General features: G+C 69.1%; 47 protein-coding genes (2 of these 47 cut by a window edge). 4 read left to right on the forward strand and 43 right to left on the reverse strand.

Annotated features, from left to right (window positions below; all coding sequences use genetic code 11):
- From LW840_RS07545 to LW840_RS07655, 23 genes are all read right to left on the reverse strand, one after another.
- Positions 1-549 carry the 5' portion of a PTS sugar transporter subunit IIC gene (locus tag LW840_RS07545; protein ID WP_291276740.1) on the reverse strand. The gene continues 162 nt to the left of window position 1, outside the view, so 549 of the gene's 711 nt are visible here — the first part of the coding sequence; it begins with the start codon at positions 547-549; its stop codon lies off the left edge, out of view.
- Positions 549-1,043: a PTS sugar transporter subunit IIB gene (locus tag LW840_RS07550; protein ID WP_291261609.1), complete on the reverse strand. Its 495-nt coding sequence runs from the start codon at positions 1,041-1,043 to the stop codon at positions 549-551. The genes LW840_RS07545 and LW840_RS07550 overlap by 1 nt, the downstream gene beginning before the upstream one ends.
- Positions 1,044-1,067: 24 nt before the next feature.
- Positions 1,068-1,481 carry a hypothetical protein gene (locus LW840_RS07555; RefSeq protein ID WP_291261608.1) on the reverse strand — a complete coding sequence of 138 codons (414 nt, stop codon included), beginning with the start codon at positions 1,479-1,481 and terminating at the stop codon, positions 1,068-1,070.
- Positions 1,481-2,455, reverse strand: coding sequence for an HPr(Ser) kinase/phosphatase (gene hprK, locus LW840_RS07560; RefSeq protein WP_291261607.1), 975 nt, complete (start codon positions 2,453-2,455; stop codon positions 1,481-1,483). Before hprK ends, LW840_RS07555 begins: the two co-directional genes overlap by 1 nt.
- Complete coding sequence (locus tag LW840_RS07565) at positions 2,452-2,763, reverse strand: HPF/RaiA family ribosome-associated protein (protein ID WP_291261606.1); 312 nt, start codon at positions 2,761-2,763, stop codon at positions 2,452-2,454. The genes hprK and LW840_RS07565 overlap by 4 nt, the downstream gene beginning before the upstream one ends.
- Positions 2,763-3,911, reverse strand: a complete 1,149-nt coding sequence (locus LW840_RS07570; RefSeq protein WP_291276741.1) for a glycosyltransferase family 4 protein — start codon at positions 3,909-3,911, stop codon at positions 2,763-2,765. The genes LW840_RS07565 and LW840_RS07570 overlap by 1 nt, the downstream gene beginning before the upstream one ends.
- The gene (nusB, locus tag LW840_RS07575) at positions 3,908-4,420 is read right to left on the reverse strand and encodes a transcription antitermination factor NusB (RefSeq protein ID WP_291261604.1); all 513 of its coding nucleotides are present in this window, start codon (positions 4,418-4,420) and stop codon (positions 3,908-3,910) included. The genes LW840_RS07570 and nusB overlap by 4 nt, the downstream gene beginning before the upstream one ends.
- Positions 4,417-4,911 carry a 6,7-dimethyl-8-ribityllumazine synthase gene (ribH, locus tag LW840_RS07580; RefSeq protein WP_291261603.1) on the reverse strand — a complete coding sequence of 165 codons (495 nt, stop codon included), beginning with the start codon at positions 4,909-4,911 and terminating at the stop codon, positions 4,417-4,419. The genes nusB and ribH overlap by 4 nt, the downstream gene beginning before the upstream one ends.
- 7 nt (positions 4,912-4,918) lie before the next feature.
- Positions 4,919-6,163: a bifunctional 3,4-dihydroxy-2-butanone-4-phosphate synthase/GTP cyclohydrolase II gene (locus tag LW840_RS07585; RefSeq protein WP_291261602.1), complete on the reverse strand. Its 1,245-nt coding sequence runs from the start codon at positions 6,161-6,163 to the stop codon at positions 4,919-4,921.
- A complete protein-coding gene (locus tag LW840_RS07590) occupies positions 6,160-6,813 on the reverse strand; it encodes a riboflavin synthase (protein ID WP_291276742.1) in 654 nt (217 codons plus the stop codon). The genes LW840_RS07585 and LW840_RS07590 overlap by 4 nt, the downstream gene beginning before the upstream one ends.
- Before the next feature lie 7 nt (positions 6,814-6,820).
- On the reverse strand, positions 6,821-7,888 hold the full coding sequence (gene ribD, locus LW840_RS07595; RefSeq protein ID WP_291276743.1) for a bifunctional diaminohydroxyphosphoribosylaminopyrimidine deaminase/5-amino-6-(5-phosphoribosylamino)uracil reductase RibD: 1,068 nt from the start codon (positions 7,886-7,888) through the stop codon (positions 6,821-6,823).
- Positions 7,889-7,952: 64 nt separating this feature from the next.
- The gene (locus tag LW840_RS07600; RefSeq protein WP_291268105.1) at positions 7,953-8,972 is read right to left on the reverse strand and encodes a hypothetical protein; all 1,020 of its coding nucleotides are present in this window, start codon (positions 8,970-8,972) and stop codon (positions 7,953-7,955) included.
- Entirely contained in the window at positions 8,972-10,027 is a 1,056-nt protein-coding gene (gene purM, locus LW840_RS07605) for a phosphoribosylformylglycinamidine cyclo-ligase (RefSeq protein WP_291261598.1), read from the reverse strand. The genes LW840_RS07600 and purM overlap by 1 nt, the downstream gene beginning before the upstream one ends.
- Positions 10,024-10,962, reverse strand: coding sequence for a PfkB family carbohydrate kinase (locus LW840_RS07610; RefSeq protein WP_291276744.1), 939 nt, complete (start codon positions 10,960-10,962; stop codon positions 10,024-10,026). The genes purM and LW840_RS07610 overlap by 4 nt, the downstream gene beginning before the upstream one ends.
- A 2-nt stretch (positions 10,963-10,964) precedes the next feature.
- Positions 10,965-12,617 carry an arginine--tRNA ligase gene (argS, locus tag LW840_RS07615; RefSeq protein ID WP_291276745.1) on the reverse strand — a complete coding sequence of 551 codons (1,653 nt, stop codon included), beginning with the start codon at positions 12,615-12,617 and terminating at the stop codon, positions 10,965-10,967.
- Between the two features lie 66 nt (positions 12,618-12,683).
- Entirely contained in the window at positions 12,684-12,983 is a 300-nt protein-coding gene (locus LW840_RS07620; RefSeq protein WP_291261595.1) for a hypothetical protein, read from the reverse strand.
- Between the two features lie 76 nt (positions 12,984-13,059).
- A complete protein-coding gene (locus LW840_RS07625) occupies positions 13,060-14,541 on the reverse strand; it encodes a Rieske 2Fe-2S domain-containing protein (RefSeq protein ID WP_291268102.1) in 1,482 nt (493 codons plus the stop codon).
- Positions 14,542-14,868: 327 nt separating this feature from the next.
- Positions 14,869-16,182 carry a CHRD domain-containing protein gene (locus LW840_RS07630; RefSeq protein WP_291276746.1) on the reverse strand — a complete coding sequence of 438 codons (1,314 nt, stop codon included), beginning with the start codon at positions 16,180-16,182 and terminating at the stop codon, positions 14,869-14,871.
- A 95-nt stretch (positions 16,183-16,277) separates the two neighbouring features.
- Positions 16,278-18,440 (reverse strand): protein kinase, encoded by a 2,163-nt coding sequence (locus LW840_RS07635; protein WP_291268100.1) that lies wholly within the window; start codon positions 18,438-18,440, stop codon positions 16,278-16,280.
- A gap of 21 nt (positions 18,441-18,461) precedes the next feature.
- Positions 18,462-19,169 (reverse strand): hypothetical protein, encoded by a 708-nt coding sequence (locus LW840_RS07640; RefSeq protein WP_291268099.1) that lies wholly within the window; start codon positions 19,167-19,169, stop codon positions 18,462-18,464.
- Positions 19,169-20,530: a hypothetical protein gene (locus LW840_RS07645; RefSeq protein WP_291269855.1), complete on the reverse strand. Its 1,362-nt coding sequence runs from the start codon at positions 20,528-20,530 to the stop codon at positions 19,169-19,171. The genes LW840_RS07640 and LW840_RS07645 overlap by 1 nt, the downstream gene beginning before the upstream one ends.
- A 141-nt stretch (positions 20,531-20,671) precedes the next feature.
- Positions 20,672-21,586 carry a zf-HC2 domain-containing protein gene (locus LW840_RS07650; RefSeq protein WP_291268097.1) on the reverse strand — a complete coding sequence of 305 codons (915 nt, stop codon included), beginning with the start codon at positions 21,584-21,586 and terminating at the stop codon, positions 20,672-20,674.
- A complete protein-coding gene (locus LW840_RS07655) occupies positions 21,583-22,191 on the reverse strand; it encodes a sigma-70 family RNA polymerase sigma factor (protein ID WP_291261588.1) in 609 nt (202 codons plus the stop codon). Before LW840_RS07655 ends, LW840_RS07650 begins: the two co-directional genes overlap by 4 nt.
- A 100-nt stretch (positions 22,192-22,291) precedes the next feature.
- On the opposite strand from LW840_RS07655, the gene LW840_RS07660 reads away from it, so the two are divergent.
- The 3 genes from LW840_RS07660 to LW840_RS07670 all read left to right on the forward strand — a co-directional run bounded on the left by LW840_RS07660 (position 22,292) and on the right by LW840_RS07670 (position 29,728).
- Complete coding sequence (locus tag LW840_RS07660) at positions 22,292-24,937, forward strand: M1 family aminopeptidase (protein ID WP_291276747.1); 2,646 nt, start codon at positions 22,292-22,294, stop codon at positions 24,935-24,937.
- A 276-nt stretch (positions 24,938-25,213) separates the two neighbouring features.
- Positions 25,214-28,264: a SusC/RagA family TonB-linked outer membrane protein gene (locus LW840_RS07665; protein ID WP_291276748.1), complete on the forward strand. Its 3,051-nt coding sequence runs from the start codon at positions 25,214-25,216 to the stop codon at positions 28,262-28,264.
- A 36-nt stretch (positions 28,265-28,300) separates the two neighbouring features.
- On the forward strand, positions 28,301-29,728 hold the full coding sequence (locus LW840_RS07670; RefSeq protein ID WP_291267615.1) for a RagB/SusD family nutrient uptake outer membrane protein: 1,428 nt from the start codon (positions 28,301-28,303) through the stop codon (positions 29,726-29,728).
- A gap of 183 nt (positions 29,729-29,911) precedes the next feature.
- On the opposite strand, the gene LW840_RS07675 is transcribed toward LW840_RS07670, so the two are convergent.
- The 13 genes from LW840_RS07675 to alr all read right to left on the reverse strand — a co-directional run bounded on the left by LW840_RS07675 (position 29,912) and on the right by alr (position 44,940).
- On the reverse strand, positions 29,912-30,790 hold the full coding sequence (locus LW840_RS07675; RefSeq protein WP_291267614.1) for a carboxypeptidase regulatory-like domain-containing protein: 879 nt from the start codon (positions 30,788-30,790) through the stop codon (positions 29,912-29,914).
- A gap of 64 nt (positions 30,791-30,854) precedes the next feature.
- The gene (locus LW840_RS07680) at positions 30,855-31,331 is read right to left on the reverse strand and encodes a hypothetical protein (RefSeq protein WP_291269898.1); all 477 of its coding nucleotides are present in this window, start codon (positions 31,329-31,331) and stop codon (positions 30,855-30,857) included.
- Positions 31,332-31,363: 32 nt separating this feature from the next.
- Positions 31,364-31,762: a hypothetical protein gene (locus LW840_RS07685; protein ID WP_291276749.1), complete on the reverse strand. Its 399-nt coding sequence runs from the start codon at positions 31,760-31,762 to the stop codon at positions 31,364-31,366.
- Between the two features lie 69 nt (positions 31,763-31,831).
- Complete coding sequence (gene tyrA / locus LW840_RS07690) at positions 31,832-33,016, reverse strand: bifunctional chorismate mutase/prephenate dehydrogenase (RefSeq protein ID WP_291276750.1); 1,185 nt, start codon at positions 33,014-33,016, stop codon at positions 31,832-31,834.
- A 2-nt stretch (positions 33,017-33,018) separates the two neighbouring features.
- The gene (locus LW840_RS07695; RefSeq protein WP_291273584.1) at positions 33,019-34,617 is read right to left on the reverse strand and encodes a methylmalonyl-CoA mutase family protein; all 1,599 of its coding nucleotides are present in this window, start codon (positions 34,615-34,617) and stop codon (positions 33,019-33,021) included.
- 12 nt (positions 34,618-34,629) lie between these two features.
- Positions 34,630-35,709: a class 1 fructose-bisphosphatase gene (gene fbp / locus LW840_RS07700; protein WP_291261577.1), complete on the reverse strand. Its 1,080-nt coding sequence runs from the start codon at positions 35,707-35,709 to the stop codon at positions 34,630-34,632.
- A gap of 169 nt (positions 35,710-35,878) precedes the next feature.
- Positions 35,879-38,212: a DNA internalization-related competence protein ComEC/Rec2 gene (locus LW840_RS07705; protein ID WP_291276751.1), complete on the reverse strand. Its 2,334-nt coding sequence runs from the start codon at positions 38,210-38,212 to the stop codon at positions 35,879-35,881.
- A 96-nt stretch (positions 38,213-38,308) separates the two neighbouring features.
- Positions 38,309-39,700, reverse strand: a complete 1,392-nt coding sequence (gene miaB / locus LW840_RS07710) for a tRNA (N6-isopentenyl adenosine(37)-C2)-methylthiotransferase MiaB (RefSeq protein ID WP_291276752.1) — start codon at positions 39,698-39,700, stop codon at positions 38,309-38,311.
- Positions 39,701-39,702: 2 nt separating this feature from the next.
- Positions 39,703-40,878 carry a hypothetical protein gene (locus tag LW840_RS07715; protein WP_291267662.1) on the reverse strand — a complete coding sequence of 392 codons (1,176 nt, stop codon included), beginning with the start codon at positions 40,876-40,878 and terminating at the stop codon, positions 39,703-39,705.
- Positions 40,875-42,134, reverse strand: a complete 1,260-nt coding sequence (locus LW840_RS07720; protein WP_291267663.1) for a hypothetical protein — start codon at positions 42,132-42,134, stop codon at positions 40,875-40,877. The genes LW840_RS07715 and LW840_RS07720 overlap by 4 nt, the downstream gene beginning before the upstream one ends.
- A 25-nt stretch (positions 42,135-42,159) precedes the next feature.
- Positions 42,160-42,573, reverse strand: a complete 414-nt coding sequence (gene cdd, locus LW840_RS07725) for a cytidine deaminase (protein WP_291261572.1) — start codon at positions 42,571-42,573, stop codon at positions 42,160-42,162.
- Entirely contained in the window at positions 42,570-43,781 is a 1,212-nt protein-coding gene (locus LW840_RS07730) for a phosphopentomutase (RefSeq protein ID WP_291276753.1), read from the reverse strand. Before LW840_RS07730 ends, cdd begins: the two co-directional genes overlap by 4 nt.
- Positions 43,782-43,794: 13 nt before the next feature.
- The gene (gene alr / locus LW840_RS07735) at positions 43,795-44,940 is read right to left on the reverse strand and encodes an alanine racemase (RefSeq protein ID WP_291276754.1); all 1,146 of its coding nucleotides are present in this window, start codon (positions 44,938-44,940) and stop codon (positions 43,795-43,797) included.
- 53 nt (positions 44,941-44,993) lie between these two features.
- On the opposite strand from alr, the gene mazG reads away from it, so the two are divergent.
- Entirely contained in the window at positions 44,994-45,815 is an 822-nt protein-coding gene (gene mazG, locus LW840_RS07740) for a nucleoside triphosphate pyrophosphohydrolase (protein ID WP_291276755.1), read from the forward strand.
- A 114-nt stretch (positions 45,816-45,929) separates the two neighbouring features.
- On the opposite strand, the gene asnS is transcribed toward mazG, so the two are convergent.
- From asnS to LW840_RS07775, 7 genes are all read right to left on the reverse strand, one after another.
- The gene (gene asnS, locus LW840_RS07745) at positions 45,930-47,231 is read right to left on the reverse strand and encodes an asparagine--tRNA ligase (RefSeq protein WP_291261568.1); all 1,302 of its coding nucleotides are present in this window, start codon (positions 47,229-47,231) and stop codon (positions 45,930-45,932) included.
- Between the two features lie 65 nt (positions 47,232-47,296).
- Complete coding sequence (gene recG / locus LW840_RS07750) at positions 47,297-49,423, reverse strand: ATP-dependent DNA helicase RecG (protein WP_291267669.1); 2,127 nt, start codon at positions 49,421-49,423, stop codon at positions 47,297-47,299.
- Positions 49,423-50,352: a signal recognition particle-docking protein FtsY gene (ftsY, locus tag LW840_RS07755; protein ID WP_291267667.1), complete on the reverse strand. Its 930-nt coding sequence runs from the start codon at positions 50,350-50,352 to the stop codon at positions 49,423-49,425. Before ftsY ends, recG begins: the two co-directional genes overlap by 1 nt.
- A 43-nt stretch (positions 50,353-50,395) precedes the next feature.
- Complete coding sequence (locus tag LW840_RS07760; RefSeq protein WP_291273547.1) at positions 50,396-52,279, reverse strand: hypothetical protein; 1,884 nt, start codon at positions 52,277-52,279, stop codon at positions 50,396-50,398.
- A gap of 157 nt (positions 52,280-52,436) precedes the next feature.
- Positions 52,437-53,708: a M23 family metallopeptidase gene (locus LW840_RS07765; RefSeq protein ID WP_291267995.1), complete on the reverse strand. Its 1,272-nt coding sequence runs from the start codon at positions 53,706-53,708 to the stop codon at positions 52,437-52,439.
- Positions 53,705-54,985 carry a cell division protein FtsZ gene (gene ftsZ / locus LW840_RS07770; protein ID WP_291276756.1) on the reverse strand — a complete coding sequence of 427 codons (1,281 nt, stop codon included), beginning with the start codon at positions 54,983-54,985 and terminating at the stop codon, positions 53,705-53,707. The genes LW840_RS07765 and ftsZ overlap by 4 nt, the downstream gene beginning before the upstream one ends.
- Before the next feature lie 445 nt (positions 54,986-55,430).
- Positions 55,431-57,671, reverse strand: partial view of a M14 family zinc carboxypeptidase gene (locus LW840_RS07775; protein WP_291276757.1) — the 3' portion only. The gene runs 627 nt beyond the window's last position; only the last 2,241 of its 2,868 coding nucleotides appear in the window; the start codon falls outside the window, past its right edge; the stop codon is at positions 55,431-55,433.

Raw genomic sequence — 57,671 nt, forward strand, 5'->3', positions numbered from 1 at the left:
GCGGGCGTTCACCAGCACGGCCAGTGGCCGCGCGGCGAGGAACATGAGCGCCCCCAGCAGGGCCCCACGGGCGAGATCGACGGTCATGCCGAAGACCTGCAGCCCCACCACGGTCTTGCGGGACCCGCTGGCCAGCTGATCGAGACGGGGCCGGGCGAATGCGGCAATGAGCTGGCGCTGCTTCACCATGCTCCAGCCGCCTACCCAGCCGGCCACGATGCCCACGAGCACGGCCACCGCGAAGGCGCCCACGTCGGGGAAGGAGGAACGCGTGGCGCCCACCGAGGCCACGGCACCGGCCACCACCGAGGCCGTGCCCCATTCGGGGTACCGCGAGGCGCCGACCGGAAGCGACTCGAGTGCCAGGCACTCGAGCGCCGTGCCGCACACGAGTCCCGCCTCGGGCGCCCCCAGAAACGCGCCGCCCAGCGTGGCCCCCACAATGGGCCGGGAGATCATCGCCTGCGGAAAGCTGACCACGTCGAGTCCCACCACGGCGGCCAGCAGGGCGAGTGGGATGACATCGATCAGGACGGCGAACCACTCCATCAGGCGCCGGCGGTGGAGGTCAGCAACTCGGCGAGTGGCACGGGGCGAGCCGACGGTACATCCTGGGCGGTGACGTCGACGCCCTGCGCCTCGATGGCCCGCAGTCCCTGCTCCTCGGCCGCGGTAAGAAAAACATAGCGCAGCCGTCCGGTGCGACCGGGCGAGTGATGCACGCCCCCCACGTTCACTGCCCGGATGGCGCCACGCGCCGCGGCGACCAGACGCTCCATGGTGCCGATATCGCCCACCAGCAGCACGCCGGGCTCGCTCCGTTGGGCATAGGTGGCGAGCTGCGCCGCCGCCTCATCGACGCCGTGAAAGAAGACCTGCATTTCCGGTGGAACGCCCATGCGGTAGAGCTCCTGCTCCCACTCGCTCGCCGCCACATCGTCGTCCACGAGCACGATGAAGCGCAGTTCCAGCGGTTGTCCCCACCCCACGACCACCTGGCCGTGGATGAGACGATCGTCGATACGATAAAGCGCGATGGGCATGCGATGGGGAAAACGGGGGCGCCGTCAGGCGCCGTGCACTGGTACGCCGTGCGCGGTCATGGACGCGCGCCCGCGATCGAGCGCCCCCTGCACCGCCTGGAGCGGATCGGCCTCATCCTGCATGGCGAAATCGAGGAGCAGCGAGAGGTTGATGCCGGTGACCAGCAGCACTCCGGGGCGCTCGCGAATCATGCGGCGCACGGCCATGGTGCAGCTGCCGGCCGGCAGGTCGGTGAAGATCACGCGCGCCCCCGTCTCGTCCAGGGCACGCGCCAGCGCGCCCTGAATGTCATCGAGGCAGAGGCCAGTGTTGGAGATCGCCAAGAACTGTCCGCCGCGCCCGGTGATCTGATCGACCGCCGAGATGATGCCGCTGGCAAAGGTGCCATGCCCGGCCACCACCCCCCGCACGGGGACGGTCCGCTGCGTATCCGTCACTACTCGTCATCCTCCTGCAAGTATCGCTGCACGTCCGACTGTCGGCGCATCTGGCCGATGAGGCGTTCGTTGAAGGCGGTCGCGGTGTCGTATCCGCGATAATAGCGCAGGAGATGGTTCATGGCGATCACCTCGGCAATCACCGTGATGTTCTTCCCCGGGTTGAGGTGCACGGTGATCTTGGGGATCTCCACGCCGAGGATGTCGATCGTCTGCACGTCGAGCCCGGTGCGATCCACCTGGGCGTCGGCGTCCCATTCCTCGAGGACGACGACGACCTCGAGGCGCTTCTGCTGGCGAACGGCGTGAATGCCGAAGATGGCGGGAATGTCGAGCAGCCCCACGCCGCGGATTTCCATGAAGTGCCGCTGCAGCTCGTGTCCCTTGCCGATGAGCACGTCGTTGCCTCGGCGCGAGACGAACACGAGGTCGTCGGCCACGAGCCGGTGGCCCCGTTCGACGAGATCGAGCACGCACTCCGACTTGCCGATGCCACTCTTGCCGGTGAAGAAGAGCCCCACGCCGTACACGTCGGCGAGTGACCCGTGCATGGTGGTGGTGGGCGCGAACTGGTCGGCGAGGAACGGCTTGATGAGCCGATAGAACTCGGCCGTCTTGAGGCGCGAGCGCAGCATCGTCACACCGGCCTCGTCGGCCAGCCGCATGAGCGGCTCGGGCGGCTCGAGGGCCTTCGTGATGAAGGCGCACGGGATGGGGAACCCGAAGAACTGTTCGAGATTGACGGCGCGCTGGGCGGCGTCGATCGACTGCAGGTAGGTGATCTCGGTTTCGCCGAGCACCTGGATGCGCTGGTACGGAAACCGGTTGATGTATCCGGCGAGGACGAGCCCCGGGCTGGACGCCTCGGGGCTCGTGATCTCACGATCGAGACCGGTGGCCGGGCCGAGCAGCTCCAGTTCGAGCACATCCTTCATGCGCTCGTAGAGCGTGCCGACGGTCAGGCGTCGTGTCACCCGGTACGATCCCCGTCGCGGGGCACGCGGCGCGAGCGCCGGACGCGGGCCACCTGGCTCTCGAGTCGATGGACGGCGGTGGAGAGTGCCGGTGCAAAGGCATGCGCATCGGCGACGGCGAAGAGTTCTCGATGTCGGGATCCGCGGAGCACGATTTCGACGCGACGCGTGGGCCCATCGCCCACGAATCGCACGATGGCGTTGGCGACATTGTGCAGTCGCGTCGCAATGCGGCGGATGGCCGTTTCGGCCTGGGTGCGAAGTGTCTCGGACACTTCGGCATGGTGCGCGTGCAGGATGATCTCCATCAGCGACCTTCCTCCCTTCCCACCACCTCGCGGAGGTGGGCTTCGGTCTCCTTCGCGGCGTTCGCCCAGGTGAACCCCTCGGCGAAGCGTCGTGCATTGGCCCCCAGGCGTTCGACGAGCGTCCGCTCGCCGCTGAGGCGCCGCATGCAGGCAGCCATCGCGGTCACGTCGCCGTGGGGCACGAGAAATCCGGTCTCGTCGTGCTTCACGGACTCGCGGATGCCCGGGGAGTTCGACGCAATCACCGGGGTGCCGCTCGCAGCCGCTTCCAGGTTCGTGATTCCCCATCCCTCCTTTGGTGAAGCGAAAACGGTGGCCCACGCCCGTCGCAGCAGGGCACACTTCTCAGTCTCGTCAATCCGGCCAAGAAACCGTACCCGTGACGCCACGCCCAAGGTCCCCGCCATGCGCTCGAGTTCCGGGCGGAATTCGCCGGCGCCAGCCACTTCGAGGGTGGCATCGGGCACGCCACACGCGGCGAAGGCCCGCAACACGAGATCTACGCCCTTATACTTCTTCAGGCGACCCAGATACGCAAATACGGGCTGAGCCGCTCGACAGGAGGGATCGGGCGTGTAATGGACGCTATCGATCCCCGGAAAAATGACGCGAATGCGCTCGGCGGCGATACCGCGCTGCACGAGGTCATCCTTGGTGCTCTGGCTGATGGCCTCGAAATCGCGTCCCCGGTAGAACCACGGGAGCGGCTTCTCGGAGAGCCAGACGGCGGTCGCCAACGGCGCCGACAGTTCCTGGAAGGCGGTGCCACCAAAGAGATGCGGCACGAGGGCGACCAGCCGCGGAACCCGCCAGGTGGGGGTAAACAGCGGCACCTTGTTGATGTCTTCCACCAGGACATCGAAGCCGCGGTCGGCGAGGTGCGTATGCCAGTGCCGCCGCGCCAGAAAGGGGAACGTCTGTCGCGTTCCCACGCGGTGCACCTCGATGCCATCAAGCGTGGCGCGTGGCGGACAACCGGGCCAGCCACCGCAGAGCAACACCACCTCATGGCCCCACTCGGCCAGCCGTCCGAAGATCTCGTGCAGATGAATCTCCGCCCCACCAGCGAGCGGATTGTCGCGACACTGCCAGTTCACGACGGCAATGCGCAGGCGTTCCGACCCACCGGGGTTGCTGCCAGCGCTCACAGCTTGCCGAGCTTGCGCGCGTACGCGTCGAGCACGCCGTTCACGAAGCGGGCGCTGCGTTCGGTGCCATAGCGTTCCGCCAGATGCACCGCTTCCTGCAGCACGACCTTCACCGGCGCCTCATCGCGCGCCAGCTCGGCGGCGGCGAGCCGCAACACCGCCCGTTCGATGGCGCCCAACCGTTCCAGCCGCCAGTTGTTGGTGACCTCACCGAGGGCGACGTCGAGTTGCTCGCCGCGGTCGGCCACCGTGGCCACCAGGCGCGAGGCAAACGCGCGTTCGTCGGGGGCCACGGCGAGGTCATCGAAGACCGTCGTGGCGATGCGCCGCAGTTGCGTCTGGTCGCGCAGGTCGGCCGCGTACAGCGCCTGCAGCGCCCGCGCCCGTCCCCGGGTCTCCACCCGTTCGGTCTTGCTGGTGGCCTTTCCGCGAGCGCGCCGCCCCTTCGCGGGGAGCAACGGTTCCTGCGTTGGTCCATCCCAGAACTCATCGTCGCGGAGCGTGCTCATGCGTCCTCCTCACCGAACGACTCGTCGGGGAACGCCCGGTCGAACAGGTCGAGCACTTCGAGTGCGGCCAGCGCCGCATCTTCCCCCTTGTTGCCATGGGCGCCACCGGCCCGGGCCTCGGCCTGTGCCATGGTGTCGGTGGTGAGCAGTCCGAGGGTGACCGGCACCTCGAAGTCGCGAGATGCGTCCATGAGGCCGCGCGACGCTTCCCCCGCCACGAAGTCGAAGTGCGGGGTGTCGCCGCGCACCACGGCGCCAACGACCACGGCCGCATCGTACTTTCCGGTGGCGAGTGCGCGCCGTACGGCCGTGGGCAGCTCCCACGCCCCCGGCACCCAGAGCACGTCGATATCGTCGAAGGCGACGCCACGTGCGGCAAGAGTGCTCACGGCCCCCTCGGCAAGGGGTACCGTGATGCTTTCGTTGAAGCGACTGGCAACGACCACGATGCGCCGTCCTTCGCCGCGCGGCTCTCCGGTGAATTCAGCCACGGTGATCTCAGACGGCGAAGAGGTGTCCAAGCTTGGTTCGCTTGGTTTCAAGATAGGAAGCGTTCTCACTCGTGGACGGGGCCTCGATGCGCACCCGGTCCTTCAGCACGAGGCCATAGCCATCGAGCCCGACGAGCTTGCGCGGATTGTTGGTGAGGATGCGGATGGAGCGCACGCCAAGATCCAGCAGGATCTGTGCGCCAATGCCGTAGTTGCGCAGGTCGGGCGCGAAGCCGAGGCGCTCGTTGGCCTCGACCGTATCGGCGCCGGTGTCCTGCAACTCGTACGCCTTGAGCTTGTTGAGCAAGCCAATGCCTCGGCCTTCCTGGTCGAGATACACGATGACCCCGCGCCCTTCGGTCTGGATCATCTGCATGGCTGTTTCCAGCTGCCAGCCGCAATCGCAGCGCCGCGAGTGGAACACGTCGCCGGTGAGGCACTTGCTGTGCATGCGCACGAGGATGTCCTCCCCGTGGGTGACGTCACCGTAGGCAATGGCGATGTGCTCCCGGTTGTCGACGTCGTTGCGATAGCCCACGATGCGCCAATCCCCGTAGTCGGTGGGGAGACGGGCATCGGCCATGCGATGCACGAGCCGTTCGTGGCGGAGCCGATACGCCACCAGCTGGGCGATGGTGATGAACGTGAGGCCGTGCTCCCTGGCGTACACCTCGAGCTGCGGGCGACGCGCGGTGGTGCCGTCCTTGTTCAGGATCTCGCAAATGACGCCAGCGGGACGCAGCCCGGCCAGCCGGGCGATATCCACGGCGGCCTCGGTGTGCCCCACGCGCTGCAGCACACCGCCGTTGCGCGCACGCAGCGGATGAATGTGTCCCGGCACGCGCAGGTCGGCACGGGTGGCACTGGGGTCCACCGCCACCCGGATGGTGGTTGCCCGGTCACTGGCGCTGATGCCGGTGCTCACGCCGTACTTCGCCGCGGCGTCGATGCTGACGGTGAAGGCGGTGCTCATGGCCTCGGTGTTGTGATCCACCTGCATCTCGAGGCCAAGGCGGTCGGCCCACTCATTGGTCATGGCGAGACAGATCATGCCCTTGGCTTCGAGCATGAAGTTCACCATCTCCGGCGTGACCAGCTGGGCCGCGCAGACGAGATCTCCCTCGTTTTCGCGATCCTCGTCGTCGGCCACGACCACGAACTTGCCGGCAGCAATGTCGGCCAGGGCCTGTTCGACCGTCCCGAACACCGGCTCGGCGTGGTCGGTGTTCGCTGTTTCCGTATCCTGCATCATGACTGCAACTCCGTGAGAGCGGTCGCCAGCGTGTGGGCACCAGGGGAGCGCAGCCACGGCGACAACAGACGTTCGACGTGCTTGGCCAGCACATCGGCTTCCACATGCGCCGCCATGCCCGGCACCAGCGTGCCGAGGGTGGTGTGGCGGCGCGTGTATTCGATAATGGACAGCTGCACCCCGGTGGGGAGCAGTTCGTTCACGGTGAGGCTCACGCCGTTCACCGTCACTGACCCCTTGTCGACCATGAGCCGCTGCATGGACGGGGGCAATTCCAGATCGACGAGCCAGGCATCGCCGGCGTCCCGGGTGGCGAGCACCCGCCCGAGCCCGTCGACGTGGCCGAGCACCAGGTGCCCGCCCAGCCGATCGCCGAGCGCCATGGCGCGCTCGAGGTTGACGCGGTCACCGGCACACCAGCCGCCAATGGTGGTGCGGTCGATGGTCGTGACCACCGCGGCAACGGTGAACCAGCCGTGTCCGGGCGATGTGACCCCATGCTCGCGGACGGTGAGACAGGCGCCGTTCACGGCGATACTCTCGCCGTCGGTGAGGTCGGTGTAGCGGCTTGCGATGCGCAATTCGCGCCCGGCCGGCGTATCGGCGACGTGCTCAATGAGCCCCACGTCGTCCACGAGCCCCGTGAACATCCTGTCCTCAGTCTCCGGAAACAGCGTAACGGGTCATCAGGTCGGCGCCGTACACACGGCGCTCGAGCACGGTGAGGCGCGGGGCCTCGTTGGCCTCGCGCCCTGGCAGTGCGGCGAAGGCCGGCATGGCCCCCGCCCCCAGAATGACCGGAGCCTGAAAGATAATCAGGTGATGGACGAGACCGGCGGCCAACAGGGCAGAAGCGAGGGTGGCGCCCCCCTCCACGAAAAGGTGCGAGATACCGTTGGGCTTTCGCAGACGGCACAGGGCGGCGGTGAGATTCGTGGCGTCATGCAGGATCACGCCGGCGGCCTCCAGGGCGCGTAGCCGGTCCAACGGGGCGGCGCCCGGGGCCGTGATGGCGTACACCGGTACCTCCCGGGCCGTGCGCACGAGGCGGCTGTCGAGAGGCAGTCGGGCAGTTCGATCGAATACCACCCGAGCGGGCATGACCCGCGGTGCCGGCCCGACGCGCACGGTCAGATCGGGATCGTCAGCGACCGCCGTGCCAATGCCCACCGCCACGGCGTCGGCCTCGGCGCGCAGAGCGTGCACCGCGGCCTGGCTTTCCGGCCCGGTGAGCCAGGCCCGCTTGCGGGAAGGGCCCGCGATGGCGCCATCGACGGACACCGCCAGCTTGAGGGTCACGAAGGGCAGCGGGCCTCCGCGCGCCACATGCAGGAACGGGGCGTTCTGCACCCGTGCGTCGGCCTCGCACACTCCCGATTCGACACGGACGCCGTCGGCGGCGAGACGCTCGAGCCCACCGGCCGCCGCGGCATTGGGGTCGCGGGTGGCGCAGACCACGCGGGCCACACCGGCGGCGAGCAGCGCCTCCGTGCAGGGACCCGTCTTGCCATGGTGGTTGCACGGCTCGAGGGTCACGTAGGCCGTCGCGCCGCGGGCCCGTACGCCGGCGGCGGCCAGCGCGTGCACTTCAGCGTGCGGCCCGCCGTACTCCTGATGCCACCCCTCACCCACGATCTCGCCGTCCTGCACGAGCACGCAGCCCACCTTGGGATTGGGCCACACTTGCCCCGCTCCGCGCTGGGCGAGTTCGAGGGCCCGACGCATGAAGCGCACGTCGTCGGGTATGGCTCCCGGCACGTGCGCTTTCTGGCCGGCGGCCGGCCCGATATCAGAACCGGACCGTGAGCCCAAGCGACCCGAAACGATAGCCTTCGTTGGCGGCGCGGCCGCCGAAGGTGTTGGTAGTCGGATCGGCGTTGCCGGCACCGGACCAGCCAAATTCGGCCACCAGCCGCGCCAGCCCGAGCCCCAGCGACACATTCGCGAAGGCGCTGTTGCGCGTGACCGCGTTGCGCAGCCCGAAAAGGGAGACCAACGCGCGTGTTTGCTGATTGAGCACCGTTTCGTTCACCACCGCCTCCACGCCCGCGGTGTTTTCGATCTGGTCACGCCCCACACCGGCGGCAAATCCGAAGATCGCCACGCGTTTGCTGGCGACCACCCGCAGGCTGTTCGACGTTGCCGCGAGATTGCGCACGCTGATGGAGTCGTTGCCCGCCGTGTATCCCAACGCGGTGGTGGGCAACCGGCGTCGCATGTAGCTGACGCTCACCCCCGGCACGAGCCACGACTCCTGCAGGGCGCCAACGCGTATGCCATACGACAAGGCCACGCTGGACGTCTGCGGGGCCACCGAGAAGCCGTTCTCGGTCACGTCGGGCAGATAGGTGGCGCCGAGCAGCACGTCCACCCCGCCAATGTTGGTGAGACCGGCGGGGAGGCCGGCGAAGAGACCAATCGCCGCATCGACCGAAGGTACCGGCACCGGTACCCGACTCGCCCCGAGGTTGGAACGTGCCGCCCCTGTGAGGCGGATGGGCACCGCGTTGGCCGGCACGCGACCATCGACGGCCGTGACGCGCAGGGAAAGCGCGCGCTTCCCCCATCCACCAAGGGTGCCGCCCTCCCCAAGCACGGGGTTGCCGCCGGACAACGCCACCCCGACCTGCGGCATGACGAAGGCGAAGATGTCGCGCGCCTTGACGCACGCGTCCTCCCCGCTGAATCCGCCGATATTGGCTGTGGCGCAGGTACCGGCGGTGGTCTGCGCCCCGAGTTCACGCACGCCTGCGGGCGTTGCCGACACCAGCACCAGCGCGGCCACCGCAGCCCTGCGCGCGCCCCGCATCAGGTGACCTGCCCATCGAGCCGTACGCGGCCGGTGCCGGGCACGACGGCACCCAGTTCCCAGGCCGCCATGCCACACGCCGCGGCACGCGACGTAATGTGCGACACGTTGTCGGCGGCGGTGATGACGACCATGCCCACCCCCATGTTGAAGGCCCGGAACATCTCGAGCGAGGCCACCTGCCCCGCCTCTGCGAGTACCCGGAACTCGCTGGGGACGGTCCACGTGGACGTATCCACGTCGGCATCGAGTGTTTCGGGGAGGGCCCGGTTGAGATTGCCCGGCAGGCCACCACCGGTGATGTGCGCCATGGCGTGGATGTGCCCGAGCACGGGCCGGAGGCACTGCAGGTACGAGCGGTGCACCTTGAGCATCACGTCGGCGACCGTGGCGCCGTTCGCGTCGGGGAAGACGTCGTGCACGCCCAGCTGCAGGCGCTCGCTGATGATGCGACGCGCCAGCGAATAGCCGTTGGTGTGCAGCCCGTTGCCGCCGAGCGCCACCAGCACATCGCCCTGCTGCACGCGGGCGCTCCCCAGCACCGCCTCCTCTTCCACGATGCCGGTAATGAAGCCGGCCAGGTCGTAATCGGGGGGCGTGTACACCCCGGGCATCTCGGCCGTCTCCCCGCCGATGAGCGCACAGGCGTTCTCGCGGCACCCCGCGGCAACGCCAGCCACGACCCCTTCCACCACGGGCGGCTCGAGCTTGCCGAAGGCCACGTAGTCGAGGAAGTAGAGCGGCACCGCCCCCTGCACGAGAATGTCGTTGGTGCAATGGTTCACCAGACAGTGCCCAATGGTATCGTGGCGACCGGCTTCGATGGCGATCTTGATCTTGGTGCCCACGCCATCGGCGCTGGCCACGAGCAGCGGCGCCTTGTACCCCTCGGGCACCCGGAACATGCCACCGAAGCCGCCAAACGCGCCGCGCGCCCCGGCGGTCATGGTGCTCTGCACCAGGGTGGCCAGGCGATGCTTGGCATCGTCCGCGGCCTCGATGTCGACGCCGGCACTGCGGTAGTCGAGCGGCATATGCCTCGGTGCCTGGCTCATGCGCCAAGCTCCGTGTCGAAGGCCACCAGCTGACGGAACTCCTGCACGCGCGCGTCGATGTCGGCGCGCGTGATCTCGAGCAGGCGCGCATTCGAGAACTTCTCGACGGCGAAGGACCCCATGGCGGAGCCCACCACGACAGCGCGCCGCATGTTCTGGTCGCTCAGGTCTCCGGTGGCGGCGAGATAGCCGATGAAGCCTCCGGCAAACGAGTCGCCGGCGCCCGTGGGATCGAACACGCTCTCCAGCGGGTACGCGGGCGCGAAGAAGATGCTCTCACGCGTGAACATGAAGGCCCCGTGCTCGCCCTTTTTGATGAGCACGTGCGTGGGGCCCTTGTCCATGATCCAGCGCGCGGCCTGCACGAGATTGGTGTGCTCCGTGAGCTGGCGCGCCTCGGCGTCGTTGAGGGTGATGAGATCCACGTGGCCAAGCAGCTCCACGAGCTCGGGGCGGCGGGATTCGATCCAGAAGTTCATGGTGTCGCAGGCCACCAGGCGCGGCTTCTCCACCTGCTCGAGCACCTGCAACTGCAGGCGCGGATCGATGTTGGCGAGGAAGACGAACGGCGAGCGCTTGAACTGATCGGGGATCTTGGGGCGGAAGTGCGAGAACACCCCCAGATGCGTTTCCAGCGTTTCGGCCGCATTGAGATCGTGCCGATACCGGCCCCGCCAGCGGAAGCTGGTACCGGCGGCCTTCTCGAGACCCGCGAGATCCACGCCACGCGCGGCCAGCGGGTCGAGCTTGGCCACGGGGTAGTCGTCACCCACGACCCCCACGAGCTGCACCGGCGTGAAGTGCGACGCCGACGACGAGAAGTACGTGCCGGACCCACCAAGCACCTCGTCCGCCTTGCCGAACGGGGTCTCGACCGAATCGAGGGCCACCGACCCCACCACGAGTACGGGGTTCTTGATGCTGGTTGCAGCCACGCTCACATGCGCTCCGGCGCCGACAGTCCGAGAATGCGCAGCCCGGCGGCAATGCCGAGCTGCGAGGCGCGCGCCAGCACGAGCCGCGCGTTGGTGATGGCCTCGGGCTCACCGAGGACATGATGCTTGTGGTACCAGGTGTGCGCGGCGCGTGCCGTTTCGAGCAGCCACCCGGCAATGCGGTGCGGTTCGAGGTTGTCTGCCGCGCCCTTCACCATGGCGGGAAAATCGAGCAGCTGCTTCACGAGCTCCTGCTCGGCCGGCTCCTTGAGCACGCCCAGATCCACACCATCGCCGGTGACGGTCGCGGCCTGGATTTCGCCCACGCGGAAGATGCCGCACATGCGGGCGTGCGCCATCTGGATGTAGTACACCGGGTTCTCTTCCGACTGGCTGCGCGCGAGGTCCACGTCGAACACGAGCTGGGAGTCGCCCTTGCGCATGAGGTAGAAGTAGCGCACGGCATCGCGTCCCACCTCGTCGATGAGATCGCGCACGGTGACGTACGACCCGGCGCGCTTGGAGATCTTCACCTCCTCGCCGCCCTTCATGACCGTCACCATCTGGTGCAGCACGTAGTCGGGGTATCCCTGCGGAATGCCAATGCCCAGCGCCTGCAGCCCGGCGCGTACCCGGGTGGTGGTGCTGTGATGGTCGGCCCCCTGCACATTGATGGCGCGGGTGTACCCACGCTCCCACTTGGTCACATGGTACGCCACGTCGGGGACGAAGTACGTGTAATCGCCCCCCTTGGCCGCGCTCTTCTTCATCACGCGGTCCTTGTCGTCCCCGAAGGTGGTGGTGCGCAGGAACAGCGCGCCGTCTTCCTCGAACGTGTGGCCGCTGGCCTTGAGCGCCTCGACGGTCTGCTCCACGCGCCCGTCGGTGTAGAGCGAACTTTCGAGGTAGTACGTGTCGAACTTCACGCCGAACGCCTGCAGGTCGAGGTCCTGCTCGTGACGCAGCGCCGCCACCGCGAACTGCCGCAGCGCATCGAGGTCGTTGCCGTCACGGTCGTCGGGGTGCTGCTGCACGTAGCGCTCGGCGATCTCGGCGATGTACGCGCCGTGATACCCGCCCTCGGGAATCGCGAGCGGGTGTCCGGCGAGCTCCCGTACGCGGGCCTGCGTGCTCTTCGCCAGATTGGCGATCTGCGCGCCGGCATCGTTGTAGTAGAACTCGCGATCGACCTTCCAGCCCGTCCACTCGAGCAGCGTGCTGATGGCGTCGCCGAGAGCGGCCTGCCGGCCGTGGCCCACGTGGAGCGGCCCGGTGGGATTGGCCGACACGAATTCCACGCACACCCGCCGCTGGTGGCCGATGTCGAGGCGGCCCCACTGCTCCGGCGCCGCCAGGATCTGCAGGAGCCCGCGCGCCTGATAGCCGGGATCGAGACGGCTGTTGATGAACCCCGGGCCGGCAATCTCCGCCGACACGATGCCCACACGTGGCCGATCGAGCGCCGCGATGAGGGCCTCGGCAATGTCGCGCGGCTTCTTGCCGAGCGGCTTGGCCAGGGTCATGGCCAAGGTGGTGGCCCAGTCGCCGAACGCCGGATCACGCGGCCGCTCGAGGATGGGGGAAACGTCGTCGGGCGCACCGAGAGTGCGCGCCGCGCGCGCGAGTTCGGCGCGCAGGGCGTCGGCGTGGGTCACGTGGTGGTCAGAAGGAGAAAAACGGCACACGGCCGCCGTGCACGGTCCGGTGCACGACCGCCGTGATCAGTCGGCCTTGGGCGCCGAGGGGGCCGAGGGCGCCGCCGGCTTGGCGTCGCTCTTGGACTCGCTCTTGGTGTCGCTCTTGGTCTCACTGGACGACGCGGGACGCTGATCCTTCTTGCCGTCCTTGCCGTAGTCGGTGATGTAGAACCCGGATCCCTTGAACAGCAGCCCGGCACCACCCGAGATGATGCGCGTGGCCACGCTGCCGTCCTCGAGGGTGACGGCATCAGGGACTTCGCTGATCTTGTAGATCCGCTCGATGACGGAACCGTCGGGCGCGCGAAATTCGTAAGTTGGCATGGCTACGAAAGTTGGCTGAGGTCAAACAGCCTCTAAAGGTAGCCAGTTCGGGGAACGGGTTCAACGGCTGGCGGCGTCAGGATACGAGCAGTGTGGAGGCCCCGGGTGTGTAGGTAACCGTGAGGCGGGTGAGGTTGCTCGTACGCTGGGGCGACGACGGGAGATTGTTGCCCGCGCTGTCGAACAGCGCCCCGTGGTTGGGGCACCGGAAACTGGCGCCGTTGACCACGTTGATGCGTGTTCCGGCATGCGGACAGATCATCGAGAAGGCCGAGAAGCTGGTGGCACTCGTGCGGACGACGGCCACGGGCGTGGTGTTGAGAGTGCCCACGCTCCCCGCCACCCCGCCCACATTGGCCAGCGCCGGCCATGCGCTCAGGGTGACCACCAGCCCGAGCGGGGTGATGGTGAGGCTGACAGTCAGGGTGCGTGACGACACACCAGTCGCGGAAATGGTCACCTGGGCCGTGTACGTGCCGGCAGCGAGGCCGGTGGCCGTGCCACGCAACGTGACCACGGCCGGGGTCGTCGTGGCACTCAGCGCCACGGTCAGCCAGCCAGTGGCACTACCCGGACCGTACGCGATCTGGGCGCTGAGTCCGGTGAGGGCGCCCCCCCCGGCCGTACTGACCTGGACGACCTGCAGATCGCTTTGGCTGCCCACTGGCAGGGAGAGCGCGACCGTGGCGGCCGACAGCACCAGACTGGCCGGGCTTCCCGCGCTCTGAACCACCAGCACCACGGCCACCGATCGCGCACCGCTACTGTTCCCCGGGGCATTCAGCGTGACGCTGGCGCTGTAGGTGCCTGCGGGCAGGGTGCCTCGGCGCGCGGACAGCGTGAGGGTGGCGGGCGCAGTCGCAGCCGAGAGCTGTACGGTGAGCCAGCCGGTGGGCTGGTTGGCGGCATAGGCGACATCGGCCGTGAGCGAGGTCAGGACGCCCCCGCCGGTGTTGCTGATGGTCACCGTCTGCGCGGCGGGATCGGCCGCAGCCGTGGTGGTGGTCGTGAACGCGAGCGAGGCGGCGCTGACCGTGAGCGCCGGAGGCAGCGGAGCCCCTCCCACCAGGAGAGTGCCGTCGGCGTTGAGCCGGACGCCCACGGCGGCGAGGTCGGCCGTGCCCTGGCCGGATAGCCACACGCCGTCCGCGTCGAACACCGCCCCGTGGTTGGGACAGCGGAAGCCGCCCGGTTCGACGGTCACGATGGTGCCGCGGTGCGGACAGCTCAGGGACCAGGCGCGATACTGCGCGGTCGCCCTCCGCTCCACCAGCACGGGTGCCGAGAGGCCCCGCTGCACCACCGTGCGTCCGCCCACCGTCTGGAGGGCCGTGACCTGCCGCGGGTCGACGATGAACGGCTCGTCCGGGAACGGGGGAATCGTTTCCGGTCCGCCAATCACACCGTCGCCGCACGCCGTGACCAGGGCGCCCAGCGACAGGACCGAGGCTGACGCCAGGAACTGCCGACGGTCGACCCTGCCGCAGCCGGCGCAGCCACCGACCGGGGAATCCGACGTGTCCAACAGAAGCGATGCGCGGTCGTGCGGCAGCGTCATGGGAGCACCGGGTTGAATCGTGGCGGCAAAGCGGTGACGGGGGTGGAATGATGTCCCCATCTCCTCCCGACGCCTACGGCGGCACACCGCGGAACGTGCCCCACCTTGGCGAGGGGCCCCCGATCGTGCGCGCCACGGCTCGCGTGGTGACGCGTGGCCCGCTCGATCCGGTCGGATGGGGCAAGATACCACCAGGGCGTGTGGCCGGCTTGCCGCACCCAGGGCATCCCACGGTGCCGGCGTGGGGGTCGGGTTGCGGGTCGCGCGGACGCCACGGTCATGCGCTGCGGTTTCCGGCGGGCCCTGCCCCGGCGCCCCCGTCCGCCCTCAGGCGGGCGGCGGTCCGAGTTGCCCGCGAATCTCGCCCGCGGGGAACTGCGACGAGTGCACGTTCACGTAGCCCTGACCGTTGCGGAGCAACGACGACAGGGAGTCGAGGGAGATGGGCGGCTGACCGCCCACCCCGCGAATGTCCGCCGCCGTGAATGATCCCGTCAGGACACCACTCGTGCCGGTCAGCGGCGTCCGCATGAGGTCAACCAGAATGCCCGCGTTGTTGTTGGGGCCGGCGGGTCCGTGGATGTGCATGCCGGTCGGGTTGCTGGCGATACCCTGGTAGGTCACCACGTAGTTCATGCTCGCACCGCTCCGCGTGAAGACCGCGGCCCCATTGGCGGAGCTGCTCACCGGGTTCGGGCGCTCATTGGCGCCGTTCATCTGCGTGAAGAGCGCGCTGGCGATCACATTGACCGTGCCCGTCATTCCGGCGTGCAAGGTGCAGGCGTACGGATACGTCCCGAGTGTTTCGAACACGCGCTGCGCCGATGTGCCCGAGGTCACGCCGATATTGCCCGGGGCGCCGGTCGCCTGGAAGATCACGTTGTGGCTGATGCCGCCGAACGTCCACGTGACGGTGCCCCCCTGCGCCACATTGATGGTGGGCGGCGTGAACAGGTTGGCATCCGTGGCCTGCACCGTCGCGGCAGATGCCGCAGCCACCGGTGCCGTGACGGTCACGTTGGTCGCGGCGGTTGCCGTGACCCCATCGCGCGTGAGTGACGTGGAGATCACCGCCGCCCCGGGTGCCACGGCGGTGAGCGACCCGCTCGCGTCCACCAGCACCTTCGTGCGATCACTCGTGGAGAACGTGGCGCCCGTCGTACCGGCCATGGGATTCCCGCGACCATCACGCGCCGTGACCGTGAGGGGACTCGTGGCCCCGATCGCCATGCTGGCAGCGCCGACCGTGGCGGTGACGCGTGCAAACCGTTGGGCCACGTCGATCGCCACCGTGCCGCGGGCGCTGCCGCTGGTCGCGGTGATGGTGGCGCTGCCGTTACCGGTCGCCGTGACCGTGGCCGTCGTGCCGCTGCCGGCCACGGTCGCGACGCTCGCATCACTGGTGGTCCACGCGACCGTCGCCCCCGCGATGCTCGCGCCCTTCGTGTCGGCCACAGCGGCGGTGAGCCCGCGCGTGTCTCCCACGCTCACCATGGGGCCGCTGGAGGCGGCGGTAACGCTCACGGTTGCCAGCACGGGCGCCGACGTGGTGGTTCCCTCACCGCCGCCGCCGCACGCCGCGGCGAGGCCGGTGAGGACGACGGCGCACGAGCGCGCGGCCTGCGAAACTGGTGACGGCATCCCGACCTCTCCGGTTGAGTGGAAGCGTGACGCATCATGCGTCGAGCCGGCGTACAGACCGGATGACCGGGCGGACTATTCCCGATCAGCGGCGATCACCGGATGACGGCCGAGAGGCGCCCGACCCGTACCCAGGCCTCGAGCGCCTCGAGCGCCGTCCCGAACCGCCGCTCGGGATCGGGGTGCATCATGCGCTCCACGAGCGCCAGCAACTCGGCGTGCCTCGGCGACGCCCCCGGGCGTCGCGGGACCGGGGGCGGCGCCGCGTGCCCGTGCTGGTGGACGGGCGTATCGACGCTGACGCCGTCGGCGAACCCCGACGACGACGGCGAACCCGCCAGCTTGCTGCCCAGCAGCTCGAGGGGAGACTGCGACGCGAAGGGCGTGTGTCCGGTGAGGCATTCGAACAGCACCACCCCGGTCGCGTAGAGGTCCGACGCGGGGCCGGGCGCTCCGCCGATGAGCAGCTCGGGCGCCATGTACTCCGGGGCGCCCGTGCGGGCACCGCCAATGGCCCGGTGCGGCGCGTCGGCGGTGTCCGCCCGGTGCACCCGTCGAGCGCCGTATCCCGCACCCGTAATGTCAAGCTTCACGACGCCGGCGCGTGACACCAGCACCCGGCGCGACGTGATGCCGCCGTGCGTCACCGGGGCCGCGTGCAACGCGGCCAGGCCGCGCAACAGCTGTCGGGCAAGAGCCGCGACATTCGCAGCCTCCAGCGCGCCGTGCCGAGCCAGCAATTGCCCCAGCGAGACGCCGTCCACGAACTCGAGACTGACGAAACGGGTCCCCTCCGCCTCGCCGATGTCGACAACGCGAACGACATGCCGATGCGCCACCCGCGGAAACCCGCGCGCCTCCGCCACGTCGGCGCCCCCCGAGCCGTCGCTGCGGTCGTGCGCGTCGAACCCGCCGGAGCGCAGGAGACGCAGCGCCACGACGTCCCCACGCGCGATGTCCCGGGCGCGAAAGAGGACGCCCGCCTCTCCGCGCCCGAGTTCCTCGTCGAGCCGATACCGCTGCGCAACGTGCATCCCCGGTCGCCACATGGTGCCGCGCGTTGCCGCGTGGCGAAAGGCCAGCGTGCGCGCCCCCGTCGTAGGGCGGAGCGGCATGTCGGTGCCGCCCACCGGAAGCGCGGCAAGCATCGTGCGCAGCACGTCCTGATCATTGGCTTCGATGACGAGGGCGTCGATGGCAGCCGACAGGGCCTCCACCTCGGCAGAGGCATACGGCGCTCTCAGGCGTTCCGGCTCGGCCATGCCGTCCGAGGCGCCGCCCTGCTCCACCACGTGCCGCACCTGCGCCGTCATCGCCGACACGGGATGGGCCACCGCGCGCGACGTGAGCCACGCCGCACCGAACGCCCCCAGCAGCCCGATCACGGCCGCCAGGAGCAGCGATTCCCGAACCGGTCCCAGGCTCGCGAGGGCCTCTTCGGTCGCCTGCAGCACCACGTACCCGCCAACGGGAGTTCCGCCGGCCGTGGCGAGGATGCTGCGATGCAGCATCCAGGTCTGCCGGGCGTGCACCACCTCCTGGTGGGCGCGCGTGCCCGCGGCCGGGGCGGCGGAGACCGCGCGCACCACGGCGCCGCGAAGCGCCGTGTCGCCAGCCAGACTGGTGGCAGCCACGCGCGCGCGCCCCTCGCCGTCGAGCACGAAGAACATCAGCGCCTGATTGGTGGCGAGCGCAATGTCGGCCGCCGTCAGGCTGTCGAGCACCCGGGTCGCGACCAGTACGCCAAAGGGCCGACCTCCCGGAGCAGCAATGGGAACGGCCGTGGCCTGAAAGAGCAACGAGTCCCCCGACCCGCCGAAGCCGGTGGTGATCTGCCCGCGGAGTGCCGCCGATACGAGGGGAACGCGCGCCATGGGCTCGCCAAACGCCGAGGGCTCGTCCGACTTGGCGATGAGATTGCCGGTGTCGTCGGTAATGAACACCCACGACGCCTCGAGCTGCTCGGCGGCTTCGAACGTCTGATCGAGAATGTCATCGCGTCGGCGTTCGGCGACGAGTGTGCGGAAGTACGGGCCCTGCACGAACACCCGCGCCCCGCCGCCGAGACTGCGGCCGCGGCCGGCAAGCAGCTGGGCAACCAGATCGGCCGACTGCTCGAGCGACTGGCGCGCCGAGTTCCGCGCGGCGCGTCGCGCACCCGCGGTGGCCACGCCAAGCACGATCGCGAGCAGGACCACCACCAACCCGGCGGTACCGGTGAACACACGCCACGACAAGCGGTGCCATGGCAGGGACACGACACGACGCGCGACCACGACTCAGTACCGGTCGGCCCGGGTTGCCGTATAGGGCTGACCGAACTTGTTGCCGTGGGCCTTGGCCACGTACCCGCGCGCATCGAGGGCCACCGTGAGCACGACGCCGTCGCCGGTGACGCGCACCGTCTCGACATGCTCGGCCGCGCGCTCGTGCCACACGCGCAGCATCCACGTACCCGGCGGCACGTCGCCAATCTCGAACGACCCGTTGGCACGGGCACGCGTCACATAGGGCGTGCGAACGGCGACCACGTAATTCACCATGCGCGCGTGGATGTTGCAGTACACCGCATACACGCCCGGCGCGTTGAAGGTGGCGGACCGCGTCTTGCCGGACCGGTACAGGCCGAGGTCGAAGGCCCCCAGCGCGGAGTTGGAGAAGACGTTGTGACTGAACGGATCCTGATTGGGATACGCCACGCTGCCGCCGACGCCGATGAGCTGCACGTGCGGCTCGAACTCGCGCCGTCGCATGCCCACCGTGGCCCTGTCCATCCACGTCGGGCGTTTCGCCGTGGCCGCCTCGCCTTCCAGTGCGACGATCACGTCGGTCAGGTCGGCCGACGGGGCACCAGCGCGCTCGATGAGCCGCACCTGGCCCCGCACCGAGGCCTGCGCACCCAGCGGCGCGTGGGCGGCGGCACCCGCCCATGCGCCCACGACGACCAGCGACAGGCGACCTGACCACCGCACGATGACGCGACGCATCAAAGGTCCACTCCGAAGGCGAGATTCCAATGCTGCGCGCGCCAGAGCCCATCGGCGTAGCGCGTGCGAAGGCGCCGGTACTCGAGACTCACGAACAGCGGCATGGCCGGGCGCCAGGTGGTGTGCAGGGCGCAGACGCCGTTACGTCGGCGGTCCGCGCCGGCACCGTGGACCCGATCCGTGCCGCACCCCATTCCGTGCACCAGCGAGGGGTGCCATTGGCCGTTGAGCTGCAGCCATCCGGCCGTGCCGGTGAGCGGGGGGCCGGTCCCTCCTGCCGGCACCCCCAGGGTCCCGAAGTTCTGACCGATGCCGCCACCGCCGAGCCCGCGCACCAGCGCCCCGCGGTACGCCTCGCCGCGCACCTCCACCCCGTGGCCGAGAGCGGCGTGCACGTCGGCCGCGATGGCCCAACTCCGCAGCGTGTTTGCTGGCGCGGTGCGCAGCCATGCCGCATGTGCCCCCACGCCGATTTCCATGCCCGAGGTCCACACGGCCTGGGCAGCGCGCTCGTCGAGGTCGGTGCCGTGCCGCAGGCGGACTCGAGATTGGAGAGCCGGACGGCCGCTCGCCTGGCCGAGGTCCGCGCCACCGCTCGTGGCGCCCAGCGGGCGTTCCGACGCGTTGGGTGACAGGACCGCCCCCTGTGCCGCCATGGCCCACTCACCGCGCGTGGCGAGCGTGCGGGTGACCCGGAGCTGGGGCAACCAGTTCCAGAGATTTCCCGCGGCAGCGAACAGGGGAATTGCCACGCCGGCGGTACTCACGGGGTTGAGGTCAGCAATGAGCGGGGTCTCCATGCCAAGGAGCACCTCCGTCCGCGGCCACACGAGGAAGACCCGCGCCGTCCGCAACCGAGGCTCCGGAAAGAGCGGCGGCGACGCATCGAGCGCGCGGGCGAAGAAGTCCAGCTCGAAGTCGGCGAGCAACGTGGCCCCGGCCACGCTGTCCATGCTCGCACTGCCCCCGAGTAACGCCTGTCGCATGGACATGCCGAACACCTGCGGCCGCGCGTTGCCGCCACCGGCAGCCCGTGCCGGCGTCGCGAACACCGGGATCTCGGCGGCGGATACCCCTCCGCGGGTTCCCGAGGCATGGACCACGAGCCGCGCGGACAGATCGAGTTGGAGCCGCGAGCGCAGCCGCACGCCGCTGGCCGCCTCGGTCGCGACCTGCTGCTGGAGCAGCGTCAGCGCCGAATCGGTCCGTGCCAATCGGGCCGCAAGCGAATCGAGGGTCCGCTGCCACCGGTCGTGGGCGGTGCTGTCCCGCTGTTGCGCGGACGTCACCGACGGCCACGCCCCGGACAGCGCGAGCACGACCAGCCGCGATATCCAGACGGCCCGGGATGCGGTCGTCACCAAGCGGCCGGCGCCGGCGCGCATCGTCCCGGCGCGACACGCGCGCGGAGTCGTCGGGGGGGCAAACACGCCACCAATAGGCACGCCGCATGGCCGCTTGGCAATGCGGGCCACGCGCCGCGGGACGCATGGCCGATGGGCTCATGGCTGACGGGACGTCCCCACACGATCGGTGGGCGTCGGTGACCGCTGCCACGCGCGCAACTGTTCGAAGGTGGCCGGCCCCATGAGCACGGACGCCCCGCCCGGGATGCGCCACGCCACCAAGCGGAGGGAATCGGCCCGTGTGCCCACCACCACCCCGTCGAGGTCGCGGAGCACCCCGGGTGCATGGAGAAGGACCCCATCCGGCACCGCGAACTGGACCAGCAGCCGCCCCTCATGGCGATACGCCAGCGCGCCGACCAGCTCCCCCCACGCGGAGGTGGTCCACACGGCCTCAAGATCGAGGGCGGGGTGCGCGATGGGCACGACGGCCATCCCGAGGGCGCGACGTACGGCGTCAAGGTCGCGGTCGCGCCCTGGTAGCGGGTCGGTGAGCGCGTGCCAGCGCACCGCCAGCGAGTCGAGGAGCGGAGCCTCGCCGAGTGCCACCGGTGCCGCCACGCCGCCGGCCGCCGTGTCGGTAGGCAACGCCGGCGTGGGTTCGCGCCGCATCAGGCCCGCCCAGCACAGCAGCAGGAGCCCCCCCGCTGGCGCGACCCACCGCCAGCGCGCGCCGAGCCAGGCGGCCACCGACCAGACCGGTGGCGCGACCGCCGATGCAGGGACAGGGGCGTTGGCGATGGACTGCCTGATGCGCGTGTGCAACGCCGCTGACGCGACGGGTCCACCCATCTGCCCAAGACTTGCCGCCAGCTGCCGCTGCAGCGCAACCTCGCGGGCACAACGGCGGCACACGGCCAGATGCGCCTCCACCTGCGCCGCCGTTTCCGGGGGCAGTTCGCCGTCCAGGAAGGCGGCCAGCAGCGTCGCCAGCACGTCGTGCTGCTCGGCCACACGGTGCGGTTCGTACGGCACCCGGTTGGGTGCCGCCCCCTGCGCATGCTCGCTCATGATGACCTCGGCATGCGGCGGCTGCCGCGAGCCGCCTGCGCCCCCAACGCCCACTCGCGACCGCGTTCGGCAATCACCGCCGCGAGCAAACGTCGGCCGCGGGACATCCGACTCATGATGGTGCCGATCGGGGCACCCACCGTGTCGGCAATCTCGGCGTAGGTGAAGCCTTCGATGTCGTGCAACTCGACGGCGATGGCGAAGTCGTCCGGGATGGCCCCAAGGGCCGCCCGCAGCACCTCGCGATCGAGGCGCGTGATCAGCTCGTCGAACACGGACTCGCCGCTGCTGGCCACCAGCGACTCGTGGACATCGTCGAGTCGCGAGATGGGCAACAGGCGGGCACGGCGGGTCTGGCGCTCGGCCGATTCACTCAGCACCGAACGCAGGATGCGATAGAGCCAGGCGCGCACACTGCCGGGATCCCGCAATTCGTCGAACGCGGCCCACGCCTTCACGCAGGTGTCCTGCACCGCGTCCTCGGCATCCACCAGCGTGGCAGTGCGACGCGCCGCAAAGCCCAACAAACGGTCGAGGTGCGGGAGGACGAGGGCCTCGTACGCCCGCTGGCGGTCGTCGATCGTGACGTGGAGTGGCGTGGGCATGCCGTGGGAGAGGGACCGAGGGGCAAAAGTATTCCTGGCGTCCTCCCGTGGCGAGGATACGCGCTTTACACCGGCCGACCGGGGGCCGCAGTTTGGGCCCATGACCGTCATCCTGCGCTTCCTCGCCGCCGCCCTCGCCGGGGCCCTGCTCGCCCCTGCAGTTCGCGCCCAGTCCCACCCCGGCGGTGCCCTCACCGGCCCGGGCGTATCGGTCAGGTTGGCCGAACAGCGCCGTGCGCTGCTTCGCGATGTCCGCTACGATCTCCGGTTGACGGTCAGCGATGGGGACACGGCGTCCGGCCGGGTCACGGTCCACTTCACGACGCGTCGGCGAGGGGCGGTCATCCTCGATTTCCGCGGCCTGAGCCTCGGCGACGCCCAGGTGAACGGCGCCGTCTGGCGCGACGCGCCCCTGGCATGGAACCGGCACCATCTCACGGTACCCGCGTCGCTGGTGCGGCTGGGACGCAACACGGTGGCACTTTCTTTTTCCACCCCCGTCGCCAGTGCCGGTGCGGCCATCATCCGCACGCGCGATGCGTCGGACAGCAGCACCTATCTGTACACGCTGCTCGTGCCCTCCGACGCGCACCTGCTCTTCCCCAGCTTCGACCAGCCCGACCTCAAGGCACGGCTCACCCTGCAGCTCACCACGCCGGCGGCGTGGACGGCGCTGGCCAATGGCGCGCTGGTGCGCCGGGACCGTGGGGCCACGGGCGTGACCCATGTCTTTGCCCCCACGCAGCCGCTGAGCACGTACCTCATGGCGTTTGCCGCCGGCCCCTGGCAGCGCTTCACCCGAACCGAGGTCATTGCGCCGGGGGCCGCAGCAGTGCCGACGTCGCTGTACGTGCGTCGCTCACGGGCGGCCGAGGCGGAAGCGGACACCCTGCTGGCCATGAATGCGCGTGCGCTGCGTTGGCTGGGACAGTACTTCGGGGTGCCCTATGCCTTCGACAAGTACGACGCCCTGCTGGCCCCGGCGTTTCCGTTCGGCGGCATGGAGCATCCCGGGGCCGTGTTCTACAACGAGGAGAGCTTCATCTACCGGGAGCGTCCCACCACGTCGCAGCTGTTGGGGCGGCAGGCCACGACGTTTCACGAAGTGGCCCACCAGTGGTTCGGCGACTACGTGACGATGCGCTGGTTCGATGACCTCTGGCTCAAGGAGGGGTTTGCCACGTTCATGGCCGCGCGCATGCAGGCCGACCTGGAACCGACGTCGAACGCGTGGAAGACGTTCTACCTGCGCAACAAGCCGACCGCGTACGGCACCGACGCCACGGCGGGGACGACGCCGGTGTGGCAGGCGCTGGGCAACCTGGATCAGGCCAAGAGCAACTACGGGCCCATCGTGTACAACAAGGCGCCGGCGGTGCTGCGGCAGCTCGAGTACCTGGTGGGCGAACGGGCCTTTCAGCGCGGCGTGCAGCAGTTCCTGCGCCGCCACGCCTACGGGAATGCGACGTGGCCGGCGTTGCTGCAGGCCATTGGCGGCGCCGCCGGGCGTGACCTGGGTGAGTGGGGGCGGCAGTGGATGCTGCGTCCCGGCATGCCGGTCATCACGCAGCAGCTCGAGGTGCGCGGCGGCCGGATCACGCGCTTGCGGCTGGTGCAGCGCGCAGCGCAACCGGCGCTGAGTGGTCCCGGTGGCTGGCCACTCAAGGTGCAGGTTCGCCTGCATTACGCCGATGCGCCGGCGGTGCACCTGCCGGTGGAGTTGCGCGGCGCGAGCACCGAGGTGACGGCGGCGATCGGGCGCCCGGCCCCGGCGTTCGTGTTCGCGAATGAGGGCGATTACGGGTACGCCATCGTGCTCCCCGACAGCGCGAGCGTGACGTGGATGGAACAGCATATCGCGGACGTGTCCGACGATTTCCTGCGCGCCATGCTGTGGGGGGCGTTGTGGGACCTCGTGCGGGAAGGCGAGCTCTCCCCGGAGCGTTTTGCGCGCCTGGCCATGCGGGCCCTGCCGGGGGAACGCGACGAACAGCTCGCGGGGTCGCTCGTGGGACGTCTTGTCACCAGTGTGACGCGGTATGCGGCGCCCTCGCTCCGGGCCTCGCTCCAGCCGGCGGTGGAGCGGCAGCTGCTGGCGGGGGCGCTCGACACCGGCCGCAGCTATGGCACGCGCAAGAGTCATCTGGATGCCTTTATCGGCATGGCGCAGCGGGACGGTGCGCTGCAGCAGCTGCGCCAGTGGTTGGCGAGCGACAGCGCGGCGGGGCTGGTGCTGCGCGCCCCGACGCGATGGGCCATGGTGACGCGATTGGTCGCGAGTGGCAGCCCGGACGCCGATTCGCTGCTCGCGGCGGAACGGGGGCGCGATGGCACCACCGAAGGGCAGCGGCTGGCGTTCGTGGCGGGCGCCGCGGCCCCGGACAGCGCGACCAAGCAGCAGTACTTCGACCGCTGGTTCCGGGACGGGTCGCTGAACGAGGAGTGGGTGACCTCGAGCCTGCGCGCCTTTCACGAGGGGGAGCAGCAGCGGCTCACCCGGCGCTACCTGGTGCCGGCGCTGGATACGCTGCGGTGGATCCAGGGGAATCGCCGCATCTTTTTTTTGGGAAGCTGGCTCGCGTCCACTCTGGGCGGGCAGAGCGAGCGGGAGGCGCTGGCGATCGTGGACGGCTGGCTGGCGCGGGCCCCCGGGCTGCCGACCGACCTGCGCCAGAAGGTGCTGCAGGCGCGTGACGAGCTGGAGCGTACGGTGCGCATCCGCGGGCGGTACGGCGACGCGGGGTAACGGGGCACCGCTGACGGCCCGAAAAGTCGGATAACCTGGTCGTATCCGGAGGTGGCCGTTGGTTGTGAAACGGCTCCGTCACATCTGGCGGGATTCGTTTTGGGCGGTAGCTTCGCGATGTCCCATTCCCCAACCGTCCAATCACCCCGCGATGCCTTTCGTCTGCCGCAGGTCCGTGATCGCTGGTCACGACATTCCCCGAGCCGTCCGTCCGTGTCTGGTCGGACGTTCGCGTTCCGTCCGATTCCCCTCCATCGGAGGCCGTTCATGAGCAGGTTGCAGAGACTCCTGGCGGCGGTGGCACTCGTTGCCGCCGTGCCCTTCAGCGCCCACGCGCAAACCCGTGACGTGACCGGCAAGGTCACCATGACGGGGACCGGTACCCCCCTGCCCGATATCACGGTTGGCATCGTCGGCCAACAGGTGGGTGTGCGCACGAACGAACGCGGCGAATACCGGATTCGTGTGGCGCAGGGTGAGGTCAGCCTGCTGGCGCGTGGCCTCGGCTACAAGCGTCAGACCATTCGTCTGGCTGCCAACGAGAATACGGCAAACTTCACGCTCGAGAAGGACGTCCTCCAACTGGAAGGTGTGACGGTCACGGGTGCGGCCACCACGACCGATCGGCGCGTGGCGGCCACGGCGGTGGCCACGGTGAACGCGGCCGAACTGAACCGGGTGCCCGCCCGCTCGCTTGAAGGCAACCTGGCCGGCAAGGTGGCCGGCGCCCGCATCTCCGACAACAGCGGCGCGCCGGGTGGTGGTGCGCAGATCCAGATCCGCGGCGCCACGTCGGTGCTCGGGCAGGGTGACCCGCTGTACGTGGTGGACGGTGTGATCATCTCGAACGCCGGCATTTCGTCGGGCGCCTCGGCGATCACGCGCGCGGGTGGCACGACGGGGTCGAATCAGGACCAGGTGGTGAACCGTCTGGCCGATCTCAATCCGAACGACATCGAGAACATCGAAGTGCTGAAGTCGGCGGCGGCGACGGCCATTTATGGCTCGCGCGCCACGAACGGCGTGGTGGTGATCACCACCAAGAAGGGTGCCTCCGGGCAGACCCGCTGGAACGTGACCCAGCGTGTGGGTACGCAGCAGCTGATGCGCTCCCTCGGCCATCGTCAGTATGCGACGCTCAACGATGTGCTGCCGTGGGTGGACGGCCCGGTGGGCGCAGCCGCGGCGCGCGAAGTGTGCACGCCGAACTGCACCAACTACGACTGGCAGGGTGAGCTGTACGGCCGTACCGATCCGTCGTACGAAACGCTGCTGTCGGCCTCGGGCGGCGCGGGGAACACGCGTTACTTCGCGTCGCTGAACGATCGTCAGGAGTCGGGCATCATGATCAACACCGGCGCGCGCCGCACCGGTGGTCGCATCAACCTCGACCAGACGATCAACAGCAAGCTGACCGCCAGCATGGGGCTCGACGTCACGCGCAACTTCCTGCAGCGCGGCATCGGCAACAACAACAACGCGGGCGTGAGCCCCACGTACACGTTCGGCTACACGCCGGCGATCGTGGACCTCAATCGCCGCCTCGAGAACGGCCGCTACCCGATCATGCCGTTCGACGGTGGTGGGGCGGGCACGGCGAACCCGTTCGAGGTGCTGCGGGCGATCCAGAGTGACGAAACGGTCTTCCGTCAGGCGGGCAACCTGCGCCTCAACTACTCGGCGCTCTCGACGGCCCGTCACAGTGTGCAGATCACGTCGCTCATGGGCTTCGACCGCTTCCAGCAGGAAGGCGTGCAATACTCGCCGAACTTCCTGCAGTTCGAGCCGGCCGACGGTTTCCTCGGCACGGCCGGCCAGAACAACGTGTCCAGCCTCCAGACCAACTCGGGGCTCAACGCCGTGTGGACGTGGACGCCGGGGTCGAGCTGGCTGACGTCGCTCACGACCTCGGTGGGTGGTACGTACGAGCGCCAGAAGCAGGAAGTCTACCGCATTCGCGGCCGCGGCCTGCTGCCCACGCGCCGCACGGCGGCGGGCGCGCAGGACATCGCGACGGAAGACACGCGCACGGAGTTCCGCGACCAGTCGTACTACATCAACGAACAGGCGCTCTTCTTCGACGAAAAGCTGGCGCTCAATGCCGGCTTCCGCGCCGACCGTTCCAGCGCGAACGGCGACCGGGAGCGGTACTACATTTTCCCGAAGTACTCCGGTTCATACCGGTTCGTGAATCCGATCACCGACAAGATCGACGAGATCAAGCTGCGCGGCGCCTGGGGTCAGTCGGGGAACCGCCCCCGCTACGGCGATCGTGACCTGCTGTATGCCGACGGTGGCCTCATTGGCGGGCAGGGCTCGCTGGTGTCGGCGGGTCTGATCGGCAACACGGCCATCCGTCCGGAAGTGATGAACGAGCTGGAGTTCGGTTTCGACGCTTCGTTCCTCAAGTCGCGCCTGGCCTTCGAGTTCACGCGCTACCAGCGCAAGATCACCGACCTGCTGCTCACCTTCCCGCTCGCGCCGTCGTCGGGCCTCGGGAACCAGATCATCAACGGCGGCCAGCTGTCCGTGCTCGGCAACGAAGCGGTGGTGTCACTCATTCCGATCCGCAAGGGCAAGTTCGAGTGGGCGAGCCGCATCATCTACAACGCCAACGTGCAGTACACGAACGACATTCCAGTGCCGGCCTTCCCGGTGCCGGGTTCGTTCGGCGCGGCCTACGGCCGCAACCGCATCACGGCGAACACCCGCTCCACGTACATCTGGTCGAACGCGCCGCTCCGCCTCAACCCCACGACGGGGGCGCGGACCGTGGCCGACACGATCACGTACGACAGCAATCCGATCCACATCACCACGTTCAACAACGACTTCACGTTCGGCCGCTTCACGGTGTCAGCGCTGCTCGACTGGCGTGCCGGCGGTGCGGTGTCGAACATGACGAACAACTTGTGGGACGAAGGCGGCAACTCCCGTGACTTCGACGCCCCGGCCCCGGCCCGCATCATCGAGGCCACGGCCAACCAGCCCGGGTCGGCCGATTGCGGGACGCGCACGCTTGGTGCCTGCCGGGCCTTCACGTTCAACGGCGGCGATACGCGGCCGTACATGCAGAACGGGTCGTACGTGAAGCTTCGCGAAATCACGCTCAATTACGACGCGCCGGAGTCGTGGGCCAAGAAGGTGCCGGGTGCCCGCTCGCTGCGCTTCAACGTGAGCGGCCGCAACCTCATGATGTGGACCGACTACTGGGGCTTCGACCCCGAGTTCAACAACTTCGGCAACGTGAACTTCAACCGGTTCATCGACCTGGCGCCGTTCCCGCCCAGCCGGCAGTTCTTCCTCAGCGTCGATCTGGGGTTCTAAGCCATGTCGACTTCATTCACCAAGAGCGCATCGCGCATGAGCACCACTTCCCTGCGCGCCGTGGGCGCGCTGTCGCTGGCTTCCCTCACGCTGACCGCGTGCAGCCGGGACACGCTGGAAATCACGAACCCGAATACCCCGTCCATCGCTGGTGCCAGCGCCGACCCGCAGGCGCTGCAGTTGCTGGCCACCGGCCTGCTGCGGCAGAACCGCAACAGCCGCGGCGGGTTCATCACCGAGACGGGGCGCTTCGGACGCGAGGCGTACGTGTACACGCCGCAGGAAGGGCGCAACACGTCGGCCTACCTCATCGGCATCTCGGGGCAGAACCGCCTCGACCCGGCCGGCTTCGCGGTAGGGAGCTGGGGCGGCCCCTACGGCAACCTGCGTGACATCTTCAACTTCAAGAACACGGTCACGGCCTCCACGCTGTCTGAGACCGAGAAGCGCGCCGCGTTGGGCTTTGCCCGGACCATGGAGGCGATGGAACTGCTCACGGTCATCTCTACCCGTGACACCATCGGCGCCGTGGTACAGATCAACGCAGACGCTGCGGTGCTGGCGCCGTTCGTCTCGCGTGATTCCACGTACCGCTACATCCTGAACACGTTCGACGCCGCGGTGACCGACCTCACGGCGGGTGGGAACGCCTTCCCGTTCGCCCTGCACTCGGGCTACGCGGGCTTCAACACGCCGGCCACGTTCGTGCGTTTCAACCGGGCCATGGCTGCTCGCGCGGCCGCGTACCACGCCACCTCGGGCGGCGGCACGGCAGCGTGGACGCGCGCTCGACAGGCGCTCGATGCGTCGTTCATCAACATCACGGCCAACAACGCGGCCGCGTACAACGTGGGGGTCTCTCTCCCCTACTCCGCCGCGCCGGACGTGACCAACCCGCTTGCGGCGGCAACGAACACGGACTTGTACGCGCACATGTCCATCGATGCCGACGCGCCGCTCAAGCCCGACGGCACGAAGGACAACCGTTTCCTGGCCAAGATCGGTCCGCGTCCGCCGCGCGGTGCCCCGGCAGGACTGGGCATTTCGTCGTCGCTCGGCTTCCAGATCTATCCCGCGATCAACAGCTCGATTCCGATCATCCGCAACGAGGAGCTCATTCTCCTGCGGGCCGAAATCCTGCTGGCGACTGGTGACAAGGCGGGGGCGATCGCGATGATCAACAACATCCGCGTGAACTCGGGCGGCCTGGCGCCGACGACGCTGACGGCGAGCTCGCCGGATGCCGACATCATCACCGAGATCCTCGTGCAGAAGCGCTACTCGCTGCTGCTCGAGGGGCACCGCTGGATCGACATGCGCCGGTACGGGCGTCTGGACCAGCTGCCGCGTGACATTACGACCGGCGTAAACGCGCACTTCGTGGCGCGTGTGCAGCCGCTGCCGCAGGCCGAGTGCCTGCAGCGTATTGGTCAGACGGGTCCGCTCGCTGGCCCCGGGTGCTGACCATCGCCCGCCGCTGGTGAACAAGACAACGGCCCCGCACACCATGTGTGCGGGGCCGTTGTGCGTTGCGCGGTTCGCGTAATGCGGCGCGGCGGGGAACGGCACCACGGACATCACCAGCGGGATCGCAGAGCGCACGCGCCTGTGCCTACCAGCAGCCTCCCCGATAGCCCCCGATGGCGGTCAGTACCCGTCGCGCGTCCACACGGCCACAACGCCACAGCGACGGTCAACGCCGCTGAACTGCGGGGGCACGGTGGCAGCGCCGGCATACACCTCGATTCCGGCGATCTGCTTGGGTGGCGGGAGCAGATCGAGATTGAAGTACCGCGGCAAGATGATGCCGTCGAGCAGCACCTGCATGGGGCAGTACTGCTGCTGCTGGTTGCCATCGAACCCACCGCCTTCGCGGCGTGAGTACACCTGGGTGCCTCCGAAGGCCTGCGTGGTGTTCACCGACACTTCCACCCCCCGCATGTAGCGGAGGAAGTCGGACGTTTGCAGCGAAGCGCGGCGCTCGATTTCGGCCTGCGTGATGAACTGCCCCTGCGCCTGCTGTCGTCGACGGTCGAAGTCGACCATGCGCATGGTCAGTCGCTCGCCGCGTACGCGCACCGTGTCGAGCATGCGATTCGAGCGGGTAAGCGTATATGCGAGGCGCAGCGTGTCGTTCGACGGCACGTCGATGACGCCGGAGGTAGGCGCGTACCCGATGCGACGCACGACCAGCAGGTACTGGCCGGGTGTGACCTGCACCATGCGGAAACGGCCGTTGGCACCGGTCACGACCCGCGCGCCGGTCCCGACGATCGTCACATCGGCCGCGTTGAGGGGCACCAGCAACGTGTCCGTCACCGTGCCGTCGATGACGCCGAGCTGGGCGACAGGACCGGCCGCATTGCGATCGGCCGCCTCACGACGGGCGCGGTCGAGTACGGTCTGCTTTTCCTGAGCGGTGAGCGGGGCTGCAAGGCTCACCGCGCACAGGACGGCAGCCAGTGCCAGCGGACGGACACGCGCGGCACGGCGCGCCGGAATCGGCGAGGGGAAAGCGGTCAGCATACCGGAAAACTACTGGCGCTCCCCGTCGAGGGGGATGGCGCAGCCACGACGGAACAGCGCCAGGTCAGCGCTTGGTCAGATCCCCGCAGGCCACGATGACTCCCATGGCGGCGGCAGCGTCGTGAATGTTCACGTAGTACGACGCGCTGTCGGCCAGGGGAACGGGAATGGTCGCCGTCCCGCTGGCCTGCCCTTTGGCATCCACCGCGAGCGGCGTGTAGGCCCGCCCCCCTCCCACCACGCCTCCCGATTGCCGGCAACTGCCGGTGTGCACGTGCCACGGCCGCGTGGCCCCGGGAGTGTCGCCGTCGAGCGTCACCGTGACCAGCGTGCCGGTTCCGTCGGCGGTGGGCTTGGCCGTGGCGGCGCCGGTGACCTTGCGCCCCTCACGCCCCGTGAGGCGAGCCGCCCACTCCGTGCGGGTGCGCTCCCACCGGTCGGCCCGTCGCGCGGACCCGCGCGATACCGTGGCGGCCTCGAGCATGGACGAGGTGGCCACAGCCACGAGTGCCAGGGTGCCGGCGGCGGAGAGTACGCGCATGAGGGGCTCGCGAAGTGTGAAACGTGAAACAGTCAGGGACGACGGCGGGTCCAGTGCGGCTGCGTAGACGACGGCGGTGCCCGGCGCGGCTTGGGCGGCGGGAGGGGACGCCCCCGGCCCGTATAGTTGGTGGAGCGCGCGTCGAGCACGAAAATGAGCGCCACGGCAAACAGCGCCACGGCAAAGCCCAGCACCAGCAAGCGGGTACGGAATTGCCGATCGTCGATGTACAGCGAGCCCACCAGCAGGGGCATGGCCACCAGAAACAGGCGGATCATGCGCCGATCGAAATCACTGGGGACGATCTTGGTGCCACGGGGCGCCAGCTTGAGCCGGTATTCGGCCTCCGCCGCGAGCGCAAAGAAGCCGTCTTCGAGGCGGCGAAACCACACCAGCGGGTTGAGGGAGCGTCGCACCGGACGAGACGTCATGACAGGTGAACGACGATCCGGCCTTGCCGGATCCCGCCGCGTTGCGGGGCGTGCACGGTGCCGGACTCGTCAGCTGCGCTCGACAATGCGATCGATGAGGAAGCTCGACTGGACCAGCGCCTCGGCGGTGAAATCGCCGAAGAAGGCGCGGACCTCACCGAATAGCTGGCTGAAGCGTTCCTGGTCGCCCCCGGCGAGCACCTCGGCAAGCTCGGCCACGGCCCGGCCGTAGGCGGCGGTGATCCCGGTAGTGGCCGGGTTCCGCATTTCGATGGGACCGTACAACGCGGGATCCTGCGCGAAGTGCCGCGCCGCCACGTACAGCTCGAGCAGATAGGCCGGTGAGGTGAACGGCAGCGTTTCGCTGAGCGGCAGCCCGAGTCGGGCCAGCGTGAGCCCCTGGACCTGGGTCTGGAAGTGGGTCAGCACCTGCACCACCGACATGATGCGGTCGTGGTGCTCGGCGGTGGTTTCCGTAATCACCAGGCCCCGGGCGGCGAGCATGGAGGCGAGCCAATCGGCCCAGGCGTCGCCGCGGCCGCGACAGAGCACGACGCGCTGCCCCTGCAGCGTGTGCACGTTGGGACCGAACATGGGGTGCGTGCCCACCACGCTCGCCGCGGTGCTCTCCAGCATGGCCTGCATGGGCGCCGCCTTGATGCTGGTCACATCCATGAGCAGCCCCGTGGCCGGGACGTGCGGTCCCACCGCCCGCACCACGGCCTCGGTCTGGTCAATGGGGACGCTGATCACGGTCACCTCGGCGGCCGCCGCGGCTTCCTCGGCCCGCAGTACCGTATCCCGGTCAACGACCAGCGGCTGGTGACCGAGATCGCCAAAGAGGCGCACCAGCACCCGTCCGATCTTGCCGTGCCCCCCGATGACCGCCACCGTGCGCGGGGCCGCCCCCGACGGCACCTCGGCGCGCAGTGCCGCCTGCTGATCACGGCTGGAACGCAGGAGCACACGAAAGATCGACTCGATCTCACCGGGCGGGAGCCCCAACTCCACCGCCCGATCGTGCCGATCCTGCAGCACCTCCTGCTCCCGCAGCGGATCCCGAATGCGAATACCGTGCTGCCGCTTCCAGGCCGCCACTTCTCCCACGAGCGCCATGCGTCGGGCGAGGATCTGGAGCAGGTCGCGATCGAGCGCGTCGATCATGGCCCGCACCACGGCCAACGGGCGCGGCGGCGCCGCGTCGCCCTGCGCGGCGCCGTGGCGCTCCCCGCCGGTTTCGCCGTGGTGTGACACGGTCAATGCGCCGACGGCTGGTAGCGGCCCCACGCCGTCTCCAGCGTGTCGGCAATCTCTCCCACCGATGCGCGCACGCGCACGGCGTCGATGATGCGCGGCATGAGTTCGGCGCGGGTACCGACGTGATCGGGCAGGTACTGCGGGGCCGCCTCGGCGATGCGGGCGAGTGCCTGCTGCACGGCACCGTTGTCTCGTACCGCCCGAACCGCCGCCAGGCGCGCCACCTGATCACGCTCGAGGGCACTGAAATCCGGCGCGGGAATGATGGGCGGCTCCTGTCCGTCCCCGTACTTGTTGACCCCGACCACGACGGTCTCGCCCGCCTCGACGCGCAGCTGATACTCGTACGCACTGCGGCCGATCTCTTCCTGGAAGAAGCCGGCGCGAATGGCCTCGGCGGCACCGCCGAGCTCGTGCACCCGCTCCAGCAGCGCCACGGCGAGCTCTTCGATGCTGTTGGTGAGCTGCTCCACGTACCAGCTGCCCGCCAGCGGATCCACCGTTTGCGCCACTCCCGACTCGTAGCCGACGATCTGCTGGGTGCGCAGCGCCAGCGTGGCGGCTTCCGCCGTGGGGAGCGCCAGCGCCTCATCGTAGCCGTTGGTGTGCAGCGACTGCGTGCCGCCAAGTGTCGCCGCCAGCGCCTGGATGGTGACGCGCACGATGTTGTTGTGCGGCTGCTGCGCCTGCAGCGTCACGCCGCCCGTTTGCGTGTGGAAACGCAGGCGGCAGCTCGCGTCGTTGGCACCGAATCGATCGCGCATGAGGCGCGCCCAGAGCCGGCGCGCGGCGCGGAACTTGGCGACTTCCTCGAACAGGTCGTTGTGCGCGGCGAAGAAGAACGACAGACGCGGCGCGAACGAGTCGACCGCGAGTCCGGCCTCCACGGCCTGCTGCACGTAGGCCAGGGCGTCGGCGAAGGTGAACGCCACTTCCTGCACCGCCGTGGCGCCCGCTTCGCGGATGTGATAGCCGCTGATGGAGATGGGATTCCACTGCGGCACTTCGGCGGCGCAGAACCGGAACATCTCCGCCGTGAGCGCGAGCGACGGCGCCGGCGGATAGATGTACGTGCCGCGCGCGATGTACTCCTTGAGGATGTCGTTCTGCACCGTACCCGAAAGCTGGTCACGGCGGATGCCGCGCTCCTCCGCGACGACGATGTACATGGCCAGCAGCGTGGACGCCGTGGCGTTGATCGTCATGCTCGTGGAGACCTTGTCGAGCGGAATGCCGTCGAGCAGCACGTGCATGTCTTCGACGGTGTCGATGGCCACACCGACACGCCCCACCTCACCCATCGCCCGCGGCGTGCCGGAGTCGATGCCCATCTGGGTGGGAAGGTCGAAGGCCACCGACAAACCGGTCTGACCGGCATCGAGGAGCAGCCGGAACCGTTCGTTGGTGGCCTTGGCGGTCCCGAACCCGGCATACTGCCGCATGGTCCAGAGCCGACCGCGGTACATGGTGGGTTGAACGCCACGGGTGAACGGGAACTGGCCCGGGTCACCCAGGTCGCGCGCGTAGTCGAGATTGACGGTGTCCGGTCGGACAACCGCCGGAATGGGGATACCGGATGGGGAGAGACGTTCGGTCATCTCCCCAATCTATCAGCCCGCCGAGACCGGGGAGGGTGCGGGGCGCGACGCCCCGCGGCGCTCCGGAATGCCGGGAGCCACGTACTTGGGAAGCGGGAATTCGCTGACCATCTCCACCTCCGCCTTGCTGCCGATATAGAGCGGCGAGCGCTGATGCAACTCGGTGGGCTCGATATCGAGGATGCTGCCGTAGCCGTCGGTCGCGAGTCCTCCCGCCTGCTCGGCAATGAAGGCCAGGGGGTTGGCTTCGTACAGCAGACGGAGCTTGCCGCGCGTGGCCTTCTCGTTGGCGGGATAGCAGAATACGCCACCACCGAGCAGGTTGCGATGGAAGTCGGCCACGAGCGAACCCACGTAGCGCACGTTCAGCGCCTTCTTCTGCCCGTCGAGGCCGCGATAGCGCCGCATGAGCGCGCGGGTGGGCTCCGGCCAATCCTGCTCGTACGCGTCGTTCACCGACAGGTATCGCGCCCGCTCGGGGATGCGGATGTTGGGATGCGACAGCAGGAACTCGCCAATGGACGGATCGAGCGTGAAGCCGTGCGCCCCCTGCCCCGTGGTGTACACCATCATCGTGCTCGAGCCGTAGAGGATGTAGCCGGCCGCCACCTGACGGCGCCCCGGCTGCAGCATGTCCTCCATCTCGCCACGCGTGCCGCGCGTGATCTTGCGGAACACGGAGAAGATCGTACCCACGGGCACATTCACGTCGATGTTCGACGAGCCGTCGAGCGGATCGAAGAGCAGCACGTACTTGCCGTGGCGGAAGCCTTCGGGGATCTGGATGATGTCGGGCTCTTCCTCCGACGCCATGGCGCACAGCCGCCCGCCGTGATCGAACGCCTTGACGATGATTTCGTTGGCGATGACGTCGAGCTTCTGCTGCACTTCGCCCTGCACATTCTCGCTCATCGTCGCGCCGAGGATATCGGCGAGGCCGGCGCTGCGCACCTTGTTGGCGATCATCTTGCCGGCGAGCGCCATGTCGTAGAGGATGCCGGACAGTTCACCCGTCGCCTCCGGGAACATGCGCTCCTGCTCGATGATGAAGCGCTCGATGGTGACGACCGACGTCGCAGTATGCTTGACCACGGTAGGATCCCCGGAGGGTGAACGCGAATCGCCGACTGAGCCCCAGTCCGGCTTGTGCGCTGAGCGGAAAGCTGGCGCACCCGGGCAAGCTCGTGCAAGAGCAGCGCCGCGGTTTTCGGAAGGACGGATGCGGTGAAACGGATGTAACAGGCGCGACCCGTCCCGCGGGTCATGGCACCCGATCTTCCTGGGGTATCTGCCACTGCTCGCCGCCCGCCATGACTTGCAGCGTGCGTCCATCGGTCTGCACGATCACGGTGCCATCGGTATCGGTGCGGAACACGGGAACGCCGCGAGCCATGAGCGCGGCCAGCGTCTCGGGCGAGGGATGTCCGTAGCGGTTTCCCGCCCCCACCGAGGCGATGGCCAGACGTGGTGTGGCCGCATCGAGGAGCGTGGCGGTCGAGCTCGTCCGGCTGCCGTGATGCCCCAACTTGAGGACATCGACATCGAGCGCACCGACGCCCTGTTGCGCCACCAGCCACGCCTCTTCCTCTGCCTCGGCGTCGCCGGTCAACAACAGACGATGACGTCCGTAATCCACGCGCAGCACGACCGATGTTTCGTTGGCATCCCGCTGTGACGCGGTCCACGAGGAGTCGGGAGCCAGCACAGTCAGCTGCACACCATCCAGCCTGAAGGTGCGCCCCGGTCGTACACGCTCCCACGGCGTCTTCGTTTCCCGCAGGGCGTCGAGCGCCTCGCGGTACCCTGGGCTGGGGAGCACGAAGGCCGGCTCCCACCAGCGCGCCGGACGCAGCGCCCGCACCACACTTGCCGCGCCCCCGGCGTGATCGTCGTGCGGGTGAGTGAGCACGAACAGCGCCACCTGTCCGCCACGCCGTCGCACATACGGCACCACGACGCGGCGCCCCGCATCGCCGCCCTGCCAGCGCCGGCCGGCATCCACGAGAATCCAGCGTCCGCGTGGCGTACGCAGCGCCAGGGCATCCCCCTGCCCGACGTCCAGCACATGCAGCTCCAGGTGCCCGTTTCCCGGCACCATGGCCGATTGCCAGAGGGTGGCGGTGAGCACGGCGGCCGCTCCCACCACCCAACGGCCGCGCCGACGGTCGGCCGTACTGCGTACGAGCAGCGCCACCGCCGTGCCGGTCCCCAGGGCGGTAGCGAAGGTGGGGGCTACGCCAAGAACGGCACCGGGCACCGCGGCCGCACCCTGGGCCACGTGATCGAGCAGTGCCATGAGTGGCTGCGTGGCGTCTGCAAGCCACTGGTGCGGGCCCGCGGGCAGCAGCAGTGCGGCGAGCAGGGCGAGAAACAGCGCGGGCTGGAGCACGCCAATCAACGGCGCCGCCACGACATTGGACAACGGCGCCACCAGGCTGACGCGACCGAAGGTCCAGGCCACGAGCGGCGCCATGACCAGCGTGGCGATGAGGCCAGTGGAGATCTCGCCGAGGAGCCAGCCGGCGGCCCCCCGTTGCCGATGCCACCAGCGCAGCATCCTCGCCAGGTGGGCGGTTGTTGGCAGCGGGTGATGGTCCCGTTTCCAGCGTCGGTGCAGCGACCGGGCCGCCACCAGCGCCGCCATGCCGCCCACACTGAGTTGCCAGCCGAGATCGTGCACGATGGCGGGCTCGATGGTGGGGACCACCGCCCCGAGGGCGAGTGCCGTCCATTCGTGCACCGGGCGCTGCCAGCGCCGACTGAGCATCGTGACCATGAGCATGATGGCGCTGCGCACCGCGGGCGCCGGGAATCCAAGGAGTGCCACGTAGGCCACCACCACGCACACACACGCCGGTTCGAGCCAGCGACGGGTGAGGCGCAGGGCGCCGCCAAACGTGAGCAATGCCGTGGCGATGATCGCGACATGCATGCCGCTGACCGACAGCAGGTGCACAAGACCGGCATCGGCGTAGCGATCGCGCACCTCAGGGTCGATGCTGCGCTGATCGGCAATGAGCAGCGCGCGCACGAGCGGCGCACGCCCGCGAAAGGCGCCGTCGATGACCGTCCCCACATGGGCGCGCCACGCCACGAGTGGATGGCGCGGGCCGTACGCGGCTCCAACCCGGGCGCGCTCGAGTCGCAGGACCGTGCCCGTTGGCAGCGGAGAGGCCCACACCGGCACGCGCATGCCCGGCCGGGGCGTCGGCGCAACGGTGCGTGCGCTGTCCTGCGGTGCGAGGTGGACCGCCACCGGCACGTGGCAACGTGGCCAGCGTGCGCGCTCCGACGCCTGCCCGCGCAGCTGCGCCGGGCGACGGCCTCGTGGTGGCACATGATCCGCCACGTGCACCCATGCCGCGCCACCGTCGGCCAGCTGCTGCTGCAGCCGGCGGGCACAGAGCCGGTTCTCGCGCGCGTCTCCCCACGAGGCCAGCATCCCGGCCACCACGAGCAGCGGCTCCACCCGACCACGGCGCCAGACTACGACGCCGGCCGCCAGGAGCAGCGCGGGCGGCAGCGGCGTGTGCCACCACGCCCCCGCCATGAGCCCCGCCAGCCACCACGCAACCGCATGAATGAGCAACGGCATGGCACAACCTGTGTGCGCCATGCCGCCGTGGCATTACCGTTTTTGCGGCCGACCCATCATGACCACGCGGCCGGCCCCGCCCGCCGCGATACGCCGTTACGCGCCCATCATGGGCAACGGGGCGCGTTCGCGCCGCTCGGTCACCGGCGTGCCGGTAAACGTGGCGCCAGTGGTGCCGGTAAGGGTCACCGTGAGGTACTCGCCGATGCGGGCCGCATCGGCGGGCACCATGACCGTCTTGAAATCACGCGAGCGGCCCTGCAGCAGTTCGCCGTCGCGCGCCACCTTCTCGATGAGCAGCTCCATAGTCTCGCCGAGTCGCCCGAGATTGTTCTCGCGCGAGATGCCGCGCACCGTACGCACGAGGCGGTCGAAGCGGGTGGCCACCACATCGTCGGGGATCGTCCATTCGGGCGGCATGCGCGTGGCCGGCGTGCCCTCACGAGCGGAAAACTTGAACATGAAGGCGTCGTCGAAGCGCACCTCGCGGCACAGCGACAGCGTATCCTCGAACTCCTCGTCGGTTTCGCCCGGGAACCCCACGATGATGTCGGTCGTGAGGGCGAGCCCCGGAATGGCGGCGCGCATGCGGGCAACGCACTCGAGGTAGTCCTCACGGGAGTAGCGTCGCAGCATGCGCTTGAGCATGCTCGTGCTGCCGCTCTGCATGGGCAGATGCACATGCTCGCAAACGGTGGGCGTGGTGGCCATCGCCTCGATGACCCGGTCGCTGAAATCGTTGGGATGCGGGCTCGTGTAGCGCACGCGACGGATGCCGTCGACGGTACCCACCGCGCGCAGCAGGTCGGCGAAGTCGTGCGCGCCGTCGTGGTACGAATTGACGGTCTGCCCCAAGAGCACCACTTCGGAGAGCCCCTGCTCCACCACCTGCTGCACCTCGCGCACCACGTCGGCGAGTTTGCGACTGCGCTCGGGGCCCCGCGTGAACGGCACGATGCAGTAGGTGCAGCGATAGTCGCAGCCACGCTGCACCGGAATCCACGCTTTCACCCCTTCGAAGCGCCGCGCCACCACGTCCTCGTAGTGCTCCTCGAGGTCGAAATCGGTGGCGGTGAACTTCTCGCCGCGACGCGCCCCGTCGAGCAACGCCGGGAGCGCCCGGTAGCCATCGGGACCCACGACGAGCGAGACGTGCCTGGCCTGGTCGAGCACGCGGGCGCCGAGGCGCTGCGCCATGCAGCCGGTCACCCCGACAATGGTGTCGGGCTTCATGAAGCGGCGCAGTTCGCCGAGGCGGCCAATGACGCGCGTTTCGGCATTCTCGCGAATGGCGCAGGTGTTCACGAGGATGACGTCAGCCCCGTCGGGCGCATCGACCGGCGCGTACCCATGCGCCACCAACTTGCCGTACATGAGTTCGGAGTCGGCCACGTTCATCTGGCAGCCGTACGTCTCGATGTACACGGTGGGTTTGGGCGTTGCCGTGACGACGTCCGGCAGCTCGGGAAGCGAACGCAGCGCACTCATGGTCAGGGGCGCACCTGAATGCCGACGCCGAGGAGCCACGCCGACTCGCGGGCCGCGGACCCGGCGAGCGAGCGGGTGGCACGTTGGAGGGAGAAGTCGATGGCCGCCGCGTCGCGCGCGACGGGGAAGCCGAGACCGCCGCTGAGGCGGATCTCACGCACCGGCGAGGAGGTCGTGCTGAAGGGCAAATCGGTGCGGGCGTATCCGGCGCGCAGCAGCAGCGGCACGCCGCGCAGGCGCGGACCCGCCACCTCGGCCCCGCCAAACAGGTTGAGCGCGTCATGGGCGCGCGTGCGCGCCGATGCCATGGACTGCATGTCCGACCAGTTCACCTGTTCGAACCCCACGGCAAACGACGACCCGGGAATGCCGTCGTAGCGCAGCGTCCCCCCCAGGCGGGCCGGCACGTTGCCCGCGGCGCGGGTGGTGTCGCGGATGCGGGCCTCGAAGCGATTGCCCGCCCGGTAACTGGCGGCCGCGGCCAGCCCCTTGAACAGGCGAACCTCGCCACCGATGGACACGGCTGTCCCGATGTACGTGACGCGCGACGAGTCGAGGGTGCTGCCGAAGCGCAACGTGTCGGCGAAGGTGCGTTCGCGCACGCCGGTGTTCTCCCCGGTGAAGATGTGCCCGCCAAGCCCCACGCGCGCCCAGTTGCCGATCTGCCACCCCACCGCACCGCGGATGTCACCGATGGCGCCGCGCATGGTGAGCTGTTCGTTGGTGGGGAGCGAGGCGCCGTCCACGTCGGCCGTGCCCGTGGTGGTGGTGGTGTACGACCGATCGAGGAAGCCGCGGGCACTGAAGCCGACGGCCACGCCACGGCGCGCGGGGAAGATGACCGCGAGCAGCGGAATCCGCTGCGACGATGTGCGCTCGGTGACGCCGCCCACCGTCAGCCGGCGGTATTCGGGCTCGGTCTGCGCACTGAGCACGGTGCGCGCAATGCCACCGAGGGCCGCCGGGTTGATGGGCGACAACGGGTCGATGTCGCCGAAGGCACCGGCCGTACCGGATGCGCGGATGCTCATGCCGTTTACCGGGTAGCCGAACCCCAGCGCGCCCAGAGAGCCCTGCGCACCCGCGAGGCCCGGCATCGCGAGACTGGCCACGAGGAGCAACGTGGCCGCCGCGCCGGCGCGGGGGCGGTGGTTCGTCAGCAGCATTGCGCGATTCATGGCAGGACGAACTCCGACTTCGGCAGGTAGGTAATGCGCAGCTTGGGGCGGAGCGCGGGGGCCGCGGTGCGGCTGAAGAAGCGCAGTTCCGCGGGCTGCGCCCCCTCGAGGGCGATGCGCAGCGCCAGTCCGCGAGGTACGGTGGGCGCCTGCAACCGCCACGAGCGCGCCAGCCCCAGGACGTTGAGTGAGCGCACCCCGCTGTCGCCCGGCACGAAGCGTGTGGTGTCGACCCCCAGCAGCGTCCCTTCGGCGGTCAGGTCGAGAATGCGCCGCAGGTCCGACACATCGGCGGTGGCGGTGGGCACGAGCGGGAACACCGCCACGGAATCGCGCACGTTGCCGAAACGGCTGCGCTGCTGGGTGAGCAGCAGGTCGGCGCGCACGATGGTGCTGGAGTCGGAGATGCGGCGCGGCACGTTGAAGCGCATGTACGTGCGATACGCCGGATAGCCGCCCACGACGAGCGTGTTGGGGCCGGGCGGAGGCGAGCCGATGTCGGTGAGCGCGTACAGACTGTACGCGAGATTCACCTCATTCTCGGCCCCTGACAGCGTGGTCTGTGTGGTCAGGGTGATGGGCCGGTAGGTGGTATCCGACGCCGGATCGAACTGCAGCGTGGGCGCCCCGAAGCCGAGCGTGAAGGCACGCAGGCGCAACTGCCCGGAGCTGCCGGTGAGACGCAGGCCGACCCGCACGCGCGACTTTGCGGCGATTCTGGCCTGCATGAAGGTGCGGCTGAGCGGCACCCGAATGGTGTCGCCGGTGCTCGACGGCGTGAGCGTGAGCGTGCCGATACGACGGTCGGGGCGGAAGAGCGAACGCAGCACCGCCGGCACGGTGTCGCTGGCCGTGGTGTCGACATCGTACGCTTCGAGGGTGACCGGGTTGCCCCCCCGCCGACCGGTGCTGTCGAGCGGCAACTTGAGGAAGACCGAGTCGACCGTGGTGATGGAGTCGAGTGTGCCGGTGCCGTTGGGGAGGAACGACGTCGTGAGCACATCGAAGCGCAGGATGGCGCGCGTGACCAGCGTATCGGGTCGATTGGCGAGCAACAGGTTGTTGGACAAGCCCAGTGCGGGATAGCCCGCCAGCGACGAGTCGATCTCCAGCGCTTCGAATGTGGTGTCGCGGAAGCGCTCGGACTCTTCCGGGCACAGCGACGGACAGCCGGCGCCCCCGTCGAGGTTTTCGGTGCAGGCCGCGGCGGCAACCGAAGTCGCGCAGAGCGCCAGCACCAGCAACGGAGCGCGCATGCGCGCCCAGGACCAACGACCGCCTTCAGACATTCTCGAGTGATGCAGGCGTGAACGGTGCCGGCAACAGCTCGGCCAGCGACCAGCGAGCCGCGCGCCCATCGGGCGTCACGGCGTAGACTTCCAGCGCGGGGGCGAATTCCACCAGCGCCTGACGACAGATCCCGCACGGTGGGGTAGGATCGTGCTGATTGGAGGTGATGACCACCCGCACGAACCCACGCGCCCCCGCGGCAATGGCCGTGCCCAACGCCACCCGTTCGGCACAGGTGCCTGCCGGGTACGAGGCATTCTCCACGTTGCAGCCGCCGAAGATGCGGCCGTCGGCGGCTTCCAGTGCGGCGCCCACGGGGAACTGCGAGTACGGCGCCCACGCATTGGCACGCGCCGCATCCGCCACGGCGCGCAGCCGCTCGAACTCGGGGGGCAGCGTACTCACGTGAACACGAGCTGGCGGAGGAACGAGGTCCCGCGGCCGCGCCACGATTGCCCGAACCAGTCGGCCACCGTGGCCCCGAGATCGGCGAACGTGTCCCGCGTTCCCAGCGGGCCTCCACGCACGCGCGCCCCCGCCACCAGCAACGGCACGCACTCGCGCGCGTGGTCCGTGGATGGCGTGGTGGGGTCGTTGCCGTGGTCAGCCGTGATGAACAGCAGGTCGTCCTCCCGCAGGGACGCAAGCAGTGACGGGAGTGCCCGATCGAACGCCTCGAGCGCTCCCTGAAAACCGCGAACATCGTTCCGATGCCCGAAGAGCTGGTCGAAATCTACCAAGTTGGCGAAGCAGAACCCACGCGGCGCGGTATCGAGCCACCGGCGAATGGCCTCGAGCCCCTCCGCATTGTCGGTCGTATGCTGCGACCGGATGGCTCGCCCGGCGAACAGGTCGTCCACCTTGCCCACCCCCGTCCGGGGCACCCCCGCGGCCTCGAGCACGTCGAGCAGGGTCACCCCGGGCGGCTGAATGGAATAGTCCCGCCGGTTCGCGGTCCGCTGCCACGCCCCTGGTGCTCCTACGAACGGGCGCGCAATGACCCGCGACACATCGTGTGGCGCCACCAGTTGCCGCCGGGCGACCTCGCAGGCCCGGTACAACTCGTCCAGCGGGATCCACTGCTCATGTGCCGCAATTTGGAAAACAGAGTCGGCGCTGGTGTACACGATCCACGCCCCGCTTTGCTGCTGCTTCTCGGCGAATTGCGCGATGACGGCCGTCCCGCTGGCCACGCAGTTGGCGACGACCGGTCGGCCGGTGGCAGCCACGAACGCGTCGATCACCGCCGGCGGGAAGCCGTTGGGGTAGGTGGGAAAGGGGCGCTCGAGATGCAGTCCGGCCAGCTCCCAGTGCCCGGTGGTGGAGTCCTTCCCGGCTGAGCGCGGCACCATGACCCCGTACGCGCCCACGGGATGCGCGACCGGCGGCACCCCGGCGATGTCGGCGACACTGCCGAGTCCGAGTCGCTGCAGGTTGGGCAACGTGAGCCCGCCAACGGCGCGGGCGATGTTGCCGATGGTATTGCTGCCGGTGTCGCCGTAGGCCGCCGTATCCGGAGCCTCGCCGCACCCCACGCCATCGAGCACGAGGAGCAGGGCGCGGCGCAGCGCCGGGTCGGCGTGCGGCATGTCGGTTGGTGGCGTGGCGGACATGCGACGGGGCGTATCAGGAGGGAAAAGCGACGGGAACGGGCAGCGCATCGTGGTACACCGGCGGTACCCGCTGCGAGAGACCGGTGAGCAACTCGTACGGTGACACCCCGCCGGCGTCCGCCACCATGCCCACCGTGAGGAGGTCGGCCCCGTCGCGGCCAATGAGCGTGGCCACCTGACCGCGTTCGCAGGGGACCCCCGTGACGTCGATCATGACCATGTCCATGGTGACCCGACCGACGACAGCGCAGCGCGTCCCGTTGATCAGTACCGTGCCGGCGTTGGAAAGATGCCGCCGGTACCCATCGGCGTAGCCGCAGGCCAGCGTGGCAATGCGCCGCAGGCTGGTGGCGCGCCAGGTGGCCCCGTACGAGACCGACTCCCCCGGATGCACATCCCGCAGGTCGATCACGCGCGCCCGCAGGTGCACCACCGGCCGCAGCCCCAGCTGCTGATCGAACATCCCGGCGTAGAGGGCAATCCCCGGGCGCGCGAGATGGCCCGGGGATCCCTGCACGCGGCTGGCGATGCCGCCGCTGTTGTCGCTGTGCCGCAGTACTCCCGGGGACAAGACATTGGCCAAGGTTGCCAGCGACGCGGCGAAGCGCTCGTCCTGTTCGTCGCGCGACGGCAGCGATTCGTCGGCGGAATGGAAGTGGGTGAAGACGCCCTCGGGAGGGGCAGCCGCCACCGCGTCGCGCAGGGCGGCGACACGGTCCCAGCGGACCCCGGCGCGCGCCATCCCGGTGTCGATGGACAGGTGATACGGGGCGCTGGTCATGGCGCGCCACACGGCAATGTCCGCGGCGCGGTGCAGCGACGGCGTGACGCCCAGCGCGGCCGCGCGAGGCAGTTCCGGGGGGAGCAGCGGCTGCAGACAGACGATCCGGCCCAGACAGTCGGCGCTGCGCAACGTCTCGGCTTCGTCGAGGCTGGCAATGCCGACCCCCCACGGCGCGTCCGCGCGCGGCGGCTGATCCCGGAACGCCACGCCGAGCGCCCGGCACACGGCGGTGGCGCCGATGCCGTAGCTGTCTGCCTTCACCATGGCCAGCAGCGGGGCCTTCGCGCGAGCACGCAGGACGGCCGCGTTGTGACGCACGGCGGCGAGGTCCACGTCGAGCCAGGCGCGGGCAGTGGGGTGGGCGGAGTGCGGCATAGCCCTTAAGAATAGCACACATTCCCGTCACGCCCCATCTCGCCCGCGCATCCATGTCCGCTGACGCCACACCCTTCGCTCCCGAGCCCGAGCTGCCGCCGGTGCCTGCGCCGCGCACGATGGACGACGCCCTCGCCCTCATGCGCGACCTGCGTGCCCGCTGCGAGTGGGATGCGGCGCAGACGCACCAGTCGCTGCGCCCCTACCTCATCGAAGAGGCGCACGAGGTGGACGACGCCATTGCCGGCGGTGAGGATGCCGTGCTGCGCGACGAACTGGGCGACCTCTTCCTGCAGGTGCTCTTCCACAGTGTGGTGGCCGAGGAGCGGGGCGCCTTCGGCATGGCCGACGTGGCCGGTGCGCTCGTCGCCAAGATGCACGCGCGGCATCCGCACCTGTACGGCGACGGCATCCGGCGCTCGTGGGAACGCATGAAGGCCGCGAAAACCCGGCGCAGCTCACTCGAGGAGGGGTTGCCCGCCGGGCTGCCGTCGCTGCATCGCGCCCACCGTTTGCAGAACCGGGCTGCCGGCGTGGGCTTCGACTGGGATGACGCTCTGGGGCCGCTCGCCAAGGTTCGCGAAGAGGTGGAGGAGGTCGCGGCGCTGATCGACCCGGCCACGGGGGCGGTGCGCGATCAGGACGCCTTGGAGGCCGAACTGGGCGACCTGCTGTTCGCGGTGGTGAATCTGTGCCGCAAGACCGGAGTGCACGCCGCGCTGGGGCTGGATCGAACCAATGCCAAGTTCGTGCGGCGGTACGCGACGATGGAACGCCTGGCGGCGGCAGACGGCCGGCGGCTCAGCGATCTGTCACTGGAGGAGCAGGACCGGTACTGGGACGCGGTAAAGCGGGAGGAGCGGGGGGAGTCATAGTCGCCACCCGCGACCCGGAACGCGAAACCCGAAACCCGAAACCCGAAACTCCCCCGGACATCGCGTGACGGCCGGGGGAGTTTCGAGTTTCGGGTACCGAGTGGCGTGTGTGGCTTACGGCTTGATCCGCCCCATCAGCCGCGGGAACGGGATCACCTCACGGATATGCTCGATGCCGCAGATCCACGCGATCGTGCGCTCCAGTCCCAGCCCGAAGCCCGAGTGGGTGAAGGTGCCGTACTTGCGCAGGTCGAGATACCAACCGTAGGCCTCCACGGGCAGCCCCTCGTGCGTGAGGCGCGCGAGGATCTTGTCGTAGTCGTCTTCGCGCTGTGAGCCGCCGATGATTTCGCCGCGACCTTCGGGGGCGAGCAGGTCGGCGCAGCGCACCGTGCGCGGATCGGCCGGGTTCTCCTTCATGTAGAACGCCTTGGCTTCCTTCGGGTAGTTCACCACGAAGACGGGGCGCTGGTACTCGTCCACGATCATCGCTTCGTCGGGGGCGCCCAGGTCGTCGCCCCAGGTGATGTCGGCCCCCTTGGACTGGGCCAGCTTCACCGCGTCGCCGTAATCGAGGCGTACGAACCGCTGCGACACGCAATCGAGCTTGCTGGTGTCACGCTCGAGGACCTTGAGTTCTTCCTGCCGCCGCTCGAGCACCCGCTCCACGAGATAGCGCACGAAGTCTTCCTGCAGGTCCATGTTGTCGTCCTGGTCGTACCACGCCATCTCCGGTTCGATCATCCAGAACTCGGTGAGGTGTCGGCGCGTCTTGCTCTTCTCGGCGCGGAAGGTGGGGCCGAAGGTATAGATGCGGCCGAGCGCCGCGGCGAGCGCCTCGCCATACAGCTGCCCCGTCTGGGCGAGGTAGGCCGTGCCCTCGTCGAAGTACTCGGTGCTGAAGAGCCCGGCCCGTTCGCCGATGGCCGCCGTGAGGATGGGCGTATCGCAGCGAATGAAATCGCGCGCGTAGAAGAAGTCGTGCACCGCCTGTTCGAGCTCGTGCCGGACCCGCATGATGGCCACCTGGCGCTGACTGCGCAGCCAGAAGGTGCGGTTGTCGAGCAGGAAGTCGATGCCGTGCTCCTTGGGCTGAATGGGGTAATCGAGCGGGCTGGTGCCGATGATTCCCAGCTCCTTCACACCCATCTCGAACCCGCCGGGCGCCCGCGCATCGGCGCGCACGTCGCCGGTGAGGAGCACGCTGCACTCCTGCGTGAGCTGCCCGAACTGCTCCCAGGCCGCCTCACTGACCTCGGCCTTCACCACCACTGCCTGCATGACCCCGGTGCCATCGCGCACGACGGCGAAGCCCAGCTTCCCCTTGGAGCGCAGATGGGTGACCCAGGCGCGCACGGTGACCGTGGCGCCGACATGGTGCGACAGATCGGCAATGCGGGTGGTAGACGTGTTCACGGAGACGGCGGATGACGGTTGAACGAGAGAATGCGCGGCGGCTGCGCCGCGTGAAGTATGCACCGCTACCCCACCCGGAAGTAGTCGAGGGCGCGGGCATACCCCACGGTGAGCTGGTGGCGAAGCGCCACATGGGCGGGGGCCTCGAGTTCCGGATCATCACGCAGCAGACGGTCGGCCACCAGCCTCGCCGTTTCGTTGAGGGCTTCATCCCGCAGCAGATCGGCCACGCGGAATGCCGGCAATCCGTGCTGCTTGGCCCCGAAGAGATCACCCATGCCGCGCAGCTTGAGGTCGGCGCGGGCAATCTCGAAACCGTCCTCGGTGGCGGCAAACAGACTCAGGCGCTCCGCGGCCTCGGTGCCCACGTCACCCAGCAGGACGCAGTACGACTGCTCGGCCCCGCGCCCCACCCGTCCCCGCAGCTGATGCAGCTGCGACAACCCGAACCGCTCGGGGTGTTCGATGATCATGACCGTCGCGTTCCCCACGTCGATCCCCACCTCGATCACGGTGGTTGCCACGAGCACGTCGAGCTCGCCGTCGCGAAAGCGGCGCATGATGAGGTCGCGCGCATCGGCGGCCAGGCGTCCGTGCAGCAGCGCGACCCGCCGTGTGCGGAAGGCGCCCGCCACGAGGGTGTCGTACATGACGGTCGCCGCCTTGAGATCGATCTTCTCACTCGTTTCGATCAGGGGATACACCACGTAGACCTGCCGCCCCGCATCGAGCTGGCTGTTGGCGAACTCGAACACCTTGGCGCGGCCGGTCTCCGGCCGCACCACCGTCGTGACCGGGTGCCGCCCCGGGGGCCGTTCGTCGAGCACGCTCACGTCGAGGTCACCGTACAGCGTCAGTGCCAGCGACCGTGGAATGGGCGTGGCGCTCATGAGCAGCACATCGGGGGCGTCGCCCTTGGCGCCGAGGACGGCGCGTTGCTCCACCCCGAACCGGTGCTGTTCGTCGATGATCACGAGCCCGAGGTTGGCAAAGGTCACGTCGTCCTGCAGCAGCGCGTGCGTGCCGATGGCGAGCACCGGCTCGTGGCTGGCCAGTCGCGTGAGCGCCGCGCGCCTCTCGCGCGCGCCCTGTCGGCCCGTCAGCAGCACCGGGGCAATGCCAAGGGGCGCCAGCAGTCGCTCGATGCTCCGAGCGTGCTGCTCCGCCAGCAGTTCCGTGGGAGCCATGAGCGCCACCTGGGCACCATTCTCCATGGCCAGCAGCGCGCTGAAGAGCGCCACCACGGTTTTCCCGGCTCCCACGTCGCCCTGCAGCAGGCGATGCATGCGACGCGGGCTCTCCATGTCGTGCACGATTTCGCGAATGGCGCGCACCTGCGCCTGCGTGAGGGTATACGGAAGCGCCTCCCGCAGCTTGGTGGTGAGGTCCCGGCGATTTTCGAATGCCCGACCGCTGCGCGCGGCCCGGGCCACCTGGTTGGCCTTGCGATGCAGCAACTGCACGCAGAGCAGCTCCTCGTAGGCCAGCCGGGCACGACCACGCACGGCCTCGGCCACGCTCGTAGGCCGGTGTACCATGCGCAGCGCCTGAGGCAGCGACGGGACCTGTGCCGCGTCGAGGATCCAGGCCGGCAGCGGCTCGGTGACGAGCGGCAGGAGCGCGTCGAGATGCTGCTGCACCATGGCGCGCAGCAATCGCACCGACAGCCCTTCGGTGCTGGGATACACCGCCAGCACCCGCCCCTCGCCGGTCCCTTCCTCCTCGGGACCGAGATTGACGAACTCCCGCGGTTGCAGGCGACGGCCGTGGAAGAACCGCACCGGGCCGGTGCACAGCAGCCAGTCGTTCGTGTTGATGGTGCGATCGAGAAAGGGCTGCCCCGGCCAGGCGATCTCCAGCATTCCCGTGGCATCCTGCACCACGGCCTGAAACACGCGCAGCCCCTTGCGCGTGGGGAGCACACCCTTCGCAATGACCTTGCCCAGTACGGTGACGTCCGCCCCCACCTCGGCCTGCGCGATAGGGGTGACGGTGGTGGCGTCTTCGTACCGGTGCGGCACATGGCGCAGCAGGTCGCCGGCCGTGATGATGCCGATGCGCGCCAGACTGGCGGCGCGCGCCGGTCCGACCCCTTTGAGGTAGGTGACCGGGGTGTCGAGCGTCAGGCGTGGTGCCGGACGCGCGGGCGGGCGTCGCCGACGCGCCTCCGCATCCGGGTCACCGCGTGACATCACGACTCGACGAGCTCCCGCGCGTACTCGCCGGCATCGAAGGGCTCGAGATCGCCGATCTGCTCGCCCAGCCCGACGTACTTGATGGGCACGTTGAGCGCCTCGTGCACGGCCACGACGATGCCGCCCTTGGCCGTCCCATCGAGCTTGGTGACGACCACGCCAGTGACCGGCACCGCCGCCGAGAAGGTGCGCGCCTGCGACAGCGCGTTCTGACCGATGGTGCCATCGAGCACGAGCAGGATCTCGTGCGGCGCGTCGGGGAGCCGTTTGCCGATCACCCGGTGAATCTTGCGCAGCTCCGTCATCAGGTCGTCACTCGTGTGCAGGCGCCCTGCCGTATCCACGATGATCAGGTCCACACCGCGGGTGATGCCGGCATCCACGGCGTCGTAGGCGACACTCGCCGGGTCGCTCCCCGGCGCGCCTCCCACGAAGTCCACCCCCGAGCGCTCGGCCCAGACGCGCAACTGGTCGATGGCGCCCGCGCGAAACGTATCGGCAGCCCCGAGCAACACCCGCTTTCCCTGCGCACGGAAGGCCGCCGAGAGCTTGCCGATGAAGGTGGTCTTGCCGGCCCCGTTCACCCCGATCACCAGCAGCACGGTGGGGCCGCCGGGGTTGAGACAGAGGGCCGGGTCGCTGTTTCCCTTGCGGAGCGCCGCTTCCACGCCGTCGGCCAGCGCCCGTCGGAACTCCTGCTCGGTCTTGACCTCGCCCCGCTTGTGGCGCCGTTCGACCTCGGCCACGAGCGCCAGCGACGTGGGGATACCGAAGTCACTCTCGATGAGCAGCGTTTCAAGCTGCTCGAGCGAGCCTTCGTCCACCCCCCGGAAGAGCACGGACATGTCGGTGGTGACGACATCCTTGAAGCGCTGCCACAACGAGCGCTTGGGCACATCGTCCTTACGGCGGAACAGTCGGGCCATCAGCTTCTATGCCTTCGTCGGTGTGTAAGTCGAAAGCCGGGAGTCAGCGCTGACCGGACGACCGGCGCGCAATCCACTCGGCACACAACAGGAGCAACGCCAGCACGAACGGCCAGCCGGCGTCGGCAAGCCGCGGCGTATCGGCCCCGGCCGCACCGGCGGTGAGCGGCCCGGCGGCCACGGCGGGAGCCTTGGGCAGCCACTCCCGTGCCGCGTTCACAATCAGCACGCTGCGCCCGCCCGCAGTTTCCACGTCGTACACCGCCGCCGGCAACGGGGGCGTGGCCGTTTCGGTTCGGGCACCGAAGCGCAACACGAGCGAGTCCGGCGCGGCGGGGAGGGGTGACACGCCGCGGGCGGTCAGCCGCACGACCACCACGGAATCGGCGCCGCCACGGCGCCACGATACGGGATCGCCGGCGCGGGTTGCCCCGGGCACCGGCCGCGCCGCCCGGATATCGCCGCGTCCCGCCGAGGCCCAATCGAAGATGGCCCCCCAGAGTGCCGTGAAGGCCTCGCGGCTGCGGCCACCGCGCAGTGCCCACCCGGCGTACCCCGAGCCGGAAACGACCACCGTGCGCCGGCCACCGGCCGACCGTGTGGCGATGGCCGGTTGCGCCTCACCTCGCTTGCTGAGGCGCATCGTGAGCACCGTGTCGTCTCCGCGCGCCGCCCCCGCGAGCGTCACCGGCGGAAGGGAGTCGAAGGGCAAGGCCGCCAACGCGGCCATGAGCGGAGAGGCCGGGGCCGCCGCCGCATACCACTCGGGGGTGCGTGTGAGTTCCCCGGCGCGCGCGACCTGAGTGGGGGGCGCGGGGAGCCACAGCACGCGTGAGGCCGTGGCGGCACCTGCGACGGGGCGCCAGGCGGTATCGCCGTGCACGATCAGCATCCCGGCGGTGGCTGCGCGCGCCTTGACCTCCGCCTCGGTAATGGGCGCCAGCGACCCCTCGACACGCCACACGTTGGGGGCCAACCGCAAATAGGCGCGGGTGGGTACGTCGAGTGCGCCGCGCAGCACGGTGAGCGCTTCGCGCACATCGATGTCGGGGGCCGTGGACACGAAGACGGCCGACGGCCGGTCGCCCACGTCCATGGCCACGGCGAGCGTGTCGTTACGCCCTTCCGCGTCACCCGGCGACTCGACGATTGCCTGCACGACGGCCACGCGATCGCCGCGTGCAACGACCAGCGGGACGGTCAGGCGCGTGCCGGCAAACGGAGCCAACGGCGGGACCGGGGATGACGCGGCCTCGCTGCCGTCGATGCGCAATCGCAATACCCCCTCGGCCGTGGCCACGCCGCCCGCGACCACCGTGACGGCCGCCGAGACGGTATCGCCACCCGTTGCCGAGTATGGTACGACGAGCTCTGCCACGGCCACATCGCGTCGCGGCGGCGTGGTGAGCCGTACCACCCGCGACCCCGGCGGAGCTTCGCGGAGAGCGTCGGCATCGTCGACTTCGCCATCGGTCACCAGGACGAGACTGCGCCCGAGCGACGCCGCCCGATCGACGGCCGGTCGCACGCGGGACGCGCCGTCACGCGGGGTCGTGGCGGCGACGTCGTCGAGGGTTGCGTCGCGGAGGGAGTCGCCCACCAGCACGAGGGCGGCGTCGGCCGGCTGGGCGCGCCGCGCGCTGTCGGCCACGCCCTGGCGCCATCCCTGCACGAAGGTGCTTTCGTCACCCACCGCACGTCGCCACGACGCGGACACGTCGAGGGCCACGAGCGGTGCCCGGGGTACGGCCCGCCCCATGGGGGCACCAACGAGCAGCGCCGCCACCAGCGCCACGGCCGCGGCGCGCAACGCGGCCAGCCCCCAGTGGCGCGCCGTACCGTGCGTGCTGCCGGCGCGAAGCGGCAGCCCGTACGCGAGCCAGGCCGCCAGCAGGCCAAGCGCAATGGCTACGACCCAGCGAATCACAAAACGAAGCTCATGGGGGAGTCAGGCGGGGCATGCGGCGAAGAATGGGCACGGGGCAGAAGAATCGCGATTCCTCTGCCCCGCATGCTGGCTCGGTCGTTCGGCGGCGCCGACGTGGTGCACGAGATACGCCGTGCCCCGTCGTTGTGCTCGGTGGTCAGTCGCCGTCGGGGCGCGTGGACATGGGACGCGCGGCCAGCCGCGGCGTTGGATTCTCCAGCTCGGCGAAAAGTCGCGCCTTGAGCTGCTCGAAGGCGCGCCGCTGTGCTGGCTTGAGCGGCTCGCCGCTCTGATTCTTGAGCGCGACACGCGGGTCGCGATGCACCCCATTGACCAGGACCTCGAAATGGAGATGCGGCGCGGTGGAGAGACCGGTGCTCCCCACCTGCCCGATGGTCTGGGAGATGCTGACCGACTGTCCGGCACGCACGTTGATGGCCCGCAGGTGACCGTACCGGGTAACGAACCCGTTGGTGTGCCGGATTTCGATGGTCTTGCCGTAGCCCCCCTTCCAGCCGGCGAATGCCACGCGGCCGTTGCCGAGCGCGCGCACGGGAGTTCCGGCGGCGGCGGCGTAGTCCATGCCCTGGTGTCGACGGAGCGTGCCAAGAATGGGATGACGCCGCAGGCCGAAGACGCTGGAGATGCGGCGGAAGGCCAACGGCGCGCGCAGGAACGCGGCGCGCATCGCCTTTCCGTCCCCGTCGAAATAGGCCGGGCGGTTTCCCTGCGTGAAGCGCATGGTTTCCACCGGTTTGCCGTCGACGGTAATGCGGGCCGCAATGATGTCTCCCGGCCGAACGAGCCCGTTCTCAGCGGTTTGTCGCTCGACGAGCACGCGGACGGAGTCGTTCTTCTGCAGGTCGCGGCTGAGATCGACGCGGTACTCGAGGATATCGGCCAAGGCGTAGGCCAACTCGGTGCGCTGGCGTTCCGGAAACGCCTGAGCGCCGTCGGCCAAGGCGCCGGTGAGCGTGGAGGTGACCACCCCACCTACCACGACGGTATCGGTCGTCCATTGGAGCGTTTCCTCGCGCTCCACCCAGGGCTGTCCGAAGAGCCGTGTGAAGCGGACGGCGCGATCGACGGCCAGCTGCAGGACCACCTCGGACGCCCCTGAATCGGGATCGACCTTGGTGGTGATCGTGGTGCCGGCGCGGACCTTGCGCGGGTCGAGTGCCGAGGCCACGCTGAGCGCCTCGGCCGCTTCCTGGGGGGCGAGACCGGCACGCTCGAGGGCCACGGTGAGCGGTTCACCGCGCCGAATGGTGTCGACCTTGAGCCGCCAGCGGGCGGCAACGGAAACACGAGGCCCCGCCGCCAGAACACTGGCCGCGGGGCGCTCCTGAACTGGACGTCCCAGCGCGATGACAGCCGCTCCGATGCCCAGGCAACCGGCGGCGACGAGCAGCGTTCGCGTGGTGGTCAATCCATCTGTCTCCGAATGAACGTCGGGATTTCCATATCGTCGAGATCTGCACTCGGCGATGCGGACGCAGGCGGGACCCGCGGTGGGCGAGGGACAGCCCCTTCCCACGCAGGACGCGCGGGGGGCACCGAAGGTCTCACCGGCGACCGGGTCCCGGAGGGGAACGGCAGAACGGAGGGAGCCTTGGCGGCAACGGGCTGCACCTCGGAATGTGCAGCGGCAGGCTGGCGAGCGGAAGGGCTGAACGCACTGCCCGCCGTGGCGGCCGGCTGGGTCCCCTGCAGGTACCGGTCAAAACCGGTCGCGATGACCGTGACCCGGATCTCCCCCATCATGGCGGGCTCATGCACGGCGCCGAAGATGATTTCGGCATCATCGCCCACCGCATCGTGCACGATGTCGTTGATCTGGTGCACTTCGCCGAGGGTGAGGTCTTCGCCGCCGGTGATGTTGACGAGGACGCCCGTGGCGCCGGAGATGGAGACGTTGTCGAGCAGTGGCGAGGCAATGGCCTGCTGGGCCGCCTCGACCGCACGGTTCTCGCCGCGACCAATGCCGGTCCCCATGAGCGCCGACCCGCCGTTCTGCATGACGGTGCGGACGTCGGCGAAGTCGACATTCACCATGCCCGTTTCGCTGATGAGCACCGAGATGCCCTGCGTGGCGTGCAGCAGCACTTCGTCGGCCTTCTTGAGCGCCTCGTGGAAGGGGATGCCCTTGCCCACGACGGCAAGCAGGCGCTCGTTGGGCACGATGATCATCGTGTCCACGTGCTTGCGCATTTCGGCGATCCCCTCTTCGGCCTGCCGCATGCGCTTGCGCCCTTCGAAGAGGAAGGGTCGGGTGACGATGCCGACGGTGAGCGCCCCGGCCTCACGGGCCAGCTGGCAGACCACCGGCGCCGCACCGGTGCCGGTACCGCCGCCCATGCCGCAGGTGATGAACACCAGGTCGGCGTTGCCGAGGACGCGCTTGCAGTCTTCGCGGTTTTCTTCGATGGCCTGCCGACCGATCTCCGGCCGCGCGCCCGCGCCCAGACCGCGCGTGAGCTTCTTGCCGATCTGAATCTTGACGTCGGCCTTGGAGTTCGTGAGCGCCTGCGCGTCGGTGTTGACCGAGATGAACTCGACACCCTCGAGGTGCTCCTCGATCATGCGGTTCACGGCGTTGCCGCCACCGCCTCCGACACCCACCACCTTCATGCGGGCGTTCTGGGAAGCGCTCTCTTCGAACTCGAAGGTCATGCGGGGGAGCTCCATACGGGGCTTGGCGGGCACGGGGTGGAGGTCGGGAACGAGCCGGCGGTGGGGAGCCGGGCGTTCGTCGGGTCGGGTGCGGCGAGCTCCACCGGCTTCGGTGGACCGCGCTTCCGACCCGTGTGCAAATGTGGACGAAGCGATTGGAGGTGCGACAACTCCCCTAGAATACACGTTCGATTCTGCCGCGCAAGCACTGGATTTTGTTGAAGTTGGCGCTTTTTGATCGCCCCCGTGCGTGTCACAAATCGGGCCGGCCTTTATCCACAACCACCAATACCAAGACGGTTCGTGACCTTTCGCCGAGGCCTCGCCGTGTGGGCTTCGCAGGCGCGTGATATCGCCGCTCTGGAATGGGCGAACAGCCAGAGGTGCGCCCCCCGGAACCGCAAAACCCGAACGCGCCCCCCGAACCTGTCCAGTTCCGGGGTCTGCGTTCGGGTTCCGAGTGACGGCGTCCCGAGACTCAGGGCTTCGGCGACTCGATCACGTCGTTCCAGTTGATCAGGCTGTTGAACACCATGTTGAACTCGCCGTGGTTCTGCCACCGGTAGATCGGGTTGTTCGCGAACAGGATGACACGCCCCCGCCCCTTCACGGCCTGCGGGATATCCACGGCGAACGGGCGGTTCCGTAACGAGTCGGCTCCGGTCATGAGCCCGGACAGGACCGCCTTGTCGCCGCCGACGTAGCGCGCCAGCACGTTCCCCTCGTCGGCAATGCCCACCGTGAACGGCGTTCCGCCCACGTACTTCACCGGAATGGTGGTCGTGCCGAACCCGTAGAACGCCGGATGTCCGGGGCGCGATATGGCGGCCTCCACCAGCGGGCGCTGCGCCGTCAGCCCCGGTACCGGACGCTTGTCCACGGTGCGCGCCCACCCGAACTCGATGGGCAGCCGCGCGCTCTCGCCGATGGCGATGAGCGTGCCGCCCGCCTCGAGGAACGCCGCGATAGCGTCGACGCCCGCCTGACCGAAGCCGCCGGTGATGTCGTCCGTTTCGCCATACATGCCGAGGAACGGGTACGTGGGATCCTTCTTGTACGGCACCGGACGCGTCGCGGGTCCCTGCATCACGGTGTTCTTCGACAGGTTCTGCTCGGCCACGAGCATCACGTCGTAGTCGCGGCGCAGATTGCCCTGACGCACCCGCTCCTTGTAGATGAGATCGAAGGGCACCTTGAACTCATCGAAGGTGAGCCGGTACCAGCCCAGGTTCTGCGTGCCACTCCACTGCGAGTAGATCGCCACGCGCGGCACATCGGCATCGTGCGTACGCACCGTTGGCGCCTGCGACAGATACGCGGCCGTGAGCCCGAGGGAGTCGACCAGCGCGCGCACCTTGCTGGCGTGCTTGGCATCGATGAGGAACGAGCCCGCGGGATAGGTCGTGTCGCCGGCGGCGAACGACGCCTCGGCCACCTTCATGGGAATGCGGCGCAGGAGGTACCGGAACGTGACCATGTGGTTGCTGCCGAGGTGCGCCACGGCAATGGTGTTGCCCCCGCTGCCGGAAAGGGTGCCCTTCGGGATGACCTTGTCGACGTTCGCGACCGGCGCGCTGAGGATGCCGGTGTCGGCCACCGCCACCACGTCCACGCCCATGGCGAAGCCCATGCTCCAGCCGCTGTCGTCGTAGGTGCTCAGTCGCGCGTCGGGGTAGTCCTGCCGCTCCAGCAGGTTCTTGGCAAGGCGCCCATACGGCTGGTCGCGCTTGATGATGTACGAACCGGCGGGATAGGTGGTATTCCCCACCTTCACCGGCGCGGTGGCTTGACCGACCTCGATGCGCTGCACGCGCAGCAGATTCACCATCTCGGCCACGCGCGTCATGTCGCGCTGCTTCGGAATGAGGAACGCGTGCGGTGCGCGCGCGCGGCCATCCGCAATGCTGTTGCGTGTCTTGGTGTAGAAGTTCTCGAGCACCGTTTGCGGGAACATGCTCGCGAGCTGCAGCGCGGAGATCACCCCCGTCTGCATGTAGTTGGCATTCGAGCGGCGCGTGAAGGTGGCCACGTCATTGAAGCCGATGGGAATGCCGCGATACCACTCGCGCTCCTGTCCGCCGCCACGACCGGTGGGTACCGGGCCCGTTCCGCGCCCCCCACCACCCGCCGCCGCCGCCGGTGTGTCCCCACGACGCGCGGCCGCCATGGCCGCACTGTCGAGGTCACGCCCCGACTGCGTCTCGTACATCTTCATGAGCCCATTGTGGTTGTATGCCACGGAGCCGAGATATCCGGGCGACCAGCCGTCCATGAAGGCATGGGTATACACGCCGGGCATGCCCCACTTCGTCATCTGCGCGAGCTCCCAGTTGCCGAACCATGGCAGCTCCGCGAAGAGAATGGGATCGAGATTGGGGTTCTGCGGCGGGCCACCCGTGTAGGTGTACAGCAGCGGCAACGACTCGTGCAGGTCGTGCATGATCGGCGGGAAGGCCGTGAAGTACCAATCCACGATCGCGCGCATCTGCACCAGCTTGATGTTGATGTCGCGATTGTTGTCGTGGTACACATACTTGCCCCAATACGGAAGCGGGCCACCGAAGGCAGCCGGCGCTCCGGTGGCGGGGCGCCGCGCGGAATCACCGGGCGCGGCCGCACCGGCCGCCGGCACCGATGCGACAGGCCGTGCCATGGACTGGTTGCGCAGGAACCAGTCCACGTTGCGATCGCGCCCGTCGGCATCGGCCGCCGGCGTGAT

The organism is Gemmatimonas sp., assembly GCF_021298855.1.
Lineage (GTDB): Bacteria > Gemmatimonadota > Gemmatimonadetes > Gemmatimonadales > Gemmatimonadaceae > Gemmatimonas.

Coding starts and splice junctions, on each gene's coding strand:
- LW840_RS07680 (WP_291269898.1), bottom strand. CDS start 31,331: ATGCGCGTACTCTCCGCCGCCGGCACCCTGGCACTCGTGGCTGTGGCC.
- miaB (WP_291276752.1), bottom strand. CDS start 39,700: ATGAGTGCGCTGCGTTCGCTTCCCGAGCTGCCGGACGTCGTCACGGCA.
- ftsY (WP_291267667.1), bottom strand. CDS start 50,352: ATGGCCCGACTGTTCCGCCGTAAGGACGATGTGCCCAAGCGCTCGTTG.
- LW840_RS07675 (WP_291267614.1), bottom strand. CDS start 30,790: ATGCTGACCGCTTTCCCCTCGCCGATTCCGGCGCGCCGTGCCGCGCGT.
- LW840_RS07565 (WP_291261606.1), bottom strand. CDS start 2,763: ATGGAGATCATCCTGCACGCGCACCATGCCGAAGTGTCCGAGACACTT.
- LW840_RS07695 (WP_291273584.1), bottom strand. CDS start 34,617: ATGACCGAACGTCTCTCCCCATCCGGTATCCCCATTCCGGCGGTTGTC.
- LW840_RS07715 (WP_291267662.1), bottom strand. CDS start 40,878: ATGAATCGCGCAATGCTGCTGACGAACCACCGCCCCCGCGCCGGCGCG.
- LW840_RS07720 (WP_291267663.1), bottom strand. CDS start 42,134: ATGCGCGCTCCGTTGCTGGTGCTGGCGCTCTGCGCGACTTCGGTTGCC.
- LW840_RS07670 (WP_291267615.1), top strand. CDS start 28,301: ATGAGCACCACTTCCCTGCGCGCCGTGGGCGCGCTGTCGCTGGCTTCC.
- LW840_RS07660 (WP_291276747.1), top strand. CDS start 22,292: ATGACCGTCATCCTGCGCTTCCTCGCCGCCGCCCTCGCCGGGGCCCTG.
- LW840_RS07650 (WP_291268097.1), bottom strand. CDS start 21,586: ATGAGCGAGCATGCGCAGGGGGCGGCACCCAACCGGGTGCCGTACGAA.
- LW840_RS07585 (WP_291261602.1), bottom strand. CDS start 6,163: ATGATGCAGGATACGGAAACAGCGAACACCGACCACGCCGAGCCGGTG.
- LW840_RS07550 (WP_291261609.1), bottom strand. CDS start 1,043: ATGCCCATCGCGCTTTATCGTATCGACGATCGTCTCATCCACGGCCAG.
- LW840_RS07620 (WP_291261595.1), bottom strand. CDS start 12,983: ATGCCAACTTACGAATTTCGCGCGCCCGACGGTTCCGTCATCGAGCGG.
- recG (WP_291267669.1), bottom strand. CDS start 49,423: ATGTCACGCGGTGACCCGGATGCGGAGGCGCGTCGGCGACGCCCGCCC.
- LW840_RS07685 (WP_291276749.1), bottom strand. CDS start 31,762: ATGACGTCTCGTCCGGTGCGACGCTCCCTCAACCCGCTGGTGTGGTTT.
- LW840_RS07625 (WP_291268102.1), bottom strand. CDS start 14,541: ATGACGCTGCCGCACGACCGCGCATCGCTTCTGTTGGACACGTCGGAT.
- alr (WP_291276754.1), bottom strand. CDS start 44,940: ATGCCGCACTCCGCCCACCCCACTGCCCGCGCCTGGCTCGACGTGGAC.
- LW840_RS07600 (WP_291268105.1), bottom strand. CDS start 8,972: ATGCGGGGCGCGCGCAGGGCTGCGGTGGCCGCGCTGGTGCTGGTGTCG.
- mazG (WP_291276755.1), top strand. CDS start 44,994: ATGTCCGCTGACGCCACACCCTTCGCTCCCGAGCCCGAGCTGCCGCCG.
- LW840_RS07630 (WP_291276746.1), bottom strand. CDS start 16,182: ATGCCGTCACCAGTTTCGCAGGCCGCGCGCTCGTGCGCCGTCGTCCTC.
- LW840_RS07730 (WP_291276753.1), bottom strand. CDS start 43,781: ATGTCCGCCACGCCACCAACCGACATGCCGCACGCCGACCCGGCGCTG.
- LW840_RS07640 (WP_291268099.1), bottom strand. CDS start 19,169: ATGCGTCGCGTCATCGTGCGGTGGTCAGGTCGCCTGTCGCTGGTCGTC.
- LW840_RS07705 (WP_291276751.1), bottom strand. CDS start 38,212: ATGCCGTTGCTCATTCATGCGGTTGCGTGGTGGCTGGCGGGGCTCATG.
- LW840_RS07655 (WP_291261588.1), bottom strand. CDS start 22,191: ATGCCCACGCCACTCCACGTCACGATCGACGACCGCCAGCGGGCGTAC.
- LW840_RS07590 (WP_291276742.1), bottom strand. CDS start 6,813: ATGTTCACGGGGCTCGTGGACGACGTGGGGCTCATTGAGCACGTCGCC.
- nusB (WP_291261604.1), bottom strand. CDS start 4,420: ATGAGCACGCTCCGCGACGATGAGTTCTGGGATGGACCAACGCAGGAA.
- purM (WP_291261598.1), bottom strand. CDS start 10,027: ATGAGCCAGGCACCGAGGCATATGCCGCTCGACTACCGCAGTGCCGGC.
- ribD (WP_291276743.1), bottom strand. CDS start 7,888: ATGCGTCGGGCCCTCGAACTCGCCCAGCGCGGAGCGGGGCAAGTGTGG.